This window comes from Limoniibacter endophyticus, from assembly GCF_014652835.1.
Classification (GTDB): domain Bacteria; phylum Pseudomonadota; class Alphaproteobacteria; order Rhizobiales; family Rhizobiaceae; genus Limoniibacter; species Limoniibacter endophyticus.
Map to the genome: position 1 here is coordinate 1 of NZ_BMZO01000009.1, position 56367 is coordinate 56367.

The 56367-nt window shown below is 57.1% G+C and carries 58 protein-coding genes, 1 tRNA gene and 1 pseudogene (1 of these 60 only partly in view); 26 read left to right on the forward strand and 34 right to left on the reverse strand.

What is annotated here, in order from left to right; all coding sequences use genetic code 11:
* The coding region (locus tag IE151_RS17625; RefSeq protein ID WP_210310894.1) for a hypothetical protein at positions 1–240 on the forward strand (240 nt) is incomplete at its 5' end.
* Positions 241–381: 141 nt separating this feature from the next.
* A complete protein-coding gene (locus tag IE151_RS13215) occupies positions 382–2334 on the forward strand; it encodes a M23 family metallopeptidase (protein WP_189490989.1) in 1953 nt (650 codons plus the stop codon).
* 514 nt (positions 2335–2848) lie between these two features.
* Here IE151_RS13215 and IE151_RS13220 read toward each other — a convergent pair.
* The 9 genes and pseudogenes from IE151_RS13220 to IE151_RS13260 form a co-directional block, all read right to left on the reverse strand.
* Complete coding sequence (locus tag IE151_RS13220; protein ID WP_189490992.1) at positions 2849–4270, reverse strand: L,D-transpeptidase family protein; 1422 nt, start codon at positions 4268–4270, stop codon at positions 2849–2851.
* A gap of 125 nt (positions 4271–4395) precedes the next feature.
* Positions 4396–7002 carry an ATP-dependent chaperone ClpB gene (clpB, locus tag IE151_RS13225; protein WP_189490995.1) on the reverse strand — a complete coding sequence of 869 codons (2607 nt, stop codon included), beginning with the start codon at positions 7000–7002 and terminating at the stop codon, positions 4396–4398.
* A 218-nt stretch (positions 7003–7220) separates the two neighbouring features.
* Positions 7221–8024 carry a DUF4167 domain-containing protein gene (locus IE151_RS13230; RefSeq protein WP_189490998.1) on the reverse strand — a complete coding sequence of 268 codons (804 nt, stop codon included), beginning with the start codon at positions 8022–8024 and terminating at the stop codon, positions 7221–7223.
* Positions 8025–8302: 278 nt separating this feature from the next.
* Positions 8303–9172 carry a peptide chain release factor N(5)-glutamine methyltransferase gene (gene prmC, locus IE151_RS13235; RefSeq protein ID WP_189491000.1) on the reverse strand — a complete coding sequence of 290 codons (870 nt, stop codon included), beginning with the start codon at positions 9170–9172 and terminating at the stop codon, positions 8303–8305.
* A complete protein-coding gene (gene prfA, locus IE151_RS13240; protein WP_189491003.1) occupies positions 9165–10244 on the reverse strand; it encodes a peptide chain release factor 1 in 1080 nt (359 codons plus the stop codon). Before prfA ends, prmC begins: the two co-directional genes overlap by 8 nt.
* 181 nt (positions 10245–10425) lie before the next feature.
* Positions 10426–12577: pseudogene (gene ptsP / locus IE151_RS13245) on the reverse strand (phosphoenolpyruvate--protein phosphotransferase); the annotation flags it as partial.
* Positions 12578–12874: 297 nt separating this feature from the next.
* The gene (locus IE151_RS13250) at positions 12875–14131 is read right to left on the reverse strand and encodes an aspartate kinase (RefSeq protein ID WP_189491008.1); all 1257 of its coding nucleotides are present in this window, start codon (positions 14129–14131) and stop codon (positions 12875–12877) included.
* A gap of 145 nt (positions 14132–14276) precedes the next feature.
* Positions 14277–15038, reverse strand: a complete 762-nt coding sequence (locus IE151_RS13255; RefSeq protein WP_189491011.1) for an ABC transporter permease — start codon at positions 15036–15038, stop codon at positions 14277–14279.
* Entirely contained in the window at positions 15035–15961 is a 927-nt protein-coding gene (locus IE151_RS13260; protein WP_189491014.1) for an ABC transporter ATP-binding protein, read from the reverse strand. The genes IE151_RS13255 and IE151_RS13260 overlap by 4 nt, the downstream gene beginning before the upstream one ends.
* A gap of 186 nt (positions 15962–16147) precedes the next feature.
* Between IE151_RS13260 and ubiG the strand changes: the two genes are divergently transcribed.
* Positions 16148–16915 carry a bifunctional 2-polyprenyl-6-hydroxyphenol methylase/3-demethylubiquinol 3-O-methyltransferase UbiG gene (ubiG, locus tag IE151_RS13265; RefSeq protein WP_189491541.1) on the forward strand — a complete coding sequence of 256 codons (768 nt, stop codon included), beginning with the start codon at positions 16148–16150 and terminating at the stop codon, positions 16913–16915.
* Between the two features lie 6 nt (positions 16916–16921).
* Here ubiG and IE151_RS13270 read toward each other — a convergent pair whose 3' ends face one another.
* Genes IE151_RS13270 through IE151_RS13285 form a run of 4 tightly spaced genes read right to left on the reverse strand, consistent with a single transcriptional unit; the run spans position 16922 to position 19299 of the window.
* Positions 16922–17347 (reverse strand): DUF1178 family protein, encoded by a 426-nt coding sequence (locus IE151_RS13270; protein ID WP_189491019.1) that lies wholly within the window; start codon positions 17345–17347, stop codon positions 16922–16924.
* 60 nt (positions 17348–17407) lie between these two features.
* A complete protein-coding gene (locus tag IE151_RS13275) occupies positions 17408–18247 on the reverse strand; it encodes a carbon-nitrogen hydrolase family protein (protein WP_189491023.1) in 840 nt (279 codons plus the stop codon).
* Positions 18244–18507 (reverse strand): glutaredoxin 3, encoded by a 264-nt coding sequence (gene grxC, locus IE151_RS13280; protein WP_189491026.1) that lies wholly within the window; start codon positions 18505–18507, stop codon positions 18244–18246. The genes IE151_RS13275 and grxC overlap by 4 nt, the downstream gene beginning before the upstream one ends.
* 21 nt (positions 18508–18528) lie before the next feature.
* The gene (locus IE151_RS13285; protein WP_189491028.1) at positions 18529–19299 is read right to left on the reverse strand and encodes a ComF family protein; all 771 of its coding nucleotides are present in this window, start codon (positions 19297–19299) and stop codon (positions 18529–18531) included.
* A gap of 88 nt (positions 19300–19387) precedes the next feature.
* On the opposite strand from IE151_RS13285, the gene IE151_RS13290 reads away from it, so the two are divergent.
* The gene (locus tag IE151_RS13290) at positions 19388–20245 is read left to right on the forward strand and encodes a methyltransferase domain-containing protein (RefSeq protein ID WP_308430502.1); all 858 of its coding nucleotides are present in this window, start codon (positions 19388–19390) and stop codon (positions 20243–20245) included.
* A gap of 14 nt (positions 20246–20259) precedes the next feature.
* Here IE151_RS13290 and IE151_RS13295 read toward each other — a convergent pair whose 3' ends face one another.
* The 6 genes from IE151_RS13295 to IE151_RS13320 form a co-directional block, all read right to left on the reverse strand.
* Positions 20260–20433 carry a Flp family type IVb pilin gene (locus tag IE151_RS13295; RefSeq protein WP_189491031.1) on the reverse strand — a complete coding sequence of 58 codons (174 nt, stop codon included), beginning with the start codon at positions 20431–20433 and terminating at the stop codon, positions 20260–20262.
* 97 nt (positions 20434–20530) lie between these two features.
* Positions 20531–20833 (reverse strand): hypothetical protein, encoded by a 303-nt coding sequence (locus IE151_RS13300; RefSeq protein WP_189491034.1) that lies wholly within the window; start codon positions 20831–20833, stop codon positions 20531–20533.
* 87 nt (positions 20834–20920) lie between these two features.
* The gene (locus IE151_RS13305; protein WP_189491040.1) at positions 20921–21331 is read right to left on the reverse strand and encodes a (deoxy)nucleoside triphosphate pyrophosphohydrolase; all 411 of its coding nucleotides are present in this window, start codon (positions 21329–21331) and stop codon (positions 20921–20923) included.
* Positions 21324–22082, reverse strand: a complete 759-nt coding sequence (locus tag IE151_RS13310) for a GNAT family N-acetyltransferase (RefSeq protein WP_189491042.1) — start codon at positions 22080–22082, stop codon at positions 21324–21326. Before IE151_RS13310 ends, IE151_RS13305 begins: the two co-directional genes overlap by 8 nt.
* A gap of 4 nt (positions 22083–22086) precedes the next feature.
* On the reverse strand, positions 22087–23328 hold the full coding sequence (argJ, locus tag IE151_RS13315; RefSeq protein ID WP_189491547.1) for a bifunctional glutamate N-acetyltransferase/amino-acid acetyltransferase ArgJ: 1242 nt from the start codon (positions 23326–23328) through the stop codon (positions 22087–22089).
* A gap of 157 nt (positions 23329–23485) precedes the next feature.
* Complete coding sequence (locus tag IE151_RS13320; protein ID WP_189491044.1) at positions 23486–24454, reverse strand: peptidylprolyl isomerase; 969 nt, start codon at positions 24452–24454, stop codon at positions 23486–23488.
* A 268-nt stretch (positions 24455–24722) separates the two neighbouring features.
* Between IE151_RS13320 and secA the strand changes: the two genes are divergently transcribed.
* The 3 genes from secA to IE151_RS13335 all read left to right on the forward strand — a co-directional run bounded on the left by secA (position 24723) and on the right by IE151_RS13335 (position 29684).
* Positions 24723–27431 (forward strand): preprotein translocase subunit SecA, encoded by a 2709-nt coding sequence (secA, locus tag IE151_RS13325; RefSeq protein ID WP_189491047.1) that lies wholly within the window; start codon positions 24723–24725, stop codon positions 27429–27431.
* Positions 27432–27650: 219 nt separating this feature from the next.
* Complete coding sequence (locus tag IE151_RS13330) at positions 27651–28919, forward strand: GNAT family N-acetyltransferase (protein WP_189491050.1); 1269 nt, start codon at positions 27651–27653, stop codon at positions 28917–28919.
* Positions 28920–29048: 129 nt separating this feature from the next.
* Complete coding sequence (locus tag IE151_RS13335; protein ID WP_189491053.1) at positions 29049–29684, forward strand: outer membrane protein; 636 nt, start codon at positions 29049–29051, stop codon at positions 29682–29684.
* Positions 29685–29744: 60 nt separating this feature from the next.
* Here the strand turns inward: IE151_RS13335 and IE151_RS13340 are convergent.
* Positions 29745–29829 (reverse strand) — tRNA-Leu (locus tag IE151_RS13340).
* A 282-nt stretch (positions 29830–30111) separates the two neighbouring features.
* Between IE151_RS13340 and IE151_RS13345 the strand changes: the two genes are divergently transcribed.
* On the forward strand, positions 30112–30630 hold the full coding sequence (locus tag IE151_RS13345; RefSeq protein WP_189491056.1) for a disulfide bond formation protein B: 519 nt from the start codon (positions 30112–30114) through the stop codon (positions 30628–30630).
* On the opposite strand, the gene IE151_RS13350 is transcribed toward IE151_RS13345, so the two are convergent.
* Positions 30631–31188, reverse strand: coding sequence for an HNH endonuclease (locus IE151_RS13350; RefSeq protein ID WP_189491059.1), 558 nt, complete (start codon positions 31186–31188; stop codon positions 30631–30633).
* A 143-nt stretch (positions 31189–31331) separates the two neighbouring features.
* Complete coding sequence (locus tag IE151_RS13355; RefSeq protein WP_308430503.1) at positions 31332–31958, reverse strand: DNA-3-methyladenine glycosylase family protein; 627 nt, start codon at positions 31956–31958, stop codon at positions 31332–31334.
* Positions 31959–32037: 79 nt separating this feature from the next.
* Between IE151_RS13355 and gluQRS the strand changes: the two genes are divergently transcribed.
* Positions 32038–32925: a tRNA glutamyl-Q(34) synthetase GluQRS gene (gene gluQRS, locus IE151_RS13360; RefSeq protein WP_189491061.1), complete on the forward strand. Its 888-nt coding sequence runs from the start codon at positions 32038–32040 to the stop codon at positions 32923–32925.
* Here the strand turns inward: gluQRS and IE151_RS13365 are convergent.
* Both IE151_RS13365 and IE151_RS13370 read right to left on the reverse strand, forming a co-directional pair.
* On the reverse strand, positions 32920–33210 hold the full coding sequence (locus IE151_RS13365) for a hypothetical protein (protein ID WP_189491063.1): 291 nt from the start codon (positions 33208–33210) through the stop codon (positions 32920–32922). The two genes, gluQRS and IE151_RS13365, sit on opposite strands and share 6 nt — an antisense overlap.
* 83 nt (positions 33211–33293) lie before the next feature.
* Positions 33294–34148, reverse strand: coding sequence for a YihY/virulence factor BrkB family protein (locus IE151_RS13370; RefSeq protein ID WP_189491065.1), 855 nt, complete (start codon positions 34146–34148; stop codon positions 33294–33296).
* A gap of 114 nt (positions 34149–34262) precedes the next feature.
* Between IE151_RS13370 and IE151_RS13375 the strand changes: the two genes are divergently transcribed.
* The 7 genes from IE151_RS13375 to IE151_RS13405 all read left to right on the forward strand — a co-directional run bounded on the left by IE151_RS13375 (position 34263) and on the right by IE151_RS13405 (position 39618).
* Positions 34263–35099 carry an SDR family oxidoreductase gene (locus tag IE151_RS13375; protein ID WP_189491067.1) on the forward strand — a complete coding sequence of 279 codons (837 nt, stop codon included), beginning with the start codon at positions 34263–34265 and terminating at the stop codon, positions 35097–35099.
* Between the two features lie 36 nt (positions 35100–35135).
* A complete protein-coding gene (locus IE151_RS13380) occupies positions 35136–35315 on the forward strand; it encodes a twin transmembrane helix small protein (protein ID WP_189491553.1) in 180 nt (59 codons plus the stop codon).
* Between the two features lie 10 nt (positions 35316–35325).
* On the forward strand, positions 35326–35907 hold the full coding sequence (locus IE151_RS13385; RefSeq protein WP_189491070.1) for a cob(I)yrinic acid a,c-diamide adenosyltransferase: 582 nt from the start codon (positions 35326–35328) through the stop codon (positions 35905–35907).
* A 24-nt stretch (positions 35908–35931) separates the two neighbouring features.
* Positions 35932–36705 (forward strand): rhomboid family intramembrane serine protease, encoded by a 774-nt coding sequence (locus IE151_RS13390; protein WP_189491073.1) that lies wholly within the window; start codon positions 35932–35934, stop codon positions 36703–36705.
* A gap of 199 nt (positions 36706–36904) precedes the next feature.
* A complete protein-coding gene (locus tag IE151_RS13395) occupies positions 36905–37654 on the forward strand; it encodes an electron transfer flavoprotein subunit beta/FixA family protein (protein ID WP_189491076.1) in 750 nt (249 codons plus the stop codon).
* Between the two features lie 18 nt (positions 37655–37672).
* Positions 37673–38602, forward strand: coding sequence for an electron transfer flavoprotein subunit alpha/FixB family protein (locus IE151_RS13400; protein ID WP_189491079.1), 930 nt, complete (start codon positions 37673–37675; stop codon positions 38600–38602).
* Positions 38603–38736: 134 nt separating this feature from the next.
* Positions 38737–39618, forward strand: coding sequence for a 3-hydroxybutyryl-CoA dehydrogenase (locus IE151_RS13405; RefSeq protein WP_189491082.1), 882 nt, complete (start codon positions 38737–38739; stop codon positions 39616–39618).
* Positions 39619–39695: 77 nt separating this feature from the next.
* On the opposite strand, the gene IE151_RS13410 is transcribed toward IE151_RS13405, so the two are convergent.
* The 3 genes from IE151_RS13410 to IE151_RS13420 all read right to left on the reverse strand — a co-directional run bounded on the left by IE151_RS13410 (position 39696) and on the right by IE151_RS13420 (position 41371).
* The gene (locus IE151_RS13410) at positions 39696–40061 is read right to left on the reverse strand and encodes a response regulator (protein WP_189491085.1); all 366 of its coding nucleotides are present in this window, start codon (positions 40059–40061) and stop codon (positions 39696–39698) included.
* Positions 40062–40228: 167 nt separating this feature from the next.
* Positions 40229–40768: a hypoxanthine phosphoribosyltransferase gene (gene hpt / locus IE151_RS13415; RefSeq protein WP_189491087.1), complete on the reverse strand. Its 540-nt coding sequence runs from the start codon at positions 40766–40768 to the stop codon at positions 40229–40231.
* 51 nt (positions 40769–40819) lie between these two features.
* Positions 40820–41371: a hypothetical protein gene (locus IE151_RS13420; RefSeq protein ID WP_189491090.1), complete on the reverse strand. Its 552-nt coding sequence runs from the start codon at positions 41369–41371 to the stop codon at positions 40820–40822.
* 218 nt (positions 41372–41589) lie between these two features.
* Here IE151_RS13420 and ftsE point away from each other — a divergent pair, with 218 nt between their 5' ends.
* From ftsE to IE151_RS13440, 4 genes are all read left to right on the forward strand, one after another.
* Positions 41590–42249, forward strand: a complete 660-nt coding sequence (gene ftsE, locus IE151_RS13425) for a cell division ATP-binding protein FtsE (RefSeq protein WP_189491093.1) — start codon at positions 41590–41592, stop codon at positions 42247–42249.
* Complete coding sequence (locus tag IE151_RS13430) at positions 42242–43225, forward strand: cell division protein FtsX (protein ID WP_189491096.1); 984 nt, start codon at positions 42242–42244, stop codon at positions 43223–43225. The genes ftsE and IE151_RS13430 overlap by 8 nt, the downstream gene beginning before the upstream one ends.
* Before the next feature lie 113 nt (positions 43226–43338).
* The gene (locus tag IE151_RS13435; RefSeq protein WP_189491098.1) at positions 43339–44001 is read left to right on the forward strand and encodes a YdcF family protein; all 663 of its coding nucleotides are present in this window, start codon (positions 43339–43341) and stop codon (positions 43999–44001) included.
* Between the two features lie 92 nt (positions 44002–44093).
* Positions 44094–44894, forward strand: coding sequence for a lysophospholipid acyltransferase family protein (locus IE151_RS13440; RefSeq protein WP_189491101.1), 801 nt, complete (start codon positions 44094–44096; stop codon positions 44892–44894).
* On the opposite strand, the gene IE151_RS13445 is transcribed toward IE151_RS13440, so the two are convergent.
* Positions 44891–45415 carry a gamma-glutamylcyclotransferase gene (locus IE151_RS13445; protein ID WP_189491104.1) on the reverse strand — a complete coding sequence of 175 codons (525 nt, stop codon included), beginning with the start codon at positions 45413–45415 and terminating at the stop codon, positions 44891–44893. The genes IE151_RS13440 and IE151_RS13445 overlap by 4 nt on opposite strands.
* A 61-nt stretch (positions 45416–45476) precedes the next feature.
* Here IE151_RS13445 and IE151_RS13450 point away from each other — a divergent pair, with 61 nt between their 5' ends.
* On the forward strand, positions 45477–46451 hold the full coding sequence (locus IE151_RS13450) for a DUF2125 domain-containing protein (protein WP_189491108.1): 975 nt from the start codon (positions 45477–45479) through the stop codon (positions 46449–46451).
* A 52-nt stretch (positions 46452–46503) separates the two neighbouring features.
* On the opposite strand, the gene IE151_RS13455 is transcribed toward IE151_RS13450, so the two are convergent.
* A complete protein-coding gene (locus tag IE151_RS13455) occupies positions 46504–47439 on the reverse strand; it encodes a prephenate/arogenate dehydrogenase family protein (protein WP_189491112.1) in 936 nt (311 codons plus the stop codon).
* Between the two features lie 3 nt (positions 47440–47442).
* A complete protein-coding gene (hisC, locus tag IE151_RS13460) occupies positions 47443–48546 on the reverse strand; it encodes a histidinol-phosphate transaminase (protein ID WP_189491115.1) in 1104 nt (367 codons plus the stop codon).
* A 193-nt stretch (positions 48547–48739) separates the two neighbouring features.
* Between hisC and metX the strand changes: the two genes are divergently transcribed.
* Both metX and metW read left to right on the forward strand, forming a co-directional pair.
* Positions 48740–49945 (forward strand): homoserine O-acetyltransferase MetX, encoded by a 1206-nt coding sequence (gene metX / locus IE151_RS13465; protein ID WP_189491118.1) that lies wholly within the window; start codon positions 48740–48742, stop codon positions 49943–49945.
* Entirely contained in the window at positions 49942–50559 is a 618-nt protein-coding gene (gene metW / locus IE151_RS13470) for a methionine biosynthesis protein MetW (RefSeq protein ID WP_189491121.1), read from the forward strand. The genes metX and metW overlap by 4 nt, the downstream gene beginning before the upstream one ends.
* Here metW and IE151_RS13475 read toward each other — a convergent pair.
* Positions 50556–51311, reverse strand: a complete 756-nt coding sequence (locus tag IE151_RS13475) for a methyltransferase domain-containing protein (RefSeq protein WP_189491124.1) — start codon at positions 51309–51311, stop codon at positions 50556–50558. The genes metW and IE151_RS13475 overlap by 4 nt on opposite strands.
* A gap of 155 nt (positions 51312–51466) precedes the next feature.
* Here IE151_RS13475 and gloB point away from each other — a divergent pair, with 155 nt between their 5' ends.
* Entirely contained in the window at positions 51467–52234 is a 768-nt protein-coding gene (gene gloB / locus IE151_RS13480; RefSeq protein WP_189491127.1) for a hydroxyacylglutathione hydrolase, read from the forward strand.
* 5 nt (positions 52235–52239) lie between these two features.
* Here gloB and IE151_RS13485 read toward each other — a convergent pair whose 3' ends face one another.
* Positions 52240–53025, reverse strand: a complete 786-nt coding sequence (locus IE151_RS13485; RefSeq protein ID WP_189491130.1) for a DUF3108 domain-containing protein — start codon at positions 53023–53025, stop codon at positions 52240–52242.
* A 267-nt stretch (positions 53026–53292) separates the two neighbouring features.
* Between IE151_RS13485 and rpmB the strand changes: the two genes are divergently transcribed.
* Positions 53293–53595, forward strand: a complete 303-nt coding sequence (gene rpmB, locus IE151_RS13490) for a 50S ribosomal protein L28 (protein WP_189491132.1) — start codon at positions 53293–53295, stop codon at positions 53593–53595.
* Positions 53596–53706: 111 nt separating this feature from the next.
* Complete coding sequence (locus IE151_RS13495) at positions 53707–54384, forward strand: queuosine precursor transporter (RefSeq protein ID WP_189491135.1); 678 nt, start codon at positions 53707–53709, stop codon at positions 54382–54384.
* 19 nt (positions 54385–54403) lie between these two features.
* Here the strand turns inward: IE151_RS13495 and IE151_RS13500 are convergent, their stop codons facing one another.
* A complete protein-coding gene (locus tag IE151_RS13500; RefSeq protein WP_189491137.1) occupies positions 54404–55381 on the reverse strand; it encodes an esterase-like activity of phytase family protein in 978 nt (325 codons plus the stop codon).
* Positions 55378–56367 carry the 3' portion of a cobaltochelatase subunit CobT gene (gene cobT, locus IE151_RS13505; protein ID WP_189491142.1) on the reverse strand. The gene runs 903 nt beyond the window's last position, so 990 of the gene's 1893 nt are visible here — the last part of the coding sequence; its start codon lies beyond the right edge, outside the window — the gene reads right to left on this strand; it ends in the stop codon at positions 55378–55380. Before cobT ends, IE151_RS13500 begins: the two co-directional genes overlap by 4 nt.

A 56367-nucleotide genomic window follows, 5' to 3' on the forward strand; every position in this document is an offset into this window, starting at 1 on the left:
CCAGCCCCCAAAAGGCCGGAACAGCATTACCACCAAAAGTTTTCAACAGATAATGAACAGAACGGAAATTATGAAATCCGCCGCTCATTGCCACCAGAGCGAAATCGTCACCGGTGGATTGCACGCAATTCTGGACAAATTTTATCGAATTCACAAAGCCGACATATTGGCGCCCGATTGGCGCAGCATCAGTTTCGCCATATCACGACGCGTCGAATATCCTCGCGCGATTATATGTAGATATTGCAGTGCAGACTGGCACCAGCTTTCTATGGTATTGCGCAGGTTGACTTCGAAGATGGGGGCAGCAATTGTGGCCCGCCAGCGATGCCTTTTCACGTTTGGGTAGGGGAACGGACGATATTGCAGCCCGAGAACGACATGACGCGAATGATCGGCGAGGAGCCGGCGCTTGTCGCAGACGGGCGAAAGACGCCACCTGACCGCCGCGAAATATCCATCCGCTGGCTGTCCGGCACCTTTCTGACTGGCGTCATCTCGACGCTCCTCATGGGCGTGGCTCTTTCGGTTGCCCTCGATGGTCGCCAGCAGCTGGCGACACCGCCGGAAATCGCCCATATCAAGGTTGCATCGACGCAAGGCTCGGGGGAGCAGGGCAAAGTCGGCCGCATTGCTCCGACAAGGCCAATCGCGCGCGCGCAGGACCGTCGCCGTATGCAGGTCTCCACGGTAACGCGCGAGGGCGATCGGGAAGTCGTACGCACAATCCCCTTTGCCTATGTGCAGATGGATCTGGCCGCCGGACACAAAACGAGCCGCACCTACCCCGATTTCGATCCGCTCACCGTTTTCGCCAATGAAAATGCCAACAAGGCGGTTGCACCGACGCAACTTGCCACCGGCATGATCTATGGCGCCAAGGTCGAGAGCGACATGAGCATCAAGACAGTGGATTTCCCTCTTGAGGAGGCGAACTACGACCAGCAGAGCGAGCTGTCATCCTCCGAAGTCGAGCAGGTTGTGCGCAATACCGCCTCCCTGCTGAACGACGGCGACATCCAGCTGGCCTCGCTGCATTATGTCGATCCGCAGCGCTTCGGCGAAACCAACCTGACGCTGCAGGCACTGGATGCCGCCTTTGCCGTTCGCGTCGTACCGGAAAACATGTCCATCGCAGCACGTGACGATGAAGCCCCACCTTCGCCGATCTATGCGGAAGATATCATTCCCTTCAAGGAAGAGCGCAAGATAACGGATGCCTTCACGCAAGCCGGCTATGACGGCGAAAGCATGGAAGGAATGGCCGAGGCCATCGCCAAGCTGATGAATGCGCCGGCGCTCAAGGCAGGTAATGTTCTACGAGTCGGCCTCGAAATCCGCGATGAGAAGGCACGCATCGTCCGCACCAGTATCTATCAGGGCACCTCGCACGTGCTGACCATCGCGCTCAATGATCGCGACCAGTATGTGCCGGCCAACGAGCCGGAAGTGTCGGACGAAATTCGCATGGCATTCGAGAGCTCGGAGCCAAGCGCCGTATCGCGTCCGGATCTGCCCAGTGTCTATGACGGCATTTACAATACCGCATACTCCTACGGGATGTCGCGCGAAGTGACACAGCAGCTCGTGCGTCTGATTGCGGCGGACGTCGACCTCCAGGCTCGCCTGACCACGCAGGACCGAATCGAGGTCTTCTTCTCGCAACCAGACAATGATGGCGGGATGACGGAAGATTCGGAGCTGCTCTATGTCGCCACCGACTTTTCGGGCAAGGAACGACGCTATTATCGCTATCAGACTGCGACAGGAGCGATCGACTATTTCGATCCGGAAGGCCGTAGCGCCCGCCCCTTCCTGTTGCGCAATCCTGTTCCGAACGGCCGCTTTACCTCCGGCTATGGCATGCGCCGCCATCCCATTCTTGGTTATTCGCGCATGCATACCGGCGTTGACTGGGCGGCGCCGCGCGGCACGCCTATCATCGCACCGGGAGACGGCGTCGTTGAAAAGGCCGGATGGGCCGGCGGCTACGGCCGCCAGACGATTATCCGTCACCCCAATGGCTACAAGACATCGTTCAATCACCAGAGCGGCATAGCCAGCGGCATAACAGCTGGCGCCCAGGTCCGGCAAGGTCAGGTAATCGGCTATGTCGGCTCGACCGGACAGTCGACGGGCAACCATCTTCATTATGAGGTGATGGTCAATGACAGACGCGTAGATCCCATGCGCGTACGTCTTCCTGTCTCTCGCACATTGACGGATGATGACCTGGAAGCGTTCAAGAATGAACGCGAACGCATCGATCAACTGCTGAAGGACAGCAATGACGATCCGCTGTTCATGGCGAGTACAAACCGCGTCCAGGGTTGATTAAGGTCATGTTCAGCCGCCCGACGCGTGGATAAAAATACCTGGTTTTTCAGCCGGGTATTTTTTTGTGCCTTACCGATCAGGGACTTGTCATTTTATCGGGAGGAGAAAAGCTCCAATCCATCCACACCTTGGGCAGTTGGCCGATAATACTCTCGCGTTCTCGGAGGGGTCTCGTGTGCACCCGTGACACTGAGCGAGGACGTCGGCGACTGGATGGGTGAGGTCTGACAAGCCTTGCATATCTGGCACGTCTTTCGCCCTGGCAAAGCGAAGGATCATCGTCGGGAGCATGTGGAAGCATTTGAGATTGATGAGTTGACGGGCCACATGCTCCAAAACCCCTCAATTTCCCGCAACCCCTGGCCTACGAAAGCCATGGATTGCGAAAGGAATGCGGAAGTTTCCGAAAAAAGAGCGAGCAAGACGCGCCCAAAACTTCCGGAAAGAAAAACAATACGTCAACCGCAGGCGATCACGTCGGGCGGCGTTTGCGCACGTCCCTATCCAACCGCTATTCCCGAAATTCGACTTCCACCCCCGGTTTGACCAGCTTGGCGAGTTCTTGTGCATCCCAATTCGTCAAGCGTACGCAGCCATGGCTCGAGGTCTTGCCAATCTGCGACGGTTCCGGCGTACCATGAATGCCATAGGTCGGCTTCGAAAGCGCTATCCAGACGCTGCCGACAGGCCCATTGGGACCAGGCGGAATGGTCAGAATCCTGTCATTATTCCCCTGCTTGAAATTGACCTTGGGATTGTAAGTATATTGCGGATTGATCGCAATACGCTCGACCTTATGGGTGCCGGTCGGAGACGGCGTGTCGGATGAACCGATAGTAGCCGGATAAGCAACTACCAGGCTGCCATCAGCCCCATATCCAAGCACCTGCTTGCGCCCCTTGTCGGCAACGATCCGCACGACCTCGTTCGCACGCGGTTTACCTACATTGACCACACGTATCTTCGTGCCCGGCCGATTGAAATTGACGCCCGGATTGATTGACTTGAGATAGTCCTGGTCCATGTGGAAGCGTTCGCCCAGCATCTCTGTCACGCTCGTATAGCTCAGCCGATCAAGCTTGGCCTTTTCGCCATAATCGGCGGGTACTGAGGCGACATAAGGACCCGCGACGTCCTCCGGCGTAATCACGTACTCTGTGAAGGCCTCGCCGCCCGTTTGCTCCAGCGCCTTGGTAATGCTCTCCGCGTCGGTAGAGCGCAGGACGAGCCCGGTAATCTGCGCGTAGCTTTCCAGCGCCTTCTCCAGATTGCTGCCGAATCGTCCGTCGATCGCGCCAGGGGACGCTCCTACCCGGTCGAGCAGCACCTGCAGTTCCGCCACCTGCGTACGGGCGCCATTGCGGGCAGGAACTTCGATGCGTGGCTGGTCTTGCGGCTCTGTGATAATTTCAGACGGTGGTCTTGCAGGGCGCTCCGCTGCCGGAGGTGGCGCGGACGGCTCGGCATTCAACGGACGGCGAATAATGCTGCCCTGCCGTTCTGGTGGTTGCTGATAGCGCTCCTGATAACCGGGCCGCGCTCCCTGCCCCCCGTAAGATGGTTCCTCCCCATAACCATAATCACCGTATTCCGGTGTGTTGGCATAATAGCGATCGTCATAGCGGGAGGGCGCATCATATTCACGAGGAGGATAATCACGCGGCCTTTCCGGATAGGCCTCGCCCGGAACGCCTTCCTCATAAGGGCGGCGGCCATAGCGGCGCTCGCCGCGCGGCTGCACCGAAACAACCTCGCCCGTCCAATTATCAACCAGAACTCGGTTGCCGTACTCATCATAGTAGACGCCGAAACCACGCGATTGCGCAAGCTGTACCGGAACTTCCCCGGCGGGGTAGGAACGATCCTGCGCGAACGCGCTCAGGCAGCTGCCAGCCAGAAAAAAAGTAACCAGAAGGGGGCTGCGACGCATCATGCTCTCTTGATCAGCAAATGAAATCGGTGATTTATAATGAAACTAGCGAAGAAAACAGGCATGAAAATGGCCGCACGGCGCGGCCATCTCCAGACGTTAGGTAACGAAACGGTGATCGTTACGCCTTACGCGGCGAGCGTCTCTTCCCCATCCTTCCGGATACGAAAATTGAGACGATCCGAGCCTGCGACCACCGCAACGCGCGATCCGTCCGGCACCTCGCCCATAAGTATCTTCTCTGCGAGCGGATCCTGCAGCTCCTTCTGGATCACCCGCTTAAGCGGTCGGGCACCATAAGCCGGATCGTAACCGCGCGTCGCCAGCCATTCGATGGCCTCGCCATCAAGCTCAACACTGATTTTGCGATCCTCAAGCAAACGGGCAAGCCCCTTGAGCTGGATCTGCACGATCTGGCCCATGTCGCTGCGGCGCAGGCGGTGAAACAGGATGATCTCGTCGATCCGGTTAAGAAACTCCGGGCGGAACGAGGCACGTACCACGGACATGACCTCGTCGCGTACTTTGTCGACATCCTCGTTCTCGCCGAGCGACACGAGATATTCGGCACCCAGGTTCGAAGTCATGATGATCAGCGTGTTTCGGAAATCAACCGTACGGCCCTGGCCATCCGTCAGACGGCCGTCATCAAGCACCTGCAACAGCACATTGAACACATCGGGATGCGCTTTCTCGATCTCGTCGAACAGGATCACCTGATAAGGGCGACGGCGCACGGCTTCAGTCAAGGTTCCACCTTCCTCATAGCCGACATAGCCAGGAGGCGCGCCAACCAGGCGGGCGACGGAATGCTTCTCCATGAATTCTGACATGTCGATGCGCACCATCGCCTGTTCATCATCGAACAGAAACTGCGCCAGCGCCTTGGTAAGCTCGGTCTTGCCCACACCAGTCGGCCCGAGAAACATGAAAGAGCCCATAGGCCGATTCGGATCCTGCAAACCGGCACGCGCACGGCGCACCGCCTTGGAGACAGCCTGAACGGCTTCACCCTGGCCCACGACACGCGCAGCGATTTCATCTTCCATACGCAGAAGCTTTTCGCGCTCACCTTCCATCATCTTGTCAACCGGAATGCCGGTCCAGCGGGAGACGACATACGCGACGTGATCCGGCGAGACGGTCTCTTCCACCATCGAACCTTTGCTCACATCCTGTTCTTCGGCCTCCGCAAGCTCCCTTTCCAGCGAGGGAATCTTGCCATAGGCAAGCTCACCCGCCTTCTGGAACTCGCCCTGCCGCTGCGCAATGACCAGCTCGTTGCGCGCCTCTTCCAGCTTGCCCTTCAACTCGGCAGCCAGACCCAGCTTCTGCTTTTCTGCCTGCCATTTGGCAGTAAAGTCCGCAGATTCTTCCTCCAGGTCGGTCAGTTCGCGTTCAAGCTTCTCCAGCCTGTCGCGAGAAGCGTCGTCGGTTTCGCGCTTCAGGGCTTCGCGCTCGATCTTCAGCTGCATGATGCGGCGGTCGATCTCGTCGAGCTGTTCCGGCTTGGAATCGACCTGCATTCGCAGGCGTGACGCGGCCTCGTCGACGAGGTCAATCGCCTTATCCGGCAGGAAACGGTCACTGATATAGCGGTTGGATAGCACCGCAGCCGACACCAGCGCGGAGTCAGCAATGCGCACCTTGTGATGCTGCTCGTACTTTTCCTTGAGGCCACGCAGGATCGAGATCGTGTCTTCCACGGTAGGCTCATCAACAAAGACAGGCTGGAAACGACGAGCCAGTGCTGCGTCCTTCTCGACATGCTTGCGATACTCTTCCAGCGTGGTCGCACCAACGCAATGCAGTTCGCCGCGGGCCAATGCGGGCTTCAGGAGGTTCGAGGCGTCCATTGCGCCATCGGCCTTGCCCGCTCCAACCAGCGTATGCATTTCATCAATGAACAGAATGATTCCGCCATCTGCAGACGTGACTTCCGAAAGTACGGCCTTCAGTCGCTCCTCGAACTCGCCGCGGTACTTCGCCCCTGCAATCAGAGCCCCCATGTCAAGCGACATGAGCTGCTTGTCGCGCAGGCTTTCCGGCACGTCGCCATTTACGATGCGCAGTGCAAGACCTTCAGCAATTGCCGTCTTGCCGACGCCGGGCTCACCTATCAACACCGGATTGTTCTTGGTGCGGCGCGACAGGACCTGGATCGTGCGGCGGATTTCGTCATCGCGCCCGATGACGGGATCGAGGCGACCCTCGCGCGCATCGGCAGTCAGGTCGCGCGCGTATTTTTTCAACGCGTCATAACCCTGCTCCGCACTCGCTGAATCGGCAGTGCGCCCCTTGCGCACCTCGTTGATTACGGCATTAAGGGCCTGCGCTGTGACACCCGCCTTGCTTAAAATATCGGAGGTTTTCGCAGACTTCTCCATCGCCAGCGCCATCAACAGACGCTCGACCGTGACGAAGCTGTCGCCCGCCTTCTTGGCCAGATCCTCGGCAACGGTGAAAACCTTGGCAAGCGGCTGCGAAAGATAGAGCTGCCCATTGGCGCCTTCCACCTTCGGCAATGCATCGAGTGCTGCATCGACGCCGAGCTGCACATCGCGGGAACGACCGCCAGCGCGCTCGATCAACGAGGCCGCGAGACCTTCCTGATCATCGACCAGAACCTTGAGGATGTGTTCGGGTGTAAACTGCTGATGATTGCGCGACAGTGCCATCGTCTGTGCGGACTGAATGAAACCACGCACGCGCTCGGAATATTTTTCTATATTCATCTACGTCTCCCTTTGTTCCCAGCCTGCTTTGCAGCACCGGAAACCGCTGGATTGACGAACCGATCTTCTGATCCGGTTCTCTTCAACGAATATGGGAGAGATGCCATGTGGCGACAAGTATTTGTGCGCCGCCAAGAATCCGTATTTTGTGGGATTTTAGGCTTTGAAACGTAAAAAGCGGGCGAACCGCCCGCTTTTCAAAACCTCTTTCACAAAGATCAATCGGCTTGTGCCAGATCCTTCTGGGTCGACGTGTCGTCGGAGGGCGCATTGCCCTCACCTTCCGTAGAACGGGCGCGACGAGGACGACGAACCTTCTTTTCCGCTGCTGCAACTTCAACTGCAGGCGCATCGCTGCTCTGTTCGGAAACCTGCTCCGTACCCTGCTCGGCGGCCGGGTTCGAAACCGGCGCACGGCGGCGACGACGAACCGGAGCCTCCGAAACGCTCGCCGCTTCGCGTTCTTCAAGCGCGACCTCGGCGGGCGTGCCTTCAATCACCGGCTGCGGAGCAGAGCCATGATCTTCGACCGCCTGCGACGGACGCGGCTGATGCTGGCGCTGCGGATGATCGCTGCGCTCATTGCGGGGTTGACGCTGGCGATCGTTCTGGCGGTCGCGCTGGTTGTTCTGGCGATTGCCGTTGTTCTGGCCACTATCGTCCGAACGAGCCTGCGACTGCTGATCCTGGTTGCCCCCGGCAGAACCGAATTCACCATCGAAGCCGTCCGCATCGTCATCCTCATCGTCAGAGAGACTCTGCGACGCCTGCTGCGCCTGAGCGGCAGCGATGATGCGATTATAATGTTCGGCGTGCTGGAGATAGTTCTCCGCCATCACCCGATCGCCGGAGCTTTGAGCATCACGCGCAAGCGTCATGTACTTCTCGGCAACCTGCTGCGCAGAACCGCGGATTTTCACATCCGGGCCATTGCTCTCGTAATTGCGCGTAAGCGGATTCGGGCCCCTGCGGTTGTTATTGTTATTACGACCGCGCATACGCCTGTTCTGTCCTGGCCTCATTCCATACTCTTCGAAATAGAGAATCTGGGAACCTTCGCATCCTGGTGCGATCCGTTCCGATGATTGTCCGCTGGTCTCTTTCAACCGCGACTGGCATCACTTGCTCATGCAGGACTTTGGCGCCCAGCATCGTCGTGACAATCAACAGTCACTTATACAAGGAAACAGCTTGTTTCAACGGGGACCGGACTTCTCGAAGACAACTGCTTCGCTCATCCGGTGATTTGACCCTAGCCTTATTCGGCAAGAATGCCAAGCGTTTTTTCTGCCATTTCTACTTAGGACTGCATAAATATAAGCACTCTCTCATGTCCTGACAAGTCCTGAGCCGCTTCAAGGCATTCCCAACCGTGCTCTGTGAAGATCGCCGTCACACTGTCGCGCTGGTCGAAGCCTATTTCCACCGCCACGATACCTCCCGGCTTCAGATAGTGCGCCGACTGTTCAGCGATTTTTCGATAAAAAACAAGGCCATCAATACCGCCATCAAGCGCCTGCAGCGGGTCGAAATCGCGCACCTCCGGCTGCAGACCCTCAATATCTGCACTCGGTATATAGGGCGGATTGGAGACGATGGCATCGAACCTCCCTTCCACCATTTCGAAGCAATCCGAATGGAGTGCGGTAAACCTTTTTTCCAGCCCAAGCAGCCGGGAATTTCGCGCAGCGGTAGCAAGAGCATCCTGTGAAATATCCACACCAACCCCGCTAGCCACAGGAAATTGCGACAGAATCGCCAGGCAGATTGCTCCGGTGCCTGTCCCGATGTCGAGAACGGTGCACGGCTTTTGCGACTCAACAAGCTTTTCGAGGTAAGCCAAAACCCGATCTACGAGAATTTCCGTGTCGGGACGGGGCTCCAATGTCTCCTTGGAGAGCGCAAGGTCGAGGCCATAGAATTGACGGTGGCCGATTATGCGATGCACCGGTTCGCCAGCAAGACGACGCTTCAGGGCAAGCTCAAGGGCTGCCAGCTTCTCCTCCCCCACCTCGGCATCCGCATATGCAATCAGAGAAAGACGCGAAAGCCCGGCGAAATTTTCCAGCAACAAGCGGGCTTCCATTGCCGCTTCCGCGATTTCCCTATCGCGCAGTATCGCTTCGACATGAGCCCGCAGGCTGGCGGCCGTTTTCGGCAGCTCACCCATTCTGGCCAAGTTCCAGCAACAGCTTCGACTGGTGATCCGAAATCAGCGCGGAGATCACTTCGTCAATATCGCCTTCCATCGCCCGGTCAAGCTTATAAAGTGTGAGATTGATACGATGGTCCGTGATACGACCTTGCGGGAAATTATAGGTCCGGATGCGCTCCGAGCGATCGCCCGACCCGACCTGCAAGCGGCGCGCCTCTGACCGTTCTTCTGCTGCCTTGCTGCGCTCCATGTCGTAGAGCTTGGCGCGCAGGACCTGCATCGCGCGTGCCCTGTTCTGATGCTGCGATTTTTCCGCCTGCACGACGACGATACCCGTTGGCAGATGGGTAATACGCACAGCGGAGTCGGTCGTGTTGACGTGCTGACCACCGGCGCCAGATGCCCGCATCGTGTCGATGCGTATGTCATCGGGTCGGATATTGACGTCGACTTCCTCCGCCTCCGGCAGGACGGCCACTGTCGCGGCGGATGTGTGAATGCGACCGCTGGCCTCCGTCGCCGGAACGCGCTGAACGCGATGGACACCGGACTCGAATTTCAGCCGCGAGAAGACGCCGCGCCCCGAAACCGTCGCGATGATTTCCTTAAAGCCGCCCGCTTCGCCGTCACTCGCGTCGATCACCTCTACCTTCCAGCCACGATCCGCTGCGTAGCGCTCATACATGCGAAACAGATCGCCCGCAAAGAGTGCAGCCTCATCGCCTCCGGTACCGGCGCGAATCTCGAGGATGGCGTTGCGCTCATCGGCCGCATCCTTAGGCAGCAGCAATATCTGGATTTCCTGCGCAAGGGTTTCAAGCCGTTCCTTCAATTCAGGAAGCTCGTCTTCTGCCAGAGCGCGCATTTCCGGGTCGGTCGTTTTGTCGACCAGCATGGCTTCAAGGTCGCGCTTTTCCGCTTCGACACCGGAAAACTCGCGGATTTTTGCAACAATATCCTGTAGCTCGGAATATTCCGCAGCCATTTTTACATAGGCGTCCGGCTCAGGACCGGCTGCCATCTGGATTTCGAGCATTTCGAACCGACGGACCAGCTGGTCCATGCGATCATGAGGAAGCGTAACCATACTGTTTCATTTCTGCGCAGGGTCGGAAATCGACGCGCATTAAGCCGTAAATGAGTTTATATTTAGAGCGTGATTCCGTGCGTCTCGGCAAAATCCATGACGTGCTGTCGCACATCCCGACCAACATCGCCAGACGAAAGCAAGACCTCCAGCGACTTCGAAAAATCGCCGAGCGGCAAATCCTTCATCATCGCCTTCACCGGACCGATCGAAGCGGGTGACATCGAGATCGAGCGATAGCCAAGCCCCAGCAGTACCATAGCGGATATCGGTCGACCTGCCAGTTCGCCACAGAGCGTCACCGGCGTATTGTTGCGATGTCCCGCATCGGCAATCTGCTTCAGAACGCGCAGGAAGGGAATCGCCAACGTGTCGAAGCGATTGGATATCTGCGTATTGCTGCGGTCGACGGCCATGACGAACTGGAACAGGTCGTTCGAACCGACCGAGACAAAATCAACCGCCTTCATCAGTTCGTCCATCTGCCAAAGCAATGCGGGCACTTCGACCATGGCGCCGAGCTTCAACTGCTTTGGCAAATCATGGCCGAAACGCGACAGATGCCGTACCTCCTTGTCTATCAGTTCCCGCGCCTCGGCAATTTCGGAAAGCTGCGTCACCATCGGCAGCATCATGCGCAACACCCGCCCGCGCGAGGCCTTCAAAAGCGCGCGTACCTGAGTACGAAACAGTGCGGGACGATCGAGCGTCAGCCGGATGGCGCGCCAGCCCAGAGCAGGATTTTCCTCGACGAACCCCGCCTTGAAATAGGGAAGAACCTTGTCACCGCCAATATCCAGCGTGCGGAACGTGACGGGCTTTTCGCCTGCCGCCGCCATCACGTCATAATAAAGCGCCTCTTGCGCTTCGGCGCGAGGAAAAGCTGCCGCCACCATGAATTGCAGTTCCGTGCGGAACAGACCGATGCCAGCTGCACCCGAATCCTCCAACTGTGGCAAATCGACAAGCAATCCGGCGTTCATATTGAGATCAATGGCTACATTGTCCTTCGTCACCGCCGGCCTGTCGCGCAATTCGCGATAAAGCTCCTGACGACGGGCCCGGAAACGCACTTTTTCGGCATAAGCCGTCTCGACGTCGCTCTGGGGACGCAAATGCGTCGTGCCATCATCACCATCGACGATGATTGCGTCGCCATTTTCCGCCATAGACACAGCGCCCTTGGCCTGTCCAACAACCGGGATGCCCAGGGCGCGTGCCACGATGACTACATGACTGGTCGGCGCCCCCTCTTCAAGCACCAGTCCACGCAGCTTCTCGCGCGGATAATCAAGCAACTCGGCAGCACCCATATTGCGGGCGATGACGATGGAATCGCTTGGCAGCGATTCTGCGACATCTTCCGGCGCGCGCCCCATCAGTTGGCGTAGCAAACGGTTGGCGAGATCATCGAAATCACTCATCCGTTCGCGCAAATAGGGATCGGTCATATGCATCATGCGCGCCCGCATGTCGCTCTGCACCTTTTCGACCGCTGCTTCGGCCGTCAGACCATTACGCACGGCCTCTTCCAGCCTCCGCACCCAGCCGCGATCATTAGCGAACATGCGGTAGGCTTCGAGAACTTCGCGATGCTCCCCCTCGAAAGCAACCTCCCGGCGCTCCAGCATGTCGTCGATCGAGACGCGCAGCAAATTGAGCGCCTGGTCCAGACGGCGCAGTTCATCGTCGAAATTCTCGTTGAACAGATTGGTGACAACGACCCGCGGCTCGTGCAGCACGACATGACCGAGACCGACGCCATCGTTGAGCGACAGGCCTTTGACCGTGACGGGGCGCGTCAGATCGAGTTCGATCCCGGTACGGGTCAGTCCGGAAAGGTCGCCCGTGGCGATCATTTCCGCAATCACCATCGCCGTCGTCTCGAGCGCTTCCATTTCGTCGTCGCGATATTGACGATTCGCCCTGTTTTGCACGACAAGAACGCCAAGTGTACGACCGGCCCGCAGGACGGGTACCCCCAGAAAGGAATTGTAGATTTCTTCACCGGTCTCCGGGAGATAGGTAAAGGCTGGATGTTTCTGCGCTTCCGAGAGGCTTAAGGGACGAGCCGATGCGGCAATCGTGCCGACGAGGCCCTGGCCGAGCTGGAGCTGTGCGGAGTGGACCGACCCGGGATTGAGGCCCTCGGTCGCATAAAGTTCAAGGACAGAATCGGAGCGCAGGACATAGAGCGAGCATACCTCGGCAACCATGTTGCGCGCGATCTCGCGCACTATCTGGTCCAGACGCTGTTGCGGTTCAGCAGCCTCCGCCATCAGGTCGCGCAAGCGCTTCAGCAACACGCGTGGGCCCGGCTCCATGTCCCGCATTTCCCCTACTCCAGTCTTGTCGCCGATCAGCGCGCCTTATGTCCAAATCAAATGCTACACAAGATCGCCAAACCCTAGAATTACTGAGCCTATTCCAAAACCATTGCGGTTTCGACCGGTCCAGTGGCGAACGCAGAATCAACATTCGCCTATAGAATATGTGCATACTCGTGAAGCAACGGCCAGCCTTTGGCAGCCCCATCGCACCAAAGGCACACGTCTATAACACCGAATAGCCCAACCTAAACCTTAACGGCTCTTGTCATCAGGTATAATTGCACGGAGCCGCTGCAATTATCACATAGCCTTGTCGAGACCATAAACTGCGTGCAGCGTACGGACGGCGAGCTCGGTGTAATCGCGGTCGATCAGGATTGATATCTTGATCTCGGAGGTCGTGATCGCTCGGATGTTTATATTCTTGTCGGCCAAGGCCTTAAAGGCCGTTGCCGCAACACCGGCGTGGCTACGCATCCCGATACCAATGACGGAAACCTTTGCCATCCCATCATCATGCTGGATCTGGTCGAAGCCGATCGCGGCACGGGCCTTGTCGAGAACGTCGAGCGCCTTCGCCAGATCGCCCGACGGAACCGTGAAGGTAATATCGGTGAACGAGCCGTCTTCCGAAATGTTCTGGACGATCATGTCCACGTTGATATTGGCTTCGGCGAGCGGACCGAAAATGCCCGCGGAAACTCCCGGACGGTCAGACACGCGCCGCAGTGAAATCTGCGCTTCATCCTTGGCGTAAGCGATACCTGTGACGACCTGCTGTTCCACGATTTCTTCCTCGTCGCAAATGAGTGTTCCGGGCGGATTATCGAAGTCACCCATGCCCGGCGCATCGGGATCTTCAAAAGACGAGCGCACGAAGGTGCGCACCTTGTGTACCATGGCAAGCTCGACAGAGCGCACCTGTAAGACCTTTGCCCCCAGCGAAGCCATTTCGAGCATTTCCTCGAAAGAAACCTTCTTCAGACGACGTGCCTTCGGCTCCATGCGAGGATCGGTCGTATAGACGCCGTCCACATCCGTATAGATGTCGCAGCGGTCCGCCTTGACCGCGGCAGCGATTGCAACGGCGCTGGTATCCGAGCCGCCGCGGCCGAGTGTTGAAATGCGGTTGTCGGGTGCAATGCCCTGGAAGCCGGCGATGACGGCGACCTGCCCCTGGTTGAAGCGCTCGACCAGAAGCGAGCCGTCAATGTCCGCGATACGGGCTGCACCATGCGAGGCATCCGTCTTGAGCGGAATTTGCCACCCCTGCCAGGAACGCGCATTGACGCCGATGCTCTGAAGCGCGATCGCCAGGAGTCCAGACGTTACCTGTTCGCCGGAAGCAACCACGGTGTCGTATTCACGGGCGTCGTGCAATGGCGAAAGCTCGCGCGCCCAGCCGACCAACTCATTGGTCTTGCCAGACATGGCCGAAACCACGACCGCGACCTGGTGACCCGCATCGACCTCACGTTTTACGTGACGCGCAACATTGCGAATGCGGTTGATGTCGCCGACGGAGGTCCCGCCGAATTTCATCACGATGCGCGCCATGATACTTGTCAGCCTTCACGTAATACGAGCGTTCTCTCGCTCAACCAAATCCCTCTTTCCCGCCCCTTTGCGGAAACGCCGTCTGATTAGCCAACTCGGGAGCGATGCGCAAGCACCTGTCGCAAAACGAGTTCAGAACGAAATCTTATGGCTTAAGACGCCAACCGGTTTTGAAGATGTACCAGACACAGACCATGCACAGGACAAGAATGAGCAAGGTCATCGCGGTGCTGACACCGATAGACACGTCCGACACTCCGTAAAAGCTCCAGCGGAAACCCGAGACCAGATAAACCACCGGATTAAACAGTGTCACCTTCTGCCAGAAGGGCGGCAGCATATCGATGGAGTAGAAGCTGCCGCCAAGGAAGGTCAACGGCGTGACGATGAGCAAAGGCACAATCTGGAGCTTCTCGAAGCCGTCGGCCCAGATGCCAATGATAAAACCGAACAGCGAGAATGTGAGCGCCGTCAGCACGAGATAGAGGAACATCCAGAACGGATGCGCGATCTGCAAATCGATGAAGAAGGCAGCCGTTGCAAGGATAATCAGTCCAAGCATGATTGACTTGGTAGCAGCCGCTCCGACATAGGCAAGCACGATCTCGAAGGTTGAGATGGGCGCCGACAGGACTTCGTAGATCGTGCCGGTGAATTTCGGAAAGTAGATGCCGAATGATGCATTCGCAATAGACTGGGTCAGCAGTGAAAGCATGATGAGGCCCGGCACGATGAACGCGCCATAGCTCACGCCGTCGATGGTTTCGATGCGCGAACCGATCGCCCCGCCGAATACGATGAAATAGAGTGAGGTGGAAAGCACCGGTGAGACGATGCTCTGGAGCTTGGTGCGAAAAGCGCGCGCCATCTCGAAGCGATAGATCGCCCAGACTGCTTGCATATTCATGACTGGTGCCTCACGAGATCAACGAAAATATCTTCCAGTGTGCTCTGCCGGGTTTCCAGATCGCGATACTGGATACCCTGCTCTGCCAGAGCCTGCAAAAAGCGCGTCACGCCGGTACGCTCGGCGCGGCTCTCAAAATGCAGCGTCAGCATCGTGCCGTCTGGCGATAATGTCAGATGATAGGCCGCCAGAGCCGACGGAATGACCTGCATCGGTTCCGTCAGATGCAGATCGAGCTGTTTCTTGCCGAGCGTGCTCATGAGCTCGGTCTTTTCCTTGACGAGAATGATCCTGCCGCCGCGAATGACGCCAATACGGTCGGCCATCTCCTCGGCTTCTTCGATATAGTGTGTCGTCAGGATGATAGTCACGCCGCGTTCGCGCAATTGCCGCACCAGCCGCCACATATCCTTGCGCAACTCGACGTCGACGCCCGCGGTCGGTTCGTCAAGGAAAAGAACATCGGGTTCATGGCTCAAAGCCTTGGCGATCAGCACACGCCGCTTCATGCCCCCCGAGAGCGTTATGATCTTGTTGTCGCGTTTATCCCATAGCGACAAGTCTTTCAGCAACTCTTCGATGAACGCCTTGCTACGTGGCTTGCCGAAAAGACCGCGCGTAAACGAAACCGTGTCAAAGACAGTCTCAAATGCATCCGTTGTCAGCTCCTGCGGCACGAGGCCTATCATCGCACGAGCCTGACGATAATCGCGGAATATATCATGTCCGCCGACATGAACCGTCCCGGCGGTCGCATTCACCAGCCCGCAAGTGATGGATATCAGAGTCGTCTTGCCCGCACCATTCGGTCCGAGAAGCGCGAAGATTTCGCCCTTGTTGATTTCGAGATCGACATTGTCGAGCGCCGTGAAACCGTTGGCATACGATTTCGTCAGCCCGGATATTGAGATAATCGGTTCCATGAGGAGGCCGTTTCCTGGCAGGAGTTTCTATGAACTGGTCTGCGATATAGGCGTGCTTCGGCAATACGCCAAATTTCGTGCATCCAAAAGCATTGAACGAACATTATGAATTTCTGCACCGCGTTGCGCCTATCGCCCGATCATGGCATGACCGGCAACAGGAAATGGAAATTGAAGGACGGCATTATGGCTGAGGCGAAGGCAACGACGATCGATCCGGCAGAAGTCGAACGCTTCTCGGCCATGGCTGCGGAATGGTGGGACCCTTCCGGCAAGTTCAAGCCGCTGCACAAGTTCAATCCCATTCGGCTTTCCTACATTCGCGATCAAGTGGCTTCCACCTTCAACCGCGATCCGCGGAGTCCTCGCCCGTTCGAAGGCTTGCGCTTCCTGGATATTGGCTGCGGCGGTGGTCTTCTTTCGGAGCCGATGGCCCGCCTCGGCGCGACAGTAGTGGGTGCGGATGCCTCCGCCATGAACATCGAAATCGCCAGGTTGCACGCGGCGCAGAGCGGCCTCGATATCGACTACCGCGCGGAAACGGCGGAAGCACTTGCCGACGCGGGTGAGAAATTCGACGTCATCCTGAACATGGAGGTTATCGAACATGTTTCGGACACCGGTCTGTTCATCGAGAAGTGCGCCCAGATGCTGAAGCCGGAAGGCATTATGTTTGTGGCTACCATCAACCGGACCGTCAAGGCCCTGGGGCTCGCAATCGTCGCAGCCGAATATGTATTGCGCTGGCTGCCGCGCGGAACGCACCAATATGAAAAGCTGGTGCGTCCTGACGAGCTGGAAACACTGCTCGACCGTTCCGGACTTTCCATCGTCGAACGCACGGGCGTCGTCTACAATATACTCGGCGATCGCTGGCAACAATCGCGCGACATGGATGTCAATTACATGGTGACCGTGCGCCCCAAGGCTATGCTGGAAACCCCTTCGGTCTGAGCGGGATCAGTTCTGCTCTTCAGGCAGGGGCGGGAGAGGCACAATGCCGATCCCGTCATCTATCAGGTTCTTGGCCTCCTCGAAGGAAGTCTCACCATAAATCGAACGATTCTCGATTTCGCCGAAATGCATTTTGCGGGCTTCTTCGGCAAAACGCGTGCCGACGTAATCGGAGTTTTCACGCATCTTTCGTGCCAGCTCCTGCATTTCCTTTACGAGTTGCTTCTGCTTTTCCTCATTGGCAAAAGCAACGGTTTCGCGCTTTCGTCCGGTCGAGACGGACGGAGCCATCAGAGCCTTCTCGACAGCATGAGAATTGCACTGCGGACAGGTCACGAGGCCCTTCCCGCGTTGGTTCTCGAAATCCTCACCGCTGCGAAACCAGGCCTCGAATTCATGCGCAAGTTCGCAACGCAGATTGAAACGGATCATCTTTTCAACTCTTGCCGCATGGCTTTGCAGCGATACGGCTCACCATATTCACAGAGATAATCAAAGTGCCGCGGGCAGCGTCGGATCGAAAGCGCGCGTATTTTTCAGATTAGGCACTTTACGTCGTGCTGCCGTCGATTCTTCCGGGTCTATCTCGGCGAGCGCAAATCCCGGCTCGTCGCCATCAAGCTCTGCAATGATCTTACCCCAAGGAGAGACAATCAGCGAGTGCCCATACGTCTCGCGGCCATCTTCGTGCGTCCCACCCTGCGCGGCGGCTATGACGAAAGCGCCGTTTTCGATGGCGCGGGCGCGCAACAGGACGTGCCAATGCGCCTCTCCCGTCTGACGCGTGAAGGCGGCCGGAACGGTTAAAACGCTGGCCCCGCTCAACGCCTGATCACGGAAAAGCGCCGAAAAACGAACATCATAGCATATGGCCAGTCCGAAACGCGTCCACGGCAGATCGGCAACGACGCAGCGGCTGCCCGGTTCATAGGTTGCGGATTCGCGCCAGCTCTCACCATTGTCCAGATCGACGTCGAACATATGGATCTTGTCATATTTCGTTACGAGCGTGCCATCCGGGGCGAACAGAAACGAACGGTTCGCGACTTTGCCGCTATCGAGCAATATCGCGGTGGAGCCTATATGCAGATGAATGCGTGCATCCTGGGCAATTCTGGCGGCGGCGGCGACGACAGGATCTTCAGCCTCTTCGCGGAGATTGGCGCGGAAAACCTCTTTGTCGCGCACCAGCGCTCCAGTCATCTCGGGGGTCTGTACATATTGCGCACCGGCACCTGCTGCGGCACGCACCATCTCTTCCATGTCGGCAATATTGCGCGCAGGATTCACCGTTGAACGCATCTGCACGATAGCAGCTTTGAAGCGTGTCATACCTCGTCACTTTCCAGAAGAGGATCGAGACGCCCCTCGCGTTCAAGCGCATAAAGATCGTCGCACCCGCCAACATGCGTACTGCCTATGAAGATTTGCGGAAAGGTCGTGCGTTGCGACTGCTCGATCATTTCCTGCCGAAAGGCGGGGTCCCGCGTCGCATTCTTCTCCGTGAAGGCGACATTCTTCGAAGAAAGCAGAGCCTTGGCGCGCGTACAGTAGCCGCAGCCGTCCCGGGTATAGATCGTGATATTCGACATTTCATAACCACCTGTTTGATCTTATATAGCGTCAGTTTCCTGCGCCGCAAAGTCGTCTCCCATAACCCGCGCAAAGGTGAGAACATCGACGCGCGCGGCGCCGTGCCGCTTCAGCACCCGCGCGCAGGCGGAAACCGTCGCACCGGTCGTAAAAACGTCGTCGATAAGCAGGATTTTCTTTCCCGCCACCAATGCCTTTCCCTTGCCCTTTACCTGAAACGCGCCGCTGACATTGTCCTTGCGCTGCTGCGCGGTAAGTCCCACCTGAGGCGAGGTGGATTTCCTGCGTGCTAGAAGGCCCGTGGTCAATGGCACTTTGGATAATCGCGACACGTGGCGCGCCAGCTCCGCCGATTGGTTAAAACGCCGCGACACGAAGCGATGCCAATGCAGCGGCACCGGTACGACGTGATCGGCATCAATCAGCAGTTCCTCTCCCGGGCGCAGCATCCAGTTCGCCAGCCAGGGTGCCAGATCCGTTCGATCATGATATTTCAGCCCCCGGATCATATCGCGCGCCGGACCGCTGTAATAAACGGCAGACCGTGCGCGATCGAAATCCGGTGGATTGGCTATGGCTGCGGGAGAGATCGCTCCCTCCCCCATGTCGAACTCAAAGGGTGTGCCAAGCACGGCACACCAGGGCTTCTCGAAAAAGCGCAGGTGCGGCCAGCACTCCGCGCACAACGTTCCAGGAGCCGCAACCATTGCCTGACATGATGGGCAGGTAGGAGGAAACAGAAACCGCAATGCCTGCGCTCCGGCCCACATCGCTCCCCTCTTGATTTGCATCGACAAATGCTCCACCTCCGCACCATAGCGTGCGATGCTAGCAAATATGATGCTTTCGCAAAACGGTATGATTGCGCAGGATGGACGGATGATGGAAACGGTTTTCGACGACGAAGCCTATGCCGCACACAAGGCGCGCGCCCATGCGATGCAGGACCGCGGCGCCTGGTATCTGCTTGATCGCGCCGTCGAGGAATTGAGCGATCGCCTCTCTCTCGTTGAACGACGCTTTGAGCGCGCGGCCCTTATCCAGTCTCAGGACGAAAGCATCGCCGAAGCTGTAATGGGAACGGGAAAGGTCACGCAAGTGGTCCGTGTAGAATGCACTGGCAGCAATGGTATTCTCGCGACGGAGGACGATCATCTACCGCTCGAACCCGAAAGCATGGACTTGGCCATCTCCGTCCTTTCCATGCAAAGTCTAAACGATCTGCCGGGGTTTCTTGTCCAGATAAGGCGGGCACTGAAACCCGACGGTCTCTTCCTTGCTTGCCTCGCCGGAGCCGGGACGCTCGCTGAATTGCGGGAAAGCCTCATGCAGGCGGAAGTTGAACTGACAGGTGGCGCGCGGCCACGCATCCATCCATTTGCCGACGTACGCGACATGGGAGCGCTGTTGCAGCGCGCTGGCTTCAAGCTGCCGGTAGCGGATATCGAGCCGGTGACGGTGCGCTTTGGCTCCGCCTTCTCCCTGATGAAGGATTTGCGGGCAATGGGCGAAACCAACGTGCTTGCCGAGCGTCAGAAAAGCTTCGCGCGACGCACCCTCTTCTTTCGCACAGCTCAGACCTATGCAGAAAAATTTGGAGAGCCAGACGGAAAAATCCGTGCGACCTTCAACGTCGTGTGGCTTTCCGGTTGGGCTGCACATGCAAGCCAGCAACAACCGCTAAAGCCAGGCTCAGCAAAAGCCTCTCTGGAAGATGCGTTGAAAAAGTTTCAATGATTGACGCAGTTGCGTTAGTTGACGGCGTTCGAAACGGCGGTGGAGATCAGCGCGTAAGCGTCGTTCATCGCGTCGCTAAGACCTCTCATCGCAGCAATCGCCCCAACGGAGATAAGCGAAGCGATCAACCCATATTCTATGGCGGTCGCGCCATCCTCGTCACTTAGAAATTTCTTCAAATATAACATTGCCAGCCTCAAAAAGAATCATACAGAACCTAACAGAGAAGGCCTGCGATTTCCTTTCGAACCGGCACCATGTTTGATTCAATCTTGTTCTACAGGCTTAGCAGTCACCAACGCGTTGCGGGCCGTAGATCAGGCAAACAGCGCCGGGATCATGCTGCGTCACGCTGCGCCGAATAGTATAGGTGCGCGGCTGGCCCTCGATAGAACTGGTCGTCATGCGATCGATACCCGGGCCTTGGCCGTAGAAATGGTCACCCTTGTAAAGGACCGGTACGATAAGCATACCCATGGCGACAGCTATCGAACCGAAGAGCAACGTCATACGCAGGACGCTGTCGCGAAGATTACCCACCCGATAAGCCGGATGCGTGTCGCGATTACCCTTCATGTTCTTCAGCATGGCGCCCCGCAGCTCGTATTAAATGGAAGTCGTCTCAAATTGCCACGACGGCCTAAATACTTGCTTAACGCTGCTATTAACTATGGGCTACAAAAGATCGATCAGGAATGGGATCAATGGCTCGTCAGCGGCTGGCATCGGATAATCCCGCAGATCCTTCGGACGAACCCATTTGATCGCCTGTCCTTCCACGCCGCGCGGAATGCCCCAGAAACGGCGGCATACGTAGAGCGGCATCAGGAGATGGAAGCTCTCATAGGCGTGGCTGGCGAAGGTCAAAGGAGCGAGGCAAGCCACTTTCGTTTCGATATCCAGCTCTTCCTTCAACTCACGCACGAGCGCCTCTTCCAACGTTTCGCCCGCTTCCAGCTTTCCGCCGGGAAATTCCCACAGGCCCGCCAAAGATTTACCTTCGGGGCGCTGTGAAATCAGCACGCGCCCATCGGCATCGATCAGCGCACAGGCCACCACCAGAACGATCTTCTTTTCCTCATCCATGCAGATCTCCTGGCGGCTTACGATAATGATAGGAATAAACGTTGTCGAAACCGAGCCGGCGATAAAGGCAGAGGGCTGCTTCATTATCGGCCAGAACCTGCAGCCAGGCGGTGTTGGCACCCTGTTCTTTTGCCCAGACCATGCCCTGCGACATGATCTTGAGGGCATAGCCCCTCTTGCGATAGCGTTCCGAAACGGCGACTTCGAAGAAACCCGCCAGATCACCATCGCGCACGCAGATCGCGCTTGCCGTGGCCTGGCCGTCATCGCTCTTCAAAACGAAGAGGCCCACCTGCAGCACGATTCTTTCGATAACCTTTGAGACATCCGCGGATTTTTCTGGCGCAAGACCACGCACCGAAGCCCAGGCTTGTGCGAATTCATCTGCCGGAACCGGCTCGCCCATCGAAGCCGACGCGACATCGGCAAGTTCGGCAGTCAATACATGTGAGGTTTCAAACCGCGTCCACCCATCCCTGTCCAGACGATCTGACAGAAAGTCCCCTGCCAAAGGCGTCATGCGGAAAAGTGGCGGGCGTCCTTTAGAGGCAAGAATATCGCGTGCCTGGGAAAGGTCGTCGCGAAATCCGATCTCGTCGCAAGGTGCAAGCGGATTGATGGAATTGAGCCGCTTTGAGGACATTGCGCCGTCCACACGCACCGACCAGTTGCCAACAGCAACATCCCGTTCGGACGGCCAACTGCGTGCGGCGGCTGCTTCCAGCCGCGGCACGATATTTGGATCGGGCAAGACGTCAGCTCCGGTAGTCGCCATTGATCGCGACATATTCCTTGGTCAAGTCGCAAGTCCAGACAGTTGCCTTGCCTTCGCCAAGACCGAGTTCGACAGTGATGGCGATATCCTCGCCCTTCATGTAAGCGGAAGTCGCTTCCTCCGAATAGGCCGGATCGCGCAACCCTTCATGCGCGACGCGAATGTCTCCGAAGTAGATCGACAGCAGATCGCGTTCGGCGGGCTCGCCTGCCTTGCCCACAGCCATGACGACGCGGCCCCAATTCGCGTCCTCGCCCGCCACGGCAGTTTTCACGAGCGGAGAATTGGCTATTGCAAGCGCAATGCGCTTGGCCGACACGTCGGACTGCCCGCCCTTGACGGTCACTTCGATCTGCTTGCGCGCGCCTTCGCCGTCGCGAACGACCTGGAGCGCAAGGGATTTCATGACTTCTCCGAGTGCGGCATCGAACCCTGCCAGATCGGCGTCATCTATGCTGGTTATGGTCTTTGCCCCACGCTTGGCGGAAGCACCCGTGGCAAACAGAATGAGCGTGTCGCTGGTGGACGTGTCGCTGTCGACGGTGACGGCGTTGAACGTGCCTCCGACGTGGCGCGTCAGAAGCGCCTGCAGAACGTCGGCAGATATTGCGGCATCCGTAGCGACGAAGGAAAGCATCGTCGCCATATCTGGCGCGATCATGCCTGCGCCTTTGGAGATACCGTTAATAGTCACTACATGACCGCCGAGCGAAACCGTTCTGGTCGCGTATTTCGGATAGGTGTCAGTGGTCATGATCGCGCGACCGGCATCATTCCAGCGCGTGCCTGTGGCCGTCTTGGTCATATCCGCAAACAAATGCATGAAACGTGACGCATCGAGTGGTTCACCAATCACGCCTGTCGAGGCGATGAAAACTTCGTCCGTGCCGCAACCTGTGACGTCGGAAACAGCCTTTGCGGTCTGCTCGACCGTCTCGATGCCGCGCCTGCCGGTGAAAGCGTTGGCATTGCCGGAATTGACAACGAGTGCGCGAGCCGTGCCGCTCTTCAGGTTCTGGCGGCAGAAGTCGACAGGGGCCGACGGGCATTTGGAGGTGGTGAACACTCCCGCGACGGAGGTAGCCTCATCGAACAGCATCAACAGAAGGTCGGTGCGCCCCTTGTACTTGATGCCCGCTTCGGCAGTGGCAATGCGCACACCGTCGATCTCCGGCATATCGGGATAGGATTTGGGTGCAAGGGGAGAAATTTGATCCGACATGCCTGTGCTCACCATGTTTTCGCGCGCTTCGATGCTGCGCATTGCGTTGTCTCGCTCTACCAAGTTTCCATGAGGCTGTCATGATACGAACCTGCATAAAAAACGGGCCATGCGAGATCCCCGCATGGCCCGTTTTCAACCTGTTCAAGCTATTTTCTTACTGCGCTGGCGCAGGTACTGCACCGCCGGCAGGAGCCTGCTGACCATTAAGCGCGTCGGTGCTCTGCTTGATCATATTGTCGTAGGCGGTCTTCAAAGTGCCGTCCGGAATATCGACCTTAGCCTGGTTCGGCAGATCGCGAACGATGCCTTGATATTTCTGGCTCAGCATCATTGAGCGGACCTGATCCTTGACATCCTCGAACGCCGGTGGCTGACGATCGCGCTTATCTTCGAGCTTGATGATATGATAGCCGAACTGCGACTTGACCGGTTCTTTCGTATAAGCACCCTTTTCAAGCGCAAAGGCTGCTTCCTCAAAAGGCGGCACCATCTGGCCTTTACCGAAATAGCCGAGATCACCACCTTCGGATGCCGAACCGTCTGCGGAATTTTCCTTGGCGAGTTCTTCGAAATTGCCGCCATCGTTCAACTGGCCAATGATTTCCTCGGCCTTTTCCTTGGCTTTGGCATCTTCTTCGGCATTGTCGCTGCCACGAATGAGAATGTGGCGTGCATGGATTTCTTCCGAGGCGGGAATCTTGGCGATCTGCGCGTCGTATTCGGCTTTTAGCTCCTCATCCGTAATCTGTTTTTCCAGGCTGGCGACATATTGGCTATGAAGCGCGCGGCTGCGCAGATGATCGAGGCGGAGCTGGAATTCCGGGGTTTTGTCGATACCTTCCTTCTCAGCCTCTGAAGCGAAGTGCTTGACTTCAACGAGTGCAACGAGAGCTGCTGCCTGACGCTGATCTTCCGGAAGCGCCGCAAACTGCTGGCCAAGTTCTTCCTGAATAAGTGCGAGCTCGCCCTGAGTGATTTCCTTGCCGTCCACAGTGGCGACAACCGCCTTCGGATCGACGGCAGGCGCTGCGTCCTGAGCGTGCAGGGGAGCGGCAGACAGCAACATCGCAGCGAATGCCGCGGCGATGTGCGACTTTCGGTTGCGCATAAGAATGAAAGACATTCAGACTTCTCCAGTAGGTTCGGGTCAGTCAGACCAGCAAAAAAAGGCAGAATTGTGCGATCCCTGCAATGGGGGACAACGTTGACATAGCTGCAACCCCCTCTTATCTGTCCACCGGTGTCGCGTCCAGCGGGGCTGCAGGCTTTGCATAGTTTACTTGCAGTCTGTTGACCGCCCACAGATGCTGGAGCCAAAAAGTTTACTTGCCTGCATCTGGTGGTGTAATGCCATTGGTCAGCTACAGACATGTGTTTTGAAAGGACCATTAATGGTCAGCCTTGGACGCATCGCGCGCTCGATTTTCGGTTCGGCAAACGACAGACGCATCAAAGCCACCCGCACCCGTGTGGCGGCGATCAATGCGCTCGAACGGGAACTGGAGCAACTGTCCGACGAGGACTTGCGCGCCCGTACGGAGATCTTCAAGAAGGAATATGCCGAAGGCAAGAGCCTTGATGACCTTCTGATACCGGCCTTCGCGACGGTCCGTGAAGCTTCCAAACGCGTTCTGGGTATGCGCCACTTCGACGTACAGCTGATCGGGGGCATGGTCCTGCACGAAAGCGCAATCGCGGAAATGCGCACGGGTGAAGGAAAGACGCTGGTTGCGACGCTTCCCGTCTACCTGAACGCACTGGCCGGCAAGGGTGTGCACGTCGTTACCGTCAACGATTACCTCGCCAGCCGCGACGCCGAGATGATGGCGCGGATCTATGGCTTCCTGGGATTGTCGACCGGCGTGATCGTGCACGGTCTTGACGACGAACAGCGCAAGGCCGCCTATAATTGCGACATTACCTACGCGACCAATAACGAACTTGGCTTCGACTATCTGCGCGACAACATGAAATACGAGCGCGCCCAGATGGTGCAGCGCGACCATTTCTACGCCATTGTCGACGAAGTGGACTCCATCCTCATCGACGAGGCTCGCACACCGCTGATCATTTCCGGACCGCTCGAAGACCGCTCGGAAATGTACAATACGGTTGATGCTTTCGTTGTAAAGCTGGCGCCCGAGCAATACGAGATCGACGAAAAACAGAAGACGGCGACCTTTACCGAAGAAGGTACCGAAATCGTTGAAAACATGCTGCGCGATGCCGGCCTTCTCAAAGGCGAGTCGCTCTACGACATTGAAAACGTTGCCATGGTGCACCATGTCAACAACGCTCTGAAAGCCCATCACCTCTTCCAGCGCGACAAGGACTATATCGTCCGCAATGACGAAATCGTCATAATCGACGAGTTCACCGGTCGCATGATGCCGGGTCGCCGCTATTCCGAAGGTTTGCATCAGGCGCTCGAAGCCAAGGAACACGTGCAGATCCAGCCGGAAAACCAGACGCTGGCTTCTATCACCTTCCAGAATTATTTCCGTATGTACGAGAAGCTGGGCGGCATGACCGGCACGGCGGAAACGGAAGCCGAAGAGTTCGCTGATATTTATGGCCTGGGCGTTGTCCAGGTACCGACGAACCTTCCCGTCCAGCGTATCGACGAGGACGACGAGGTCTATCGCACCGTCGAAGAGAAATTCCAGGCGATTGCGGTAGAAATCAAGGATGCGCATGCCAAGGGGCAGCCGATTCTCGTCGGCACGACTTCAATTGAGAAGTCGGAATATCTCGCCGAATTCCTGCGCAAGGGCGGCCTGAGCAACTTCGAAATCCTCAATGCCCGCCACCATGAGCGTGAAGCGCAGATCGTCGCCCAGGCCGGTAAACCCGGCGCGATCACCATCGCCACCAACATGGCCGGTCGCGGCACCGATATTCAGCTTGGCGGCAATGCCGAGATGCGCATCGAGGAAGAGCTCGGGGATATGGAGCCCGGTCCGGAGCGCGATCGTCGCGAAGCGGAAATCCGTGCCGACGTGCAGCGCATGAAGCAGGCCGCGATTGCGGCTGGCGGCCTTTACGTTCTCGCCACGGAACGCCACGAGAGCCGACGCATCGACAACCAGCTCCGTGGTCGCTCCGGTCGCCAGGGTGACCCGGGTCGTTCAAAGTTCTATTTGTCGCTTCAGGACGATCTGATGCGCATCTTCGGTTCGGATCGCATGGATGCCATGCTGACCAAGCTCGGCTTGAAAGAGGGCGAAGCCATTATTCACCCTTGGATCAACAAGGCTCTGGAGAAGGCGCAGCGCAAGGTAGAAGCGCGCAACTACGACATTCGCAAGAATTTGCTCAAGTACGACAACGTCATGAACGACCAGCGCAAGGTCGTATTCGAGCAGCGTCTCGAACTCATGGACGGCACCAATCTCAGCGAAACCACGGCTGAAATGCGCCGCGAAACGATTGATGAGATGGTCGCTCGTTATATTCCGGAGCATGCTTATGCCGAAAAATGGGATATTGAAGGTCTGACGGAAGACGTCCGCAAGCATCTCAATCTGGACCTGCCTATCGCCGACTGGGCGAAGGAAGAAGGCATCGCCGAAGACGACATCCACCAGCGTATCACGCAAGCGGCCGAGGCTGCTGCAAAAGATCGTGCCGAGCGCTTCGGTCCGGAAGTGATGACCTATGTCGAACGCTCGGTTCTCCTGCAGACTCTCGATCATCTATGGCGCGAGCATCTGGTCAATCTCGATCATCTGCGTTCCGTCGTCGGGTTCCGCGGCTATGCGCAGCGTGACCCGTTGAATGAATACAAATCGGAGGCTTTCGAGCTTTTCCAGGCCATGCTTGGAAATCTGCGTCAGCTCGTCACTGGCCAGCTTATGCGCGTCGAACTGGTGCGCGAGGCTGCGGATGCGCCGCCCTTGCAGGCTCCCACCATGCATGGCCATCATGTCGATCCCCAGACCGGCGAAGATGACTTCGGCGAAGGTGCCGCTCCTGTTGCCGCTTCGGCGGAAGAGCGTAATCCGAGCGATCCGCAGAGCTGGGGCCATGTCGGCCGCAACGAACCCTGCCCTTGCGGTTCAGGCAAGAAGTTCAAGCACTGTCACGGTGCGTTCGTCTGATCCGATTTAGCAGACAACCAAGTTCAAGAACCCGGTCCTCACGCCGGGTTCTTTTTTGGCTGCAACCGGCGCGCAACCCGAGGTAAACCTTGTTCTCAGCTTTGGCCGCGAAACAACCAAATGTTAAATGCTCATTTTATAGCGTGCTAATCATCTTACGCATCTAAGCCGCAGCATAGCGCGCGGGTGTGGACCAGCAGGCCGGGAGAGGCGGAAATAATGGCTGCAAAACCCTTGCTTGAAGAGCTGTCAAACGCCCCCGCAGGCCGCGTCGTCAACCACGACATGCAGCATAAAGGCGCGGTGCATGTTGCGCCGTCACAATCGGAACCGCGCAGCAGAAATCAGCAAGAGCGCAAACTTGCTATCTACCCCGCTGCGGCCGGTTACGATCTCGTCGATGAACTGGATTATCTCTGCGCACGTGCCATCGAGCCGAACGTGTTCTTCAACCCGCGCTTTCTCGCTCCCGCCATGCCACGCCTTCAAAGCAAGGAAATCCGCCTTGCGGTCATCCGCGATCGCAACGACGATCGCAACCGATTGCGCATGCTTGTGCCCTTCTCGGTCGAACGTCATTTCAGCATACTCGGACAATCTTACCTGCGGAGTTGGGCGACGCCCTTTGGCCCGCTCGGCATACCGCTCATCGATTGCGATGATCCGGTCAGCGTGGTCGAGGATTTTCTTGCCATCATCGGTCGCCCCCGTTTGAAGCTGCCCGATGTTTTCGTGTTTCCCCGCATGCGTCTCAAGGGGGCGGCATCCAATGTGATTCAGGCCGCATGCAAGCGCCTCGATCTTCCTTTTCTCCTGACGGATGTAACCAGTCGCGCCTGTCTGAACAGCGATCTTGAAAGCTCCGATTATCTCAAGAGTCATGTCAGCGCCCATCATCGTGGAGAATGGCGTCGCTTGCGCCGTCGTCTCTCCGAAGCGGGTACGCTTGAATATCACCTCTTCCGCTCGCGTGAGGACATTCGGCGCGAAACGGAAGCCTTTCTCACACTGGAAGCGTCCGGTTGGAAGGGGCGCATGCGCACCGCCATGGTTATCGACCGCTTACAAGCGGCTTTCGCGCGAGAGGCGATCCATCGGCTTGCGGAGCGAGATCTTTGTCGCATTCATGCGCTGAAGCTGAACGGCCGGACGATTGCCAGCCTGGTCGTGTTCATCGAAAACGGCGTCGCCTACACTTGGAAGACGGCGTATGATGAAGACTATGCTGCATATTCGCCCGGTGCGCTCCTTATGGTGGAGGCCACCCGCACACATCTGGAAGACCCAAACATCCTCATGACGGATTCCTGCGCTTTTGCGGAAAACAAACTCATGAACAAGGTCTGGAAGGAACGCATCGAGATCGGCACGATCATGATCGGCCTGCATCCTTCGAGTAATAAGAAGGTCGCCCGGGTTGCAAGAGAAATTCGAAACGACACACGATACCGCTTCGCAATGAAGCGCTTGCGGCACAGGTTGAATTAGCCGCGCCTTGAAATCCCACAAAGCCCTTTCGGGAGTTAAATCGCGATTCACGGATAAGTGGCATTTATATGGTATATACAACTTTAAGTTTTGATGATAGCGTTCTCTTACTCAACCAGGGAGAGCATCATGAGAATATTCATTATCTCTGCAGCTACGGCTTTTTTGTCTACTTCTGCGGTGGCTGCGGATCCTATCTACGACATCGCTCCAAGGTTCGGCGAGCCGGTGGCCTTTACGTGGACGGGCGGCTATCTCGGCATTCAAGGTGGCGGCGGCTTTGCCAGCGCCGACTACGGAATACCCGATTATTGGGGAAACCCGATCTTCACTGACAGCTATAATGGCGGCTATCTCGGCGCCTTCGCCGGCTGGAACTTCGCCCTCGGCCAAAGACTCATCGTCGGTATTGAAGGTGACTTGAGCTACAACATGAACGAGACCAGCTATTTCGGCCTCGTGGAAGCGGGAACCAACTGGACCTATGGTGTTCGCGGCCGCGTAGGCCGTTTGTACGATCGCGCCCTCGTCTTCGCCTCCGCTGGCTGGGTTGGAACAAAGGCGTATATCGACACCCCGCTCGGAGGTCTCGAGGAAAGGTTCAGCGGCTGGTCTGTCGGCGCTGGCACGGACTATGCTCTGACCGACACGATTTTCGCGCGAGCCGAGTATCGCTACAATGATTTCGGATCGGAAAACATCGGTGGCGTGGACGTAGATCTCAGCCAGCACAAGATCGGCATCGGGCTGGGTGTGAAGTTTTGAGATGCCGACTTGACCGGCAGTTCTTCATAGCAGGCTGCCGGTCAACCAGCAGATTGGATATGGTGCGGGTGGTCGGAATCGAACCGACACTCCTTTCGGAACCGGATTTTGAGTCCGGCGCGTCTACCAGTTCCACCACACCCGCATCCTCGCATCGGGCCGGTGGAGGCCATTTGTCGATGCGCAGGTGCCCCTATACGATACATCTTGCGCCAACGAAAGAGGCTAGTTTTCGCTCTCGACAATTTTGCGTAATCGGCAACAGTGTGTTCAAGCAAAAGTCCCAGGAAACCAGGCCGGCAGCCCTCAATTTGCCCGGATTTAATTCGCATTCCTTGAGCGAACGCCGACTGGCTGGTAAGTATCTGCAAGGGCAGAGGACTGATGGCCATTCTGCACGCGACGAAATCTTGCACGAAGGCATGTCATGTTTCTGTTCAGCCCAACCGGAAAGCTACAGACGCAGATCGCGTCCGCTATCGCTATCATTCTGACCCTTACGATTGGTGGAGCTCTGCTCTTCCAACATGTTGGCGGCTACGTGCCATGCATGCTCTGTTATCAGCAGCGTACCCCGTACTATGTCGGGATTCCGCTACTGGTCTTGACAGCTATCAGCGCCGGTCTCCGCCTTCCGCCCGTTTTCACGCGCGGCCTCTTCATCCTCGGCGGTCTGCTGTTCGTGTACAGCGCAGGCTTCGGCGTTTATCATGCAGGCGTGGAATGGGGCTGGTGGGCAGGCCCGGCGGATTGCGGTATCGGCAGCGCTCCGATCATACCGCAGGGCGGCAATGTTCTGGAGATGTTGGACAAATACGTTGCACCTGCATGTGACCACGCCGCACTGCGCATTGCAGGCATTTCGCTCGCCGGCTGGAACGCTGTCATCTCGGCTGCCTTGGCAATCGCTGCATTCTATGCAGGCTTCAAGCGGTCAGAGGCATAATCAGGGTTCGAGTTCGACATCCCAATAGAGAAAATCGAGCCAGCTTTCGTGCAGATAATTGGGCGGAAATTTCCGCCCGTTCATGTGCAGGTCGAAAACACTCGGCTTATATGGTTTCTGACGCGGCCACATATGCGCATGATCCGGGAGGAGCCCACCTTTGCGCAGGTTGCAAGGTGAGCACGCAGCCACGACATTTTCCCAACTCGTCTCGCCGCCCAATCGGCGCGGAATGACGTGATCGAACGTCAGATCATGCGGACTGCCGCAATATTGACATTCGAACTTGTCCCGGAGGAAGACGTTGAAGCGGGTAAAAGCCGGGTTGCGCGGTGGCTTGATATAGTTCTTCAGGCAGACGACGCTGGGCAGGCGCATGGAGAAATTCGCGGACGATACGGCTTGCGTATATTCTGCGACGATATGAACGCGGTCCAGGAACACAGCCTTGACTGTATCCTGCCAGGACCAGAGCGAAAGAGGGTAATAGCTGAGCGGCCGGTAATCAGCATTGAGAACCAGCGCGGGAAGCCCACCGGGAGAGATGGCAAGCGTCACTTCCAGACACCTCCTTTGGGATCGAACCAATCGGCTCGCATAGTGTAAGCCCGATGTGACAGAGATGTGAAGCGGGAAAATACTTAGTCGGGACAACTAGAGTTGGACCAATTAAGAAGAGAAAACAATAAACTAAGGGGACGTCATTTCGTTGGCTCAAGGACTGGAATGACGGTGCGTCCTTTCCACTCCCGATAATAGGCCCAAAACAGCAGCGCAGCCGCCGAGCGATTCGGCTGCCAGCGATCCGCGATAGCCGCGAGTTCCATGGCGCTTGGGCGCTTCTCCATGCCGAATGCGTGCCCGACAGCTGCTTGCAGCGCGACATCGCCTGCCGGAAAAAAATCAGGATGCCCCGTCCCGAACATGAGGAAAATCTGCGCCGTCCAGGGACCGATTCCCTTGATCGCCACCAAGTGCTTAAAGGCATCATCCCCATCCATCAGCACCAGCGTCTCCAGGGAGAGGTCTCCGTCGACAAGTGCTTGCGCAAGAGCGAGCAATGTGCGTTGCTTGGCGCGGGACTGCCCCGCCTCTATCATCAGCGCCGGCGCATCGAGCAAAACTTGTGGCGTCAGCGGGTCTATTAAGTTTTGCATACGCCCGAAGATCGCAGCCGCGGAAGCCAGCGAAACCTGCTGCGAGGTGACGACGAAACACAGACCCGCGAAATCTGCACTGATGCGCCGTGGCGACACATGACCCGCCTTTTCCCGAACGGAAACCAGACGCGCATCCTCTTGGCAGAGCATGTCGATTGTTTGCGTCAATTCCTGTTCCAACGAATCACCTGATTGCGCCACTGGGTTTGCCTGCCTATAGATTTGCATCATCATACTCGCCGGACATATGACTTATCCTCGCTTGCGTTTCGCGCCCAGCCCCAATGGAGCGCTTCATCTGGGACACGCCTATTCCGCCCTTCTCAACGAGAAACTGGCGCGAGAACTTGACGGCATCCTTCTTCTACGCATCGAAGACATCGATACGGCCCGCTGTACACCCGAAAAGCGGCAAGCGGTATTCGATGATCTTGCCTGGCTGGGCCTCTCCTTCGATCCGCCAACCACACGCCTGCAATCCGCGCATTTCGACTTCTACGGCGTAGCTTTGGAAAAGCTCAGAAAAATGGAACTCGTGTACCCGGCCTTCATGACGCGGGGCGAAATCCGCTCTCACGTCGCACGCTTCGAAGCGCGGGGGAAGAGTTGGCCACGTGACCCGGACGGCTCTCCTCACTATCCCGGCATCGAACGCGAGATGGATGATGCGACGCGCAAACAAAGGATCGCTGAAGGACAGCCCTTTGCCTGGCGTCTGGACGTGCGGCGGGCGTTAGCTCGCCTCGAAAAACCGCTTACCTGGCAGGAAGCGACAGACGAAACCGCCACGACCTGGCGGCTGGAAACCGCTGATCCGGCCCGGTGGGGAGACATCATAATTGCCCGAAGCGACACACCCGTCAGCTACCATCTCGTGGTAGTCCTTGACGATGCCGTCCAGTCCATCACGCATGTCGTGAGGGGGCGTGATCTGTTCGAAGCAACCGCAGTTCACAGATTGCTTCAAACATTGCTTGATTTGCCGGAACCGGTCTATCTGCATCACCGCCTCATCCTGGATGAAACCGGACACAAACTCGCCAAAAGCAGAGGTTCGATGTCGCTCGCCGACTACCGGGCACACGGGGTGACATCGACCGAACTGCGCGTCAGGCTGGGTTTCGCCAGCTTATAGAACACGCCGTACAAGCGCGTAACAAAGAAGCAGACATAGAAATAGGCCCAGTGCACCGCCCGTCCCGTAAAGGATCGCGAGCTTCAGATCGGTCAGGCGTATGTAATTGTAATTCGCCAGATAGATTGCACCGAAAAAACCGGCTACGAGAATGAACATATTTCCCATACGACCGAAGGTGTCGCCCGGCATTATCGCGTCAAGGTAGTATCCCAGAACATAGCAAAATATTCCAACGGTAGTAACAGCTATACCGAGCCAGGCCGGGTCGAGGTTCCAGATCATGTCAACTTCGATTGCAAAGGATCAAACTGGGAATATTCTTAGACCCCTGGCATTTACAGAAAATGAAGCATTGGAAAAAAGATCTACGTGGGCACGCGCGGAATTAGCCGGTCGCGGTGCCGCTTGCAGGCAGCATTGATCTCTCCACCGAGAATGAAAATCGCCGACATCACATAAAGAAAAACGATAGCCACCATGATTGAAGCCAAGCCCGCATAGGTCGAGACATAATTGGCGAAGCCCTCAAGATAGGCGGCAAAGACAATCGAACCGATGAGCCAGGCGATCAAGGTAAAGATGATGCCGGGGAGCAGCTCGACAAACCGTCTTTTCCCGTTGGGGAGCCAGACGTGAATAGCCAGAAGGCCGAATACCATAACCAGCCCAGCAATAACATATCGCCAGAAATTGATAGCTCCCATGAGCGGCTGCAACTCTTCGAACCGGCTCAAAAGAAAGCGCGCGATGAGCGGCGCAAGAAGAAGCAATACGCTTACTGCCAGAAGCCCAAATGTGGCAATCAGAACGAAAACCAGGCTTTGGCCGCGCAGAAAGAGCATCGAACGCGTTTCAGTGACGCGATAGGCACGGTTGAGCGACGTGCGCAAGGCTTCGACACCGTTAGATGCGAAAAAAGCAGACGCAAGCACACTGAAGGTCAAGAGGTCGGTGCGGGGCACGGTCAGCACGTTGAGAACCTCCGAAGCGATCGGTGCGGCAATCTGCTCGGGCCACGTGTCGAAGACGACATGCACCGCATCGTCCGCAAAGCTGCTTGCTCCCAGGAAACTGGCCAGGGTGGTGGCGAAAATCAAGAACGGGAAGAGTGCCATGAGAGCGCTGATTGCGACATGGCTGGCCATCGCCCAGCCGTCATCCGTGTTGAAATGCATGATAGCGTTCCAGCCGATGCGCACGGCCTTCGACAAGAACTTCATCCAATTCCCTCATATATGGTGGGCAATCTTGCGATTGTACCCGCTCTCCGGATGTGAAAAGCCTACAGCATCGAAGCGCTACTGCGAACGGATTTAGACGATGCGAGGTTCCCTGTGAAGGAAAGCCGGAAAACCATTCTCGTGACGGGGGCTTCCTCCGGCATCGGCGCCTATTGCGCCCGGGCTTTGGCCAAGGACGGATGGCGCGTGTTCGCGACAGCGCGCAAGCCCGAAGATATTGCGGCTCTTCAAGCCGATGGAATCGAAACTTTCTATCTGGATTACGGGGAGCCAGCATCAATCCCCGTTCTGGTCGATCTGGTACTGGAAAAAACCGGCGGAACGCTCGACGCGCTCTATAATAATGGTGCCTACGCGCAGGCCGGAGCGGTCGAAGACCTTCCCACTCAAGCTTTGCGCGACCAGTTTGAAACAAATGTTTTCGGCTGGCACGAATTGACGCGCAGAATTGTGCCCACCATGCGCAAACAGGGCCATGGCCGCATCGTGCAATGCTCCTCAATCCTTGGCCTGATGCCGGTGAAATATCGCGGAGCCTACAGCGCTTCCAAACATGCGATCGAAGCACTCGCTCTTTGCCTCCGCGCCGAGTTGCAAGGCTCCGGCATCGAAGTCTGCCTGATCGAGCCCGGCCCCATCACCTCCAAGATCGCATCCAACGGTCTGCCCTGGTTCGAGCGTTACATTGATCACGAGAACTCAGCCCACCGCGATGACTATAAGAAGCAGCTGGAGCGCCTGCGTTCAGGCGGCACAAAATCGCGCTTCAAACTCGGGCCGGAGGCCGTTTATGTTGCGCTGAAACACGCCCTGACGCATCCCCGGCCAAGGCCGCATTCCGTGGTAACGACGCCCGCTCGCCTGGGCGTGCTGCTTAAACGCTTGCTGCCGGCGCGTATCTTCTACAAAGTCACGGCATCACAAGGGTGAGATAAGGCGGGAGGAGAGCCGATCTTGGAAACATTCATGCAGATCCTGATAGTGGTCGCGCTGGCGGCAGTGGTATTCGTACTACTGCGGGGCCTTATCAACATGATGCGCGGTGGATCGGGCAACACGTCAAACAAGCTGATGCAGGCACGCGTTTTCCTGCAATTTATTGCGCTGGTCGTGATTCTTCTCACCGTCTGGATCATGCGCCAATAGTGGAAAACCAATGGTCAAGCTGAACAAGATTTATACTCGCACTGGCGATGCCGGTACATCCGGTCTCGCAACCGGGCCGCGTCGCAAGAAAAGCGACCTCCGCTTCGCGGCAATGGGCGATGTAGACGAGACGAACGCCATTATCGGCGTCGCGCGGTTGCAAACAGACGTTGCGGGCACAGACCTTGATGCAATGCTCTCTCGCATCCAGAACGATCTCTTCGACCTTGGTGCAGATATCGCAACACCCGACACTGAAGAAGAGCTTGGCTATGAACCTCTGCGCATCGTGCCAGCGCAGGTGGAACGCATTGAGCAGGATATAGACGCGCTGAATGGCAGCCTTGAGCCGCTGCGCTCCTTCATCCTGCCCGGCGGAGCGCCAGGATCGGCGCATCTGCATCATGCCCGCACCGTGGCGCGGCGCGCTGAACGTACGCTGGTCGAGCTTTCGGAAAACCCGCGGGAACACATAAGCGCTCCATCGCTGCACTATATTAACCGGCTCTCCGATTTCCTGTTCGTCGCCGCCCGCATTCTCAATGATGGAGGCAAGGCGGACGTGCTATGGGTGCCGGGGAAAAATCGCTAATTCATCAACGATAGAAGTCGACATATGTTCATCCCGCTTCATGATGCAAACCGCCTGCAGCACATTAAGCTGCAATATATGACGCTGGCGCTCATGGGCATCAATATCGCCATCTATCTTCTCACCACAGTGCCCGGCAGCTACGAGATGGCAGCAGCCATAAGCTTCGGCTTCATACCTGCGGTCGTCAACGACATCGCTGACCTACCCCCGGGCTTCGACTTGATCCCGCACCAGCTTTCCTATGTAACCTACGCGTTTCTGCACGGGAACCTGATGCATCTTGCAGGCAACATGCTCTTTCTTTGGGTCTTCGGCGACAATGTAGAGGATGCGATGGGACATGTACGCTATCTCGTCTTCTATATCCTGTGTGCTGTCGGAGGTGCTATCTTGCATGGCTTGGTGATCCCCGAGTCACAGATGCCGCTGATCGGCGCCTCGGGTGCAATTGCCGGCATCGTCACGGCCTACCTGGTTCTGCACCCGCGGGTGAAAATCTGGGTATTGGCTTTCGGAAGAATTCCGTTGCGCATCCCTGCCTGGTTTGTACTCGCCGGCTGGATCGCCTGGCAGTTCGGAATGTTTTTCATCGGGGGTGATGACGAAATTTCATGGGCAGCTCACATTGGTGGCATCGTGACCGGCGGCATTCTCGTATGGCTTCTGCGCCGTCGCGACGTACCGCTGCTCGACAGACGTATAGAAACCCCGCGTAGCGTGGCTATCGATGCGAGTCTGCCAGCAGCGGCGATCGAAGACACGTCGGCATGGCGTGGTCCATGGAGCAAGGGCTGATGGGATAAAGAAGGATTTACGCTGCCTACGTCGTCTTTCCATCTGTTGACCTGACCGGAAAGCCTAACTAACTTCGCCGCAACCCAGACTTTTTCCGGGAGGATTACGGGGAAAGTTAGCGGAATAAAACAGAAGGGGCTGACTGCTCCTTGGAACGAGCCAGGAGCCAGATCCTGAAAACCAAGAGGTGTGACATTCCATGAAAGTTCTCGTGCCTGTTAAGCGCGTTGTTGATTACAACGTGAAGGTTCGTGTGAAGGGCGACGGTTCAGGCGTCGAACTTGCCAATGTAAAGATGTCGATGAATCCCTTTGACGAAATTGCCGTCGAGGAAGCCATCCGTCTGAAGGAAAAGGGCAAGATCACCGAGATTGTCGCTGTTTCGATCGGCGTTGCTCAGGCACAGGAAACGCTGCGCACCGCACTTGCAATGGGCGCCGACCGTGCCATTCTCGTCAAGACCGACGGCGTGGTTGAACCGCTCGCCGTCGCCAAGATACTGAAGGGCGTGGTGGAAGCCGAAAGCCCGGATCTCGTCATTCTCGGCAAGCAGGCGATCGACGACGATGCCAACCAAACCGGTCAGATGCTGGCCGCCCTGCTTGGCTGGGCACAAGGCACGTTTGCTTCCAAGCTCGAACTGGAAGAGGGCAAGGCCCGTGTCACCCGCGAAGTCGATGGCGGTCTCCAGCTTGTCGATCTCAAGCTGCCTGCCATCGTCACCACGGATCTTCGCCTGAACGAACCGCGCTATGCGTCCCTGCCGAATATCATGAAGGCCAAGAAAAAGCCGCTGGACGAAAAGTCGCCAGCCGATTTTGGTGTCGATACCGCTCCGCGTCTGAAAGTTCTCAAGACCGAGGAACCAGCAGGTCGCAAGGCCGGCGTCAAGGTTGGCTCCGTTGCCGAACTGGTCGACAAGCTGAAGAACGAAGCAGGCGTGCTCTAAGGTCGAGGAGACAATATCATGGCTATTCTTTTGATCGCAGAGCACACCAATGCTGCTCTTTCCGAACAAACCGCAAAGGCCCTGTCCGCGGCGACGCAGATCGGCGGTGATGTAGACATCCTCGTTGCCGGCAAGGGCGCGCAGGCGGCGGCTGATGCGGCTGCCAAGCTTTCCGGGGTGCGCAAGGTTCTGCTGGCCGAGGCCGATGAGCTCGAAAATCAGCTCGCCGAACCACTTGCCAATCTCATCCTCACCAAGGCCGCCGACTACGACGTGATCCTGGCACCCGCAACGACAACCGGCAAGAACGTGCTGCCGCGGGTTGCCGCACTGCTCGACGTAATGCAGATTTCCGACATCGTTGAAGTGATCGATGCCGAGACCTTTAAGCGTCCAATCTATGCGGGCAATGCCCTCCAGACCGTGCAGACATCTGACTCGAAGAAAGTCATCACCGTCCGTACCGCCACCTTCAAGGCTGCAGCCGAAGGCGGTTCCGCCAGCCTCGAGAAGATCGAGGCCGGTCCAGAGGCAGGTCTTTCAACCTTCGTCGAGAACCAGCTGTCGAAGAGTGACCGTCCTGAATTGACCTCTGCCAAAATCATCGTATCGGGTGGACGTGCATTGGGTTCGGAGGAGAAGTTCAAGGAAGTTATCCTTCCTCTCGCGGACAAGCTTGGCGCTGCCGTCGGTGCGAGCCGTGCAGCCGTCGATGCGGGCTACGCGCCCAACGATTGGCAGGTCGGTCAGACGGGCAAGGTCGTGGCTCCCGAGCTCTACATCGCAGCGGGCATTTCCGGCGCCATCCAGCATCTGGCCGGCATGAAGGATTCGAAAGTCATCGTCGCCATCAACAAGGACGAAGAAGCTCCTATCTTCCAGGTTGCCGACTACGGTCTCGTCGGGGATCTCTTCACCGTGCTGCCGGAACTTGAAAAAGCGCTCTAAGGTGATCGGGAGAAAGCATCAAGAAGGCCGGATTCGATCCGGCCTTTTTCGTAAGTAGCTCTCCTCGTGACTTCTAATCATTAGGATCATGGTCTAGGTTGCAATATGTCGAAAATCGAAGCGGGACGGAGAAAATGTCGGTGAAGATTCAAACAGTCGGGGTTATCGGCGCGGGGCAGATGGGCAGCGGTATCGCTCATGTCAGCGCAGCGGCAGGTTTCGACGTCCTGCTCTACGATCTCTCGCAGGAGAGCCTTGAAAATGCGCTTGCCACCGTCTCCGGCAATCTCGCTCGTCAGGTCAATTCCGGCAAAATCACCGAAACCGATCGTACCGAAGCTCTTGCGCGCATCAAGCCGGTCAAACAGATGGACGCGCTCGCCAGCTGTGATCTGGTAATTGAAGCGGCAACGGAAGAGGAAGCGGTCAAGCGCAAGATCTTTCAGGCTCTCTGCCCACTTCTGAACCCTGAAGCGCTGCTTGCGACAAACACCTCGTCGATCTCGATTACCCGCCTGGCAGCCCAGACAGATCGCCCGGAACGCTTCATGGGCATCCATTTCATGAATCCCGTTCCGAAAATGAACCTCGTCGAACTGGTGCGCGGTATCGCGACGGACGACAAGACGTTCGACGCGGCCAAGGTCTATGTCGCAGCACTCGGTAAAACAGTGACCGTTGCAGAAGATTTCCCGGCCTTCATTGTCAATCGTATCCTTTTACCGATGATCAACGAAGCGATCTACACGCTTTACGAAGGCGTTGGCACGGTCGATTCGATCGATACGGCGATGCGTCTTGGTGCGAATCATCCGATGGGGCCGTTGCAGCTCGCAGATTTCATCGGCCTCGATACCTGTCTTTCCATCATGCAGGTGCTGCACGATGGTCTCTCGGATTCGAAATATCGCCCCTGCCCGCTCCTCGTCAAATATGTCGAAGCCGGCTGGCTCGGCCGCAAGGCAGGCCGTGGTTTCTATGATTATAGAGGTGAGACGCCGGTCCCCACCCGGTGACAAGTTTCTAAAATGAAGAAAGGCCCGATGCGATCCGCACCGGGCCTTTTCTTCATCTCGCCTGATTTAGTCGAGTTTTACTGCGCAAGCGCATAATCGACCCGTTCGCGGATTTCGGCAAGCGTATAAGGCTTCTGAAGAACATCGATGACCACGCCATTGAGATCATCGGCTCTTTCGCGCTGGTCCGCATAGCCGGTCGCGAGCAGGATGCGCAAACCCGGAAACTCCTGTGCCGCGCGCTTTGCCATCTCGATGCCGTCCATTTCCGGCATACGGATATCGGAGACGACGAGGTCGAAATCGCCGTCGCATTCATGCAGCGTCTGCAGACCGCTCGCGCCATCGTCCGCGGTCTGGATTTCGTGTCCGAACACCTGCAAAGCCCTTGCAGCCAGCATGCGTACCGAGTCGTCGTCTTCAACAATGAGTATCTTAGCCATGGCTCGAATATCGCGGTCATCCATTGATGATCCCTGAACAGAACCGGCTAACCAAAGGTTAAAAGGCGATTCAATTGCAACCGGTGTCTGCAAGGCTCTGATATTCAACCGGCGAATCCCAATCCGGTTCCTTAAAATCCCAGCATTTACAGGCTTCGCCTGCCCTTTCACCCTTCTTTAACGACGCCAACAAATGGAAGCTCTCGAAAAGCATGGGCTGCATCCATTCCGTAGCCGACGACGAAATAGTCCGGGCATTCAAAGCCGACAAAATCTGCCTCCAGATCGACCTTGCGCTTCTCCCGCTTATCGAGAAGGACGGCGAGCGAAACGCTCTTGGCGCCGCGAGAAAGCATCAGGTCGCGCGTATAGCGCAATGTCTTTCCAGATTCCAGAATATCGTCGATAATCAGCACGTCGCGACCCGAAACATCATTATCGATGTCGCGCAGAATCTTGAGTTCGCCGCTCGTCGTGCCGGTTCCATAGCTCGAAATGAACATGAACTCGACTTCCGGTGCCAAACCGTGATCATGCATGGCGCGGATCAGGTCGGCAGCAAAGATGAACGACCCCTTGAGGATCGAAATCACGAGCAGGTCGTGGTAATCGCGCTTGGCTATTTCTGTTGCCAGAGACGCATTGCGTTCATTGATGGCTTGCACATCGTAAAGAACGTCGATTTTCTTGCCGCGAACTTCAATCATCGGCCTCTCCTGTCGATCAGTAATGAAGGCCAGTTTTCAAAAAGCGGCCAGTCAGGGCATTGTGATAGAAACGGAACGAACTCCGTCGCCCGTAATCGGATAACGGGCGCTGAAGACAATTTCTCCGCCCGGTGCAATCGACGCGGAAGCCGATGCTACGTGAAACGGAAAGAACTGCACATTCCCTGCGCGCGAAATAACCCGAACACGCAACGGCGGCAAGGCTTGGTGCGCATTGGAGCCATTCCGTAACATGCCGTCCACGAAAAGCCTGCCAATGGCGCCTCGCATCTGCACCCGACTCTTCAACTGCACTACGTAAACAGAGCTTCCGGAAGCGATATTCCGGCTGGACGATCGACCGGCCAAACCGGCTCCGCACGCAATAGCGATAGCAACGATCAGAGCGAGAGAGGAAAACACCGGTAGAGGTGCGCGTTTTGGTGCGGCAGGTTGAAAATAAGACAGATCAGGCGATGGGCCGGTCCCGCTTGAGGAGGGTGCAGGATGCGCTTTAGGCACAAAGGCAGACAAACCGCCCGACTGCTTTCCAACCGGCGGCAGAATTTCCCCGTCCAGCGGCAGACCGTGGCCGCTATTCATCGCGTCTTTGTCCGTGGTTGCAAGTTCCACCTTCGCGCTGCGTAACGACGCAACATGAACACTTCTAGTTAACAAAGCTTGCGAACCGCCTTAATTTTGCCAGCCACACCTTGTCACGCTCCTCCATCGAAGCGGTTTAATCGTATCGTTTCATAAGCTAGTGTGCCGCAATCGATTCTCTGCCGTTCTTCCGACGGCGCATCATTTCAGGACTGCACGTGATCCGTTTCGAAAATGTAGGGCTGCGTTACGGCATGGGACCAGAGGTTCTGCGCGACGTCACCTTTCGCATTCCGGAGGGATCGTTCCAGTTTCTGAGCGGCCCCTCCGGCGCGGGCAAGACGACGCTTCTGCGCTTGCTCTTCATGTCAATGAAGCCGACACGCGGCCTTATCACCGTGTTCGGCAAGGATCGCTCCAGCTTGGATCGGCGCGAATTACCGCTTATCCGGCGCAAGATCGGCGTTGTCTTTCAGGATTTTCGCCTGCTGGATCACATGACTACCTATGAAAATGTCGCGCTCCCTCTACGCGTGCGCGGCCGCGAGGAATCAAGCTACCGCGCAGACGTCGTCGATCTCCTGAATTGGGTCGGCCTGGGCGAGCGCATGCATGCCCGCCCGCCCATCCTCTCCGGCGGCGAAAAGCAGCGCGCAGCCATAGCACGAGCCTTGATCGAGCAACCGAAAATCCTCCTGGCCGACGAGCCAACCGGCAATGTCGATCCGCCATTGGCGCGGCGTCTGCTGCGCCTTTTCCTCGAGCTCAATCGTCTTGGAACCGCTGTCGTGATCGCTACCCACGATGTCGCTTTGATGGATCAGGTCGAGGCACGCCGCATGGTGCTTTCGCAGGGAAGGCTCGACATTTATGATTGAGCGCATGCGCGATTACGCACTGGGCCTTGCCGACGCCGCCAGGGATCGCAAACGGCTCAAGCAGACTCCGATCGTGCCGCAACGCAACGTGGCAGGAACCGCGCTTGCATGCGTCATCGCCATCATGACCTTTCTCTCCTGCCTGACTTTTGGCGGGGTGACGCTGGTCAGCAACTCGGCATCGGAATGGCAAACGCAGATTGCTCGCGAGGCAACCATCCAGATCAAGCCTTCACGCGGCCTCGATATTGACAAGGCAATTACCGATGCATCCGCAATTGCCTCATCTTTCACCGGCGTTCTGTCGACCCGTGTCGTGGATGAACAGGCTATGGGCAGGTTGCTTGAACCATGGCTTGGATCAGGGCTGGACCTGGATGAACTTCCCGTTCCGCGACTTGTCGTTCTTTCCATCGATCACCAGTCGCCGCCGGATTTTGCAGCAATTCGGGAGCGCCTCTCGAGAGAAGTACCGGCCGCCTCCATTGACGACCACCGTACTTGGGTGGATCGTCTTGTCGCAATGGCACGCTCGACTGTGCTGATCGGCCTCACGGTGCTGATGCTGATGCTCTCCGCAACGACGCTGGCCGTGGTCTTCGCAACGCGCGGCGCTATGGCGGGCAATGGCCATATCATAGAAGTGCTGCACTTCGTCGGCGCACAGGGGCGCTTCATCGCCGCGCAGTTCGGCAGGCACTTTCTGGCGACCGGCTTCAAGGGGGCCACGGCAGGCGGTGCAGCCGCAATGCTTGTTTTCGGGCTGTTCAGCTGGTGGAGCAGCCGCAACATGGCAACGCCGGAGGCCGATCAGGCTGCGGCCCTTTTCGGCAACTTCTCAATCGGCACCACAGGCTATCTCGGAGCCTTTGTCATCATTCTGGTCATCGCCATCCTTGCCGCTGCAACCTCCCATCTCACGGTCCTCTCTTATCTGCGCCAGATCGAAGATCCAAACCGCGATTTCGACCTCTGAGAACCATGACAATCCACCTAGGCATAGCCGCAATTTATCGTTAATCGGTGGTCATGAAGTCGAAGCGACAAACGGATGTTCAAAATGGCGATTCCCCTCGCCGTAGAACCGGGATGGCTTTCTTGCGCATCCTGCGCAATCTTCTGTTTGCCGTGTTGGCCTGCGCGCTGTTCTTCCTCGCCGGCTTTGGCGTCTTCACTCAATATATCGGCTCGATGAAAACGCCCGCCGATGTGGAGGCAGCTGACGCCATCGTCGTCGTGACTGGTGGATATGCTCGCCTGACGCCAGCGATCGACCTGCTACGCACCGGCAAGGGAAAGCGGCTGCTCATCTCAGGCGTCAATCCGATGGCAAAGCCTGACGAAATCCGCATAGCGACAGGAACCGATCGCAAGCTCTTCGACTGCTGCGTCGACATAGACAAGGCCGCCCTCAACACAATCGGCAATGCCACCGAAAGTGCCAAGTGGATCCGCGGCCACAAATTTCGCAGCGTGATCGTCGTGACGAACAATTATCACATGCCACGCACGCTGCTGGAATTGCAGCGCACCCTTTCAAAAGTGGAACTGCGCCCCTATCCTGTGGTTCTCACCCGACTCGATGATGGTGCCTGGTTGCACAACCCGGATGCTGTGCGCGTGCTCCTGACGGAGTACAGCAAATATCTGGCGGCTCTTGTCCGCAATTTCCTGCCCCTAGACATATCCGGCAATTCACTTGGTGAAGCGGAATTAGCCCATGTCAGCGGAACTACCGCAAAACGGCACTAAAGCACTACGGCTTTGCAAGCATTGCCAGACAGTGTACGAGATGGCACCTGCCTCCCCCGGCACTTCCCCGCGACCTGACTGAATGGACGACCATGCTGATTCTGCGCTCGGTGATCTTCAACACGGCTTTCTATCTTAATCTGATCCTGCAGATGATCCTGTGGACGCCATTTTACTTCCTGGCACCGCGTCATCTCGCGTGGATCGTGCCCCGCTTCTGGTCCTGGTCCTCGCAATGGTTGCACAAGGTTCTGGCAGGCACGCAGGTCGAAATCGAAGGTCTTGAGCATCTGCCGGAAGGCGCCTTCATCCTGGCGCCAAAGCATCAATCCTTCTGGGATACGATCGCCTTTTTCCCCTATCTCAAAGACCCGGTCTATATCCTGAAGCGGGAGCTCATGTGGATCCCGGTATTCGGTTGGTATGTCAAAAAGATGCGCATGATCCCCGTCAATCGCGCCAAGAAGGGCGGCGTGTTGCGGACAGTGGCCGCCGCGGCGCGCGAGGAGATTGCCGACACGCGCCAGCTGATCATCTATCCTGAGGGCACGCGTCGTGCGCCAGGTGCCGCACCGGCATACAAGTGGGGCGTGGCCGAACTTTATAGTCAACTCAACCTGCCTGTCGTCCCCGTTGCGCATGTTGCTGGCCTCTTCTGGCCGCGCCGCAAATTCCTGCGCTTTCCCGGAACGATCAAGGCGCGTTTCCTCCCTGCCATCGAAGCAGGACTCTCCAAAGAGGAATTCATGGCACGTCTGATTCAGGAGACTGAAGCAGGCTGCGACGAGATTTTGATGGAAACGGCGGCTATGAAGGATTGCCCGCCACTGCCGCCGACTGCGCAGGCGCGGCTTTCGCAACTGCGCGAAGAAGCAGCCGCAGGCGTTTCCTAGCCCGTTTTCTTCACAGTCCTTGCCACACTCTCCAGCCAAAAGTCGCTGATGCGCAACGCCTGGAGATGCTCCACCGTATTAATGACATAGTCCTCGTTCGGCCCGGATTTTCCAACCGCCCCAGCGACAACCTCGGCCGCCTTATCGGGCGTGAGCTTACCCGCATATTGCGCGTGCAGCGGATCGACGACGTAGCATAGCGCGGCGACACGATCATCGTTCTGCAGGGTGATCGGCAGCACCGTCTCGCGATATACCCCCGTCACCATCTCGCGATCACGCAGGTAGGCGACCACTTCCTCCTGCAAATCGCCAGGAACACGAAACGCCATGCCGACGCAGGAACCGCCTCTATCGAGACCTAGCACAAGGCCGGGTCGCTGGGGGGTACCGCGATGCACATGGGAATAGATACAAAGCGAACGGCGATAACCGTGCAGGCGCGCTCTTTGCGTTTCGACATGCGCAAAACCCGGCCGCCACATCAGTGACCCATAGCCAAAGACCCAAAAATCGCCCATATCGAGATGCCAATTCGAATTTATAAATATACCTCGTTCGAGGGGTAACGGGAGAAAGCAGATGTCGTCAAGCCAGACCATGCAACAAGCACCGCGCCGCAGCAGATGGCTCGTCTGGCTGATCGCGATCCTTCTGCTTCTGGTACTGGGCTATGTCGTTGGCTGGTTCTATGTCGCTCGCCAGCTTGAAAGCCGCGTGCAGACGATCAGCGCCAATATCAACGCAAAGGGTGGCGTTGCCGAATGTGCCCGGCCGCAAACCGGCGGCTTTCCCTTTACGCTCGCGCTAAACTGCGAAGCGCTGTCCTACAAGGATCCGGACCAGCTCTACTCCTTCTCCGCGGGCGCATTCCGATCATCTGCCACCTTCTACGACCCGTTCCGCGTCAACGGTACTTTACAAGGCCCTGCGCTGCTCGACATTGCAGGCCTCGGCGCCTTCCATGTGAACTGGCAGAAGCTGGACAGCAGCATCCGTCTGGCCCGACCGCTTCCAACCAGCGTCGCCCTGAACGGAGAAACACTGACGGCGACCAGCAATGATATGCCGCAATTTACATTGGCTAAGTTCGAAAGCGATATGAACCCGAGCGGCCAGAACTTGCAGCTAAGCTACAGCTTTACCGATCTGACTATCGATCCGGCTCTTCTTGAAGGACGCGAGGTTCCTGCCTTGTCGGGCATTGGTGACGTGCTCGTCAATAATGGCATCGCACTGCTGCGCGAAAATGCGCGTACGTTGCGCGGTACATCCGGCACGCTGAACACATTCGTACTGACGTTGGGCGAGACGCGGCTTGAGCTGAACGGTCCTTACGAGGTTGATGCAAACGGCCTGTTGAGCGGAAATTTCGACCTTGCGGTCGAGAAGCCCGCAGCGTTGGGCGATGTTGTTGCGGCCTTCGTGCCGGAAGCGGCAGATCAGGTGCGGATGGGATTCGCATTCCTCGGCTCCCAGGCCAGGGTACCACTGCGCGTGCAGAAGGGTAGCGTGATTCTCGGCTTTTTCCCGGTCGGCAAAATTCCGCCGCTCTGACTGAGGACATGATGAAAAGCCGGACACGAAATCCGGCCTTCCATATCTACGTCTATTGTTGCGTCGTCTCTGGCACCGCATGGCGGCCGAAGTCAGGCAGGTCGACTTCCTGCCCTGCTTCGATGATCGAGCGGCGCACCGAGCGCGTGTGCGTGAAGAGATCAAAAAGCTTGTCGCCGTCTCCCCAGCGAATCGCGCGTTGTAGGGATGCGAGATCTTCCGAGAAGCGGGCCAGCATCTCCAAGATTGCTTCCTTGTTATGCAGGCAGATGTCGCGCCACATGGTTGGATCGGACGCGGCAAGGCGGGTGAAGTCACGGAATCCGGAAGCAGAATACTTGATGACTTCCGATTCCGTCACCGTTTCCAGATCATCCGCGGTGCCAACGATATTATAGGCAATGATATGCGGCAGGTGCGAAACGATGGCCAGCACTTTGTCATGATGATCGGGGTCCATGCTCTCGACATTAGAGCCGAGCGCCTGCCAGAAACGGGTGAGCTTGTCGAGCGCAGCAACATCCGTCCCCGGAACTGGCGTCAGAATGCACCAGCGCTTCTCGAACAGGTCTGCAAAGCCTGCATCGGGACCGGACTTTTCCGTTCCCGCGAGAGGATGACCAGGAATGAAATGCACATGATCCGGCACGTGCGGCTGCATCTGCGCGATGACCGAGCCCTTGGTCGATCCGACATCGGTAAGGATGGCGCCTGGCTTTAACGCGGCGGCGATCTGCTCCGCAATAGCACCCGACGCGCCAACCGGTACACTGACGACGACCAAGTCGGCGTCTTGAACCGCTTGCGCCGCATCGGCGATGTAGGCATCTCCGAGACCAAGTTCAGCTGCGCGGTCGAGCGTCGACTGCGACCGCGTGGAGATGACGAGCTTGTTGGCAAGATTGCCGCGTTTGACGGCACGCGCGATGGACGACCCGATCAGACCGATGCCGACCAGTGCGATTTTTTCAAAGAGTGGTTGTGTCATTGTTCAACTTTTCAGGAAATCTCTGAGGGCGGCAACGACGCCGCGATTGGCTTCTTCCGTTCCGACAGTCATACGCAGCGCGCCCGGCAGTCCATAGGACGTAACGCGCCGCAAAATATAGCCTCGGTCCGAGAGATAGCTGTCAGCGGCAGCAGCCGTGTGATCTCCAGTTTCGTCGAAATGGATGAGTAGAAAATTGGTAACAGAAGGCGTTGTCTTGAGGCCAAGGGCCGAAACCTCGGCGGTCAGCCAAGCAAGCCATTCCTCATTATGCGCAACGGCACGATCCATATGCACGCGATCGCGAATGGCCGCGGCACCCGCCGCCATCGCCAGGTGATTGACATTGAATGGCCCACGCACGCGATTGATCGCATCCGCGACGTGTTCGGGACAGTACATCCACCCGATGCGCAGCGACGCCAACCCGTAAATCTTCGAAAAGGTTCGCGTCATCACGACATTCTGGGCTTCCGAAACAAGCGCCATGCCAGCCTCGTAATCATTGCGCCGCACATATTCGGCATAAGCAGCGTCAAGCACCAGAAGCACGTTCTTGGGCAGCCCCGCCTGCAGACGCCGCACCTCGTCGAACGGCAGATAGGTACCGCTCGGATTGGATGGATTGGCGATGAAGACCATCTTCGTCCGTGGCGTTACCGCTTGCAGGATATTATCCACGTCGATGCGCAGATCGGTTTCCTTGACTTCTACCGGCGTCGCGTTCTGCGCCAATATCTGGATCTTGTAGACGAGAAAGCCGTGTTCCGTGTGTATCGCTTCATCACCCGGCTGCAGATAGGTGAGCGCGAGCAGCCCAAGCAACTCGTCCGAGCCGTTCGCGCAGACAATATTGGCGGGATTTAGTGCATGGACGGAAGCGATCGCTTCACGCAACAACGTCGCCTGTCCGTCAGGGTAGAGTTCGAGCGCCCGCGATGCCTGCGCAATCGCTTCAAGTGCCCTGGGTGACGGTCCAAGAGGCGTCTCGTTGGCCGACAGTTTATAAACCTTGCCAGTCGTCGGCGCCTTGCTCTTTCCTGGAACATAGGCGTCGATCTGCATAACACCATCACGAGGACGAGGACGCATTTCTTCGACTGACATGATAACCACCTGATCTCTTTTACCCGCCATTATGGCAGGCTATTCCAGCGCTTTTTGCCGGAATGACGCGTCGGAAATACAACTTGGCCGGCTTTCTGTCGAGAAAAATTCCCCCCTTGTTGCCTGGGCCAGCAAGCATGACGCAAGGAAAAGATTGACACGGGTAGGGCAGAGTTTCTAGCTACGGTCCAAGATGACCATATCTCCTTCCGATATCAAAGGTGCCGACGCGGTGGATCAGAGCGAACCCAACGTCGATCAGGCGAATTTTCCGGCCAGCCAGATTGCGCATTTCGGCACGGACAATCCCTTGCAGCTTGACGCGGGCACGATGCTGGCGCCATTCCAGATCGCCTACCAGACCTATGGCACACTGAACGAGGATCGGAGCAACGCAGTCCTGATCTGCCACGCCCTGACCGGCGATCAGCATGTCGGCAATCCGCATCCTGTGACGGGAAAGCCGGGCTGGTGGCTGCCTATCCTCGGCCCCGGCAAGATCATCGATACCGAGCGATACTTCGTCATCTGCTCCAACGTCGTTGGGGGATGTCTTGGCTCGACCGGTCCGGCGAACATCAATCCGGCCACCGGCAAGCCCTATGGTATCGATCTGCCAATCATCACCATTCCGGACATGGTGCGCGCCCAGGCCATGCTCGTCGATCATCTCGGTATAGACCAGCTGTTTGCGGTCATCGGCGGCTCCATGGGCGGCATGCAGGTCCTGGAATGGGCCTCAAGCTATGCCGACCGCGTCTTCTGCGCCATGCCGATCGCTACCGGCGCGCGCCACTCCTCACAGAACATCGCCTTCCACGAAGTCGGACGTCAGGCCGTGATGGCAGATCCCGACTGGTGCGGCGGGCGATACATCGAGCAAGGCAAGAAGCCAAAGAAGGGCTTGGCGGTTGCGCGAATGGCGGCTCATATCACCTATCTCTCGGAACCGGCCCTGCACCGGAAGTTCGGTCGCAATTTGCAGGATCGCGACAATCTGACCTTCGGTTTTGATGCAGATTTCCAAATCGAGAGCTATCTGCGCCACCAGGGTATGAGCTTCGTCGACCGCTTCGACGCCAATTCCTACCTCTACATGACGCGGGCAATGGACTATTTCGATCTCGCTGCCGATCATGGCGGGCGACTGGCCGACGCCTTCTCGGGAACGAAAACACGATTCTGCGTCGTCTCCTTCACCTCCGATTGGCTCTTCCCGACCGAAGAAAGCCGCAACATCGTGCACGCGCTGAATGCCGCCGGTGCGTCGGTTTCCTTTGTCGAGATCGAGACCGACCGTGGCCACGACGCCTTCCTACTGGAAGAGCCTGAATTCTATGGTGCTATGCGCGGCTTTATTAATGCCGCCGCCAAGGCACGAGGACTGACCACAATATGAGCCCCGAGCAACAATCCACCCGCAACGATTTCGAAGTGGTGTCGACCTTCATTCCAGAGGGCGCGCGCGTGCTCGACGTCGGCTGCGGCGACGGTGCCCTGCTCGAGCTCTTGCAGAACGAGCGCAAAGTTGATGGACGCGGCATCGAGCTGTCACAGCGTGGCGTCAACCAATGCGTTGCACGTGGTCTTTCCGTTATTCAGGGCGACGCAGACATCGACTTGACCTTCTATCCCGACAAGGGATTTGACTATGTGCTTATGTCGCAGACGATCCAGGCGACGCGCAATCCGAAGCAGGTTCTCGACGAATTGCTGCGCATTGGCGAGTACGCGGTCGTTTCTTTCCCGAATTTCGGCCACTGGAAGGTCCGTTTGTCTCTTCTTCTCGCTGGTCGCATGCCCGTGACGAAGGACCTGCCCTACGCCTGGTATGATACGCCCAACATTCACTTCTGCACGATCCGCGACTTCGTCAATCTCTGCAGAGAGCTTGATGCCAAGGTTGAAAAAGCCGTGGCGCTTGATCTCTCCGGCAAGAAGATGTCGCTTTCCATGCCCTGGTGGTTCTGGAATTTCTTCGGTCAGCAGGCTGTCTTCCTGCTCAAGCGCTAGACCTGCCCGTCACGATTATAGGCCGTGCCGGCGACGCCTTGCGGCTCGAGGGCTGGGACAAAGACGCGGCGTGAGGAACGCTGCTTGACAGCAAGCCCCTGATAAAGCCGCTTCTGCCCTTCCATAATAAGGGCGCCAGCAAAAGCAGGCCAGAAGCGCCGCCCGCCGCGTTCCAGAACGTTATCCAGTTTCGCCACCCAGTTCTTCTCCGATGGTGGCGAAAATAGCGCCTCCGCCGAGACCGAAGGCGTGAAATTCGCAGCACGCATTAGCCTGGAAAGCTGCGTTCGCGAAAACGGACGGCCCGTGCCGAACGGCGTGTGCTCGAAACGGGCCCAAACACCGCGCCGGTTAGGCACAACCACCACGACACGTCCATTCGGTGAAAGAACGCGCCAAATCTCCATCAGGAGCTGCTCGGGATTTTCGGCATGCTCGAGCGCATGCACGAGAAGAACGCGGTCAAGGGAAGCGTCGGCAAGCGGCAACTCTTCTTCGTAAACGAGTGCCACAGCATTCGGGCCGGCAGATGGCCAGGTGGTCGCCCCTTGGCGCGCCGGCATAAAGGCCAGGACACGCTCCGCATCCGGAGCGAAACGGTCAAGCCAGGGCATCGTGTAGCCCAGCCCCATCAGCCGTTCTTCGCTCATCGGTTCCCATAGCGAGGAAAGTGCAGCGTGAATGGAGCGGCTTGCCCGCGCACCGAGGCTTGAATCATAGAAACGGCGTAGCTCAACAATATCCTCGGTCATAGCGGTTCTTGTATCTCAAAGGCGGCCTGATGAAAATGCGCCGTTATCTATCCCGTTGCCGCATTCCGCAATTTTCTCGTCAAAGCGATTCCTGTCCGGGAAAAACTGCGCTAGGCTGCCGTCGTCTCATCTTGCAATTATTTCCGGAAGATATCGTGTCGCTAGCTATCGAACAGTTTCTCTGCCGCTCGGATAATTTTGGCGTCCTCGTCCATGACCGCAAGTCTGGCCAGACCCTGCTGATCGATGCACCGGAGGAAGCGGCGATCAATGCGGCCATCGAACGCACCGGTTGGACGCCAACATTGCTTCTAACCACGCATCACCATTTCGACCACGTCGATGCCAATCTGTCGATGAAGAAGCGTTACAGTCTCAAGATCATCGGCCCGAAAGCGGAGAAGGACAAAATCCCTGGCATTGATCGCGCGGTTTCGGATGGTGACATGATCGACTTTGCCGGTCATCCGATCAAGGTGATCTCGACCCCCGGCCACACAGCCGGCCATATCTCCTTCTATTTTACAAAAGATGCGATCGCCTTTACCGGCGATACGTTGTTTGCGCTGGGCTGCGGGAGGCTTTTCGAATGCAAGCCGCCAGTAATGCTGGAATCGCTGAAAAAACTTGCTCGGCTGCCACTCGAAACCACGATCTATTGCGGCCACGAATACACGCTATCCAATGCCGAATTTGCGTTGACCGTCGATCCGACGAACTCCGCACTGGTCGATCGCGTCAAGTCGATCCGCGCCCTGCGCGCCGCCAACGAGGCAACCTTGCCGACACGCTTGGTCGATGAAATGGCGACGAACCCGTTCATGCGCTGGCACGACAAGGCCTTACGAAAGAATCTCGACATGGAGGGGGCCACCGACGAAGAGGTCTTTGCCGAATTGCGTAAGCGCAAGGACCTTTTCTGAGGGGGTCAGCGTGCTTCGAGTTTCGTCGCACGAATGACGATGGCACCGATTCTCGTGCTGACCGAGGCGCGTACCGGAGCATAAATACTTGTCCCACCAACTTCGGCAAAGGCGATTCTGATTCTGGAGCGGTCGCGCAAATAACGAATACCGCTGTGATTTGCGCGATAACCGCCGACGGGTACGAAACGTGCCGTGCAGGAGACGGCAGAGCCTTTGAACCCCGGGATCGAAACCTGCTCGTATCCGGCAGGCGAAAGTTCTATGTCAGCCCGGAGCTCCCCGTCATAATAGTTGAGGGTCCGATTGCAGACGGTTTCGGCGCTTTCTGCCTGCACCATGGTTGACGAAAGCGGATCGGTCACGCTCTGCAAGCTTGCCTTGCTCACCGGCACCCAATCGTCGCCGCGCTTCTTCGTGGCCGGCTTCAGGTCGACACGCGTCACCGCTCCGGCGGAAAAGCGCATGGAGATCATCTTGTCTTCACCGCCTGTACTATAATCGGTGCGGAAGGCAGCTGGACGCGTATAGCCCCGAGAAAATCGCCCAGAGACGGAGGTCGTACCGCGCGTACGGTCGAAAATATCGACAATGCCAGCGCTGCGCAGCGTTCCGGTGGTTTTATAGCTGCTGGAACTGATGATGCTGTCGAATTGCGACATGGCGACAGGAATGCCAAGATAAGAAACAGTGTAATCGGCCTGAACATGCACACTGCGCGTCTGCGACCAAGCCGACGCTGTTGCACCGAAAAACAGAGCGATGGCGGCAAGGGCCGTGGCTTTGAGCATACTCGTCCTAGGTTGCGGCATTGATCTTTGTAAACGACACGATTGAGACAAATATGTGAAGTGCTTTTCAATCTTCTATGTCCTATAAAAATCCATGGGCAGCGTGTCGGAAATCCCACGTTCGGTGCGGAGTTTACCCGGCTTACGCTTGACGAGCGGATTTTTTCCCACTATGGGAACGCAACTCTTATATTTAGGCCGTGGATTTCCATGCGCGCTGGCACAAGCGCCTCGATATCTGGCCGGAAATGAATCAAAGGTAGTGAAATGTCCCGCATTTGTGAACTGACCGGCAAGGCCGTTATGAGCGGCAACAATGTGAGCCACGCAAACAACAGAACGCGTCGCCGCTTCCTGCCGAACCTCGTCCGCGTTACCCTGATCTCGGAAGCGCTGAACCAGAACGTTCGCCTGCGCATCTCTGCCAACGCCCTGCGTTCGGTCGAGCATCGCGGTGGCCTCGACGCTTTCCTGATCAAGGCTGATGCTGCCGAGTTGTCGCAGCGCGCGCGCCTGCTCAAGAAGCAGATCAGCAAGAAGACGGCTGAAGAAGCTGCTGCTGCCGCTTAACCGGCCCGGCCTTCACGAGTTTTCAAAGGCGGGCCTTGAGCCCGCTTTTTGGCATTTTATGTGGCCATGCGAATAACCGCAGGCACTGGTTCCATTACCCAGGATAAAAAAATGTCCAGAGCGACGTCCTATACTCCCTACATCTTCGCGATGACGCTTGTTGTCGTTATCTCCAACTTCCTCGTCCAGTTTCCCATTCACGGGCAGGTCGGGGCTTTGCAACTTGCAGACGTGCTGACCTGGGGCGCATTCGCCTATCCCCTGGCCTTCCTTGTCACCGATCTGGTCAACCGCATTCACGGCCCGAAAACCGCGCGCCGCATCGTCTTCATTGGCTTTGCCGTTGCAGTCACCGCCTCGATTATCGCGCCCAAGCTGCTATATGCGACCGGCTGGCTCGAATTTGAAATGACGGCAAGTCGCATCGCTCGCATCGCGATCGCCTCGGGCACTGCCTTCCTGATAGCGCAACTGCTCGACGTGACGGTTTTTAACTGGCTGCGCAAGCAAGATTGGTGGCGTGCGCCCGTCTTCGGATCGCTGTCCGGCTCGATTGTCGACACGACGATCTTTTTCTCAGTGGCCTTTGCCCCTGTGTTCGGCTTCGTCGGCGCGGGCGAACCCTTTGCGCTCGAAAACTCTCCGCTTCTTGGCCTGATGGCAATGGAAGCGCCACGGTGGGTTTCCTGGGCGCTCGGGGATTTTCTGGTCAAGCTGGCCATCGCCGTTGTGGCGCTGATCCCTTATCGCCTGATCGTGGCCTCATACAGCCGTCCTACCCTCGCCTAGGCAAGTTTTGTCGATAGCCTTAGTTCCCCAGCGTAAATTCGAGATAAAGATTGCGCTGGAAAAACGAAAAATTGTCGTCGGACATCACGCCGACGACAATTTTGCCATCGGCACGTTTGAAAACATCGAGCGCTTCCATGTTATCTATGGATTTGTTCATATTGGCTTCCAGCAGTATTTCGCCATCATAGGGCGCGTTCTGCGCTTTGCTCAGATCAAGACGGCGCATACGCATGGCGACACCTCCGATCATGGAAAAGCGCCGCTCCAGCACGAGTAACCGACCATCGGGCAAGAATGCTGCGTCGGTTATATCGAACTCGTTGGTGCGCTTGATCTTGAACACGCCCTTGCGCGGGCCCCTGAGAATGGCCGCGAATATACTCCCGCTAGCGTCAAGGCTTCGCTCCGAAATCACCACAGGATGCGCACCGAAACCGGAATTTACCGGCGCCAGCGTCAGCGCTTCCATACCGCGATTCTTCCGAAGGTCGTGTGGAGGAATGATGAAATCGACTTCCCCGAGGGCGAAGCCCATCCGCCTCGGCTGAAACTTATAGCGAAGAACGCGTGCGCGACGTTCGAAGCTCACCCACACCTCGTCGCCGATGATTGTCATGCCTTCCGAGTCGGCATCGCGTTTATGGGTGAAGGGACGGCCTTTCAGATCCAGAAGCGGCTGCATCGCAAGGTCAGAAAGCCGGGTCGGTCTTCCCAGCGCGTCGCGCTCCACCCGTGCGAAGAACCAGTTACCTTCATCGGTAACGCCGATGATCGAACGGCCTTCGTCGAAATAGCGAAAGGCAGAAATGCCGCCAAAGGTTTCTGCGCCGCTCGTCAGACTGAAGCCTGCCTCGAAAAGCATTGCGCCCGAGTGAGGAGCATCCGCATTGGCCGGACCGAAGCTTGGGATGGGGCGCGGCAGAAGAACACCTTCCGCGCCAAACGCCATGTCGGAAAGCAGAGAAAAAGCGAGCAGGCAGGCTGCTCGCTTCATGCGCGTTGGCGAACCTTTGAGGCGCCCGCACTCTGTTCTTCGAAGAGCGAGGCAAGTTGTTCGGTCATTGCGCCTGCCAACTCCTCGGCATCCACGATAGTGACTGCGCGCTGATAATAGCGTGTCACATCATGGCCAATGCCGATTGCCAATAACTCGACCGGTGAACGGCGCTCAATCAGGTCAATGACGGAGCGCAGATGCTGTTCGAGGTAATTGCCCGGATTAACAGAAAGCGTCGAATCATCGACCGGCGCGCCATCCGAGATCATCATCAGGATCTTGCGCTGTTCAGCTCGCGCCATCAAACGCTGATGCGCCCAGAGCAGGGCTTCCCCGTCTATGTTCTCTTTCAGCAGCCCCTCGCGCATCATCAGCCCGAGATTGCGTCTTGAGCGGCGATAGGGGGCGTCAGCCGACTTGTAGATGATATGCCGCAGATCGTTGAGACGGCCGGGTGCGGCAATCTTACCACCCTTGAGCCACTGTTCGCGCGACTGGCCACCTTTCCATGCGCGGGTGGTAAAGCCCAGAATTTCAACAGAAACGCCGCAACGCTCCAGCGTACGGGCTAGAATATCGGCGCAGGTGGCGGCAACTGTGATGGGACGCCCGCGCATAGAACCCGAATTGTCGAGCACAAGCGTCACGACCGTATCACGGAAGCGCGTATCCTTCTCCATCTTGTAGGAGAGCGGTTGCATCGGGTCCATGATGATACGCGACAGTCGCGCCGGGTCGAGATATCCCTCTTCGAGATCAAAATCCCATGAGCGATTCTGCTGTGCCATCAGGCGGCGCTGCAAACGATTCGCCAGACGTCCCACAATGCCTGAAAGGCTCGCCAACTGCTTGTCGAGATAGGCGCGCAGGCGCTCCAGCTCTTCCTCATCGCATAGTTCTTCGGCGCCTACCGTCTCGTCAAACGCCCGTGTATAGACTTTGTAGTCGATGTCACGCGCAGCCTGATCGAAAGGATTTTCAGG

Coding starts and splice junctions, on each gene's coding strand:
- IE151_RS13215 (WP_189490989.1), top strand. CDS start 382: ATGACGCGAATGATCGGCGAGGAGCCGGCGCTTGTCGCAGACGGGCGA.
- IE151_RS13250 (WP_189491008.1), bottom strand. CDS start 14,131: ATGGCGCGCATCGTGATGAAATTCGGCGGGACCTCCGTCGGCGACATC.
- IE151_RS13290 (WP_308430502.1), top strand. CDS start 19,388: ATGATGGAAACGGTTTTCGACGACGAAGCCTATGCCGCACACAAGGCG.
- IE151_RS13330 (WP_189491050.1), top strand. CDS start 27,651: ATGGCTGCAAAACCCTTGCTTGAAGAGCTGTCAAACGCCCCCGCAGGC.
- IE151_RS13255 (WP_189491011.1), bottom strand. CDS start 15,038: ATGAATATGCAAGCAGTCTGGGCGATCTATCGCTTCGAGATGGCGCGC.
- IE151_RS13380 (WP_189491553.1), top strand. CDS start 35,136: ATGCAGATCCTGATAGTGGTCGCGCTGGCGGCAGTGGTATTCGTACTA.
- IE151_RS13405 (WP_189491082.1), top strand. CDS start 38,737: ATGTCGGTGAAGATTCAAACAGTCGGGGTTATCGGCGCGGGGCAGATG.
- IE151_RS13485 (WP_189491130.1), bottom strand. CDS start 53,025: ATGCTCAAAGCCACGGCCCTTGCCGCCATCGCTCTGTTTTTCGGTGCA.
- IE151_RS13365 (WP_189491063.1), bottom strand. CDS start 33,210: ATGATCTGGAACCTCGACCCGGCCTGGCTCGGTATAGCTGTTACTACC.
- IE151_RS13260 (WP_189491014.1), bottom strand. CDS start 15,961: ATGGAACCGATTATCTCAATATCCGGGCTGACGAAATCGTATGCCAAC.
- IE151_RS13410 (WP_189491085.1), bottom strand. CDS start 40,061: ATGGCTAAGATACTCATTGTTGAAGACGACGACTCGGTACGCATGCTG.
- IE151_RS13220 (WP_189490992.1), bottom strand. CDS start 4,270: ATGATGCGTCGCAGCCCCCTTCTGGTTACTTTTTTTCTGGCTGGCAGC.
- IE151_RS13390 (WP_189491073.1), top strand. CDS start 35,932: ATGTTCATCCCGCTTCATGATGCAAACCGCCTGCAGCACATTAAGCTG.
- IE151_RS13300 (WP_189491034.1), bottom strand. CDS start 20,833: ATGCTGAAGAACATGAAGGGTAATCGCGACACGCATCCGGCTTATCGG.
- hisC (WP_189491115.1), bottom strand. CDS start 48,546: ATGTCAGTCGAAGAAATGCGTCCTCGTCCTCGTGATGGTGTTATGCAG.
- IE151_RS13270 (WP_189491019.1), bottom strand. CDS start 17,347: ATGATCCGTTTCAATCTGCGTTGCGAACTTGCGCATGAATTCGAGGCC.
- metW (WP_189491121.1), top strand. CDS start 49,942: ATGAGCCCCGAGCAACAATCCACCCGCAACGATTTCGAAGTGGTGTCG.
- gluQRS (WP_189491061.1), top strand. CDS start 32,038: ATGACTTATCCTCGCTTGCGTTTCGCGCCCAGCCCCAATGGAGCGCTT.
- IE151_RS13345 (WP_189491056.1), top strand. CDS start 30,112: ATGTTTCTGTTCAGCCCAACCGGAAAGCTACAGACGCAGATCGCGTCC.
- IE151_RS13435 (WP_189491098.1), top strand. CDS start 43,339: ATGGCTTTCTTGCGCATCCTGCGCAATCTTCTGTTTGCCGTGTTGGCC.
- IE151_RS13400 (WP_189491079.1), top strand. CDS start 37,673: ATGGCTATTCTTTTGATCGCAGAGCACACCAATGCTGCTCTTTCCGAA.
- metX (WP_189491118.1), top strand. CDS start 48,740: ATGACCATATCTCCTTCCGATATCAAAGGTGCCGACGCGGTGGATCAG.
- IE151_RS13495 (WP_189491135.1), top strand. CDS start 53,707: ATGTCCAGAGCGACGTCCTATACTCCCTACATCTTCGCGATGACGCTT.
- IE151_RS13500 (WP_189491137.1), bottom strand. CDS start 55,381: ATGAAGCGAGCAGCCTGCCTGCTCGCTTTTTCTCTGCTTTCCGACATG.
- IE151_RS13285 (WP_189491028.1), bottom strand. CDS start 19,299: ATGCAAATCAAGAGGGGAGCGATGTGGGCCGGAGCGCAGGCATTGCGG.
- IE151_RS13475 (WP_189491124.1), bottom strand. CDS start 51,311: ATGACCGAGGATATTGTTGAGCTACGCCGTTTCTATGATTCAAGCCTC.
- IE151_RS13305 (WP_189491040.1), bottom strand. CDS start 21,331: ATGGATGAGGAAAAGAAGATCGTTCTGGTGGTGGCCTGTGCGCTGATC.
- IE151_RS13440 (WP_189491101.1), top strand. CDS start 44,094: ATGCTGATTCTGCGCTCGGTGATCTTCAACACGGCTTTCTATCTTAAT.
- ubiG (WP_189491541.1), top strand. CDS start 16,148: ATGGCTGAGGCGAAGGCAACGACGATCGATCCGGCAGAAGTCGAACGC.
- IE151_RS13420 (WP_189491090.1), bottom strand. CDS start 41,371: ATGAATAGCGGCCACGGTCTGCCGCTGGACGGGGAAATTCTGCCGCCG.
- IE151_RS13455 (WP_189491112.1), bottom strand. CDS start 47,439: ATGACACAACCACTCTTTGAAAAAATCGCACTGGTCGGCATCGGTCTG.
- prfA (WP_189491003.1), bottom strand. CDS start 10,244: ATGGTTACGCTTCCTCATGATCGCATGGACCAGCTGGTCCGTCGGTTC.
- IE151_RS13230 (WP_189490998.1), bottom strand. CDS start 8,024: ATGAGGCCAGGACAGAACAGGCGTATGCGCGGTCGTAATAACAATAAC.
- IE151_RS13335 (WP_189491053.1), top strand. CDS start 29,049: ATGAGAATATTCATTATCTCTGCAGCTACGGCTTTTTTGTCTACTTCT.
- secA (WP_189491047.1), top strand. CDS start 24,723: ATGGTCAGCCTTGGACGCATCGCGCGCTCGATTTTCGGTTCGGCAAAC.
- rpmB (WP_189491132.1), top strand. CDS start 53,293: ATGTCCCGCATTTGTGAACTGACCGGCAAGGCCGTTATGAGCGGCAAC.
- IE151_RS13395 (WP_189491076.1), top strand. CDS start 36,905: ATGAAAGTTCTCGTGCCTGTTAAGCGCGTTGTTGATTACAACGTGAAG.
- hpt (WP_189491087.1), bottom strand. CDS start 40,768: ATGATTGAAGTTCGCGGCAAGAAAATCGACGTTCTTTACGATGTGCAA.
- IE151_RS13385 (WP_189491070.1), top strand. CDS start 35,326: ATGGTCAAGCTGAACAAGATTTATACTCGCACTGGCGATGCCGGTACA.
- IE151_RS13430 (WP_189491096.1), top strand. CDS start 42,242: ATGATTGAGCGCATGCGCGATTACGCACTGGGCCTTGCCGACGCCGCC.
- IE151_RS13445 (WP_189491104.1), bottom strand. CDS start 45,415: ATGGGCGATTTTTGGGTCTTTGGCTATGGGTCACTGATGTGGCGGCCG.
- clpB (WP_189490995.1), bottom strand. CDS start 7,002: ATGAATATAGAAAAATATTCCGAGCGCGTGCGTGGTTTCATTCAGTCC.
- IE151_RS13450 (WP_189491108.1), top strand. CDS start 45,477: ATGTCGTCAAGCCAGACCATGCAACAAGCACCGCGCCGCAGCAGATGG.
- grxC (WP_189491026.1), bottom strand. CDS start 18,507: ATGTCGAATATCACGATCTATACCCGGGACGGCTGCGGCTACTGTACG.
- IE151_RS13295 (WP_189491031.1), bottom strand. CDS start 20,433: ATGTTATATTTGAAGAAATTTCTAAGTGACGAGGATGGCGCGACCGCC.
- IE151_RS13320 (WP_189491044.1), bottom strand. CDS start 24,454: ATGTCTTTCATTCTTATGCGCAACCGAAAGTCGCACATCGCCGCGGCA.
- IE151_RS13275 (WP_189491023.1), bottom strand. CDS start 18,247: ATGACACGCTTCAAAGCTGCTATCGTGCAGATGCGTTCAACGGTGAAT.
- prmC (WP_189491000.1), bottom strand. CDS start 9,172: ATGGGTGAGCTGCCGAAAACGGCCGCCAGCCTGCGGGCTCATGTCGAA.
- IE151_RS13370 (WP_189491065.1), bottom strand. CDS start 34,148: ATGAAGTTCTTGTCGAAGGCCGTGCGCATCGGCTGGAACGCTATCATG.
- argJ (WP_189491547.1), bottom strand. CDS start 23,328: ATGTCGGATCAAATTTCTCCCCTTGCACCCAAATCCTATCCCGATATG.